Genomic DNA, 48124 nt, shown 5'->3' on the forward strand with positions numbered 1-48124 from the left:
GCATTAATTACACTTGGATTTTGACAGCTCTGGAGGATCGTTCAACCGATCATATTTACGCTAACTGATCGGCATTACTGCAGATTGCAGCCTCTTTTGTATCTATTTTTTGCAGATCATTTATTTTTCAGTGATCAACATTAAGCGATGTTGTGTTCCCAACCGCCTGCACCTTTCAACCATTGGTGAAGGTGTAATTCAAGTTCGCCTAACTGATCAGGACCAATGATAGCTAAACCAAGGTCTTGTGCACGTACGAGATCGTGATGGCGAAGCGGACGGAAGCTCACTAGCATAGCGCGTGCTTGCAGGCCGCCAAGTAAGTCGCGTAATGACTCTAGTTTGTATAGCGTGTCATCACCATCATCGCGCATACCTTTGGTCTTACACTCAATGATATGCAGCTTGTTATTAACAACGGTTGCAACATCTAACTCGTTGCGCACTTCGCGATCACCAATCTTACGGTAAACTTGTACACCAACAGAGTGATCTTGGATAGTTGGTAAGTTATTTTGGATGACACGTACCGTACTGTGAACAAGATTTTCTAGCCATTCACCATTAGCGAAACGACGCGCTTCTTCATGCTTGAACGTAAGTGAACCGTCTTTATAAGTCGCGAGCCCAGTATCTTCTAAGTCCGCAAGCAACATACCTAATTCGCGATAGCCTTGTTGCTTTTCACTGAGTGCGACGGTAAGACATTGTTCTTTACGGCAGGTTGTCGCAAGGTAATTAAGTGTTGCTAAACCAGGGCCTAATTCGAGTGCCGAACTTGCCCAGCGTTGGCCAAGTTCACGCAATTGGTCATTAAGGGCTTCAGGAACAAGTTGCTCTGGAAGCTCGCAACGTGCACCAAAGATAGTCAGGTAATCCGTTAATTGAATACGATCTTCAACTTGCTGTTGTTCGCGGTCTGACGGATAAAGCCAGCACATTTCATCACTAAAAGGTTCGATGACATAAATGGGCCAATGAAACGAGCGGAATACTTCATAAGCAGACAGCAAGCGATGACGTAAACCACAGCTGGCGTTAAACCATACCTCAGATTGTGATTGTTTAAGCTTTTCAGCTAGCTCATTAAGGCACTGGCGAATGCAGGTGATATTGATAGAGTCAGGAATGACAAAAAATTCAGCATCAATATTACGAGGGGTTAAGATAGACGACAGGCGATTGTATTGTTCGCGCTGTGTTTCTGTGCCAATAAAAATCATTTTATTGGCGGGTACACCATGGTCTAGCAAGGGGGTTATCAACCGTACTGGGTCTTGGTCGATAATGCCAACGTGAGTAATCATAAGTTCCTACCTTTACTGTGTCTTACTGTGACTGTGGCTTATACAGTCACCAGCGGCACGAGGTGATTTTAGTTCTAATATTATTACCGTGTGGCAGCAGTGAATAGGAGATAGCCAACCAAGTTGCTTTGAAAACACCACACGGAATAGGGCAGATTTAAATCATGGTTGCTTAGAAAAACATCTTAAAGGCAATAATGTATTTAATATCGCTCAGTAAGATATGGTGTTTCATTAATCAAAATTCAAGCAATTATTGTGTAAATTAAACAATTTAATTCTGTTCCTGCTCATTGTTATAAAGTGTAAAGACTAAATCACAATCTGATGTCTTTATTGTGTAAATTTATCTACCAAATTGCGATTAAATGACACTGACACTATGGATCACCACCCCTTTTCATCTAATTGTATAAAAGTGATGGAAATCGGTTGAAATAATTAACGTGGCAACGACAATGTAGCGAAACGCTTTAGTCTGAATAAGTTTATGACAAAAAAACTCACCATTCTCGATATCGCAAAATTAGCGGGTGTCGGCAAGTCGACGGTTTCTCGTGTACTCACCAATGATCCAAAGGTAAAGCAAAGTACCCGTATTAAAGTGGAACAAGTGATCCGTGATTCCGGGTTCGTACCGTCAAAATCAGCGCAAGCGATGCGCGGGGGCAGTGCGAAAGTGGTGGGTGTGATTTTGTCACGCTTAGATTCACCCTCAGAAAATAAAGCAGTGAGCGGAATTTTAGATGTCATTTATGCCGCGGGTTACGATGCTGTCATCATGGAGAGTCAATTTTGCGTTCAGAAAACCAATGAGCACCTCGATGTATTGAAAAAACGCAATGTTGATGGGGTGATTATATTTGGCTTTACTGGTTTTGACGTTCAAGCAATTGAAGCTTGGCAACATAAAGCGGTTGTTATTGCGGTCGACACCGATGCTGTATCTTCGGTAGGGTATGACAATGTCGGTGTGATTGAGTTGGCAATGGCAAAGCTTCAGCAGCAAGGTAAGCGAAATATTAGCTTTGTTGGCGTTGATCCCAGCGACAAAACAACAGGATTAATGCGTTTAAACGCTTATATTAATTATTGCAATGCGGCGCAACTGACCCCTATGTATTGTCATGGGCAATTAAGTCATGAAAGTGCGTATCAACTGACTGATTCTATTCTAACCAAAGATACAGATGCCATTGTTTGCGCCAGTGATACTTTAGCCTTAGGGGTTGCTAAGCGTTTACAAGAATGTAATCGCAGCGATGTGATGGTATCTGGTGTAGGTACCAATGAGTTACTGTCATTTATTTTCCCCAATACCTTCTCAATTGATCCCGGTTATTTTGATGCGGGTAAATCTTCAGCTAACCTACTGATTAAACAGCTTTCTGGTCAACATGTGATTACACACCTGACTCAAGAGGCACATATCTAGCCGAGATAGGCTATTTTACCCATAGTTAACTTATGCTCGTATTGTGAGCTTTCTCATAATTTGGGAATGTTCCCATTTTAAAGTTAAGTCAGGTTTGTCATTATTGTCGCAGGTTGATTTGGGAATGTTCCCACTCGGTGGTCGCTATAGCCCCAAGTCAAAGTAAAAGAATAATATTCACTGTGAAACTTTAGGTTTACATCTGGGCACTCGACGCCCCACATAATGAACGGATATCGATATGAGTAAGATAGACAGACAGCATATTGAACAACTCATCAAGCATATTGGCGGAAGCGAAAATATCGCAGGTGTCAGCCATTGCTTAACGCGTCTACGCTTTGTATTACAAGATAATGAGAAAGCTGATGTGAAAGCCATTGAAGGCATTCACATGGTGAAAGGCTGCTTTACCAATGCGGGCCAATTTCAAGTTGTGATTGGCACGGAAGTGGATGATGTTTACAAACTGCTAAACGAAATGATTGGTCAATCGGGCGTGAGTAAAGACGAAGCTAAAGTAGCTGCTCGCCAGAACATGAGCTTGCTTGAGCGTAGTATTTCGCACCTGGCTGAAATTTTTGTTCCTTTATTGCCAGCCATTATCACCGGTGGTTTGATCCTCGGTTTCCGCAATGTCATCGGCGACATTAAGATGTTCGATGGCCAAACCTTAACTGAAATCAGTCATTTCTGGGCGACAGTACACTCATTCTTATGGCTTATCGGTGAAGCCATCTTCTTCTTCCTGCCTGTCGGTGTGTGTTGGTCTACTGTAAAAAAACTCGGTGGTACGCCAATTCTAGGGATAGTGCTAGGGATAACCTTAGTGTCACCTCAGCTAATGAATGCCTATTTGATAGGAAAAGAAGTGCCCGAGGTGTGGGACTTTGGTTTGTTTGTTATCGAGAAAGTTGGTTATCAAGCACAAGTGATCCCTGCGATGCTAGCGGGTATAGCCTTAGCGTTAATTGAAACTAACCTGAAGCGTATTATTCCGTCTTATTTATACCTAGTGATTGTGCCATTTGTCTCGATCATTATTGCGGTGATTCTTGCGCACGCCTTTATTGGCCCATTTGGTCGCATGTTGGGTGACGCGGTAGGTGTGGCTGCTAAAGCGGCAATGACGGGTGACTTTGCGGTTATTGGCTCCATGATTTTTGGCTTCTTGTACGCACCATTAGTGATCACTGGTATTCACCATACGACGAATGCGGTGGATTTACAGTTAATGCAAGACATAGGTGGTACACCCATTTGGCCTTTAATTGCATTGTCTAACATCGCACAAGCCTCTGCGGTTGTCGGTATTATTTGGATCAGTAAAAAGAATAATGAGCGTGAAATTTCAGTTCCTGCGGCTATTTCTGCTTACCTTGGTGTCACAGAACCAGCAATGTACGGTATTAACTTAAAATACAAATTTCCAATGTTGAGCGCCATGATAGGTTCTGCCCTTGCCGCTGCAATTTGTGGTAGTGCAGGAGTGATGGCGAATGGTATTGGCGTCGGTGGCTTACCGGGTATTTTATCTATCCAACCGCAATATTGGATGACCTTCTTTATTGCCATGCTGGTGGCCGTGATTGTTCCAATCGTACTTACACTTATTTTGTATAAACGTGCAGAAGCAAAGGGTGAAATTGAACAATCACCACAAGCGGCTTAGTCATGCCACCTGAGGCCGTAATAATAAAAATACAATAACACCAATAAACAAGACTCCACATTAAGCTGCACTTTTACTAACCCAAAAGTGCAGTCCCAGAAATACAACGAATTACGTGAGCAAGTAATCATGATGACAGAGCAATATGAATGGTGGCGCACCGCAACTATTTATCAAATTTACCCAAAAAGCTTTTGTGACAGTGGCGCAAAGGGTACTGGCGATATCAAAGGGATTATTTCAAAGCTCGATTATATTAAAACGTTGGGTGTTGACGCTATTTGGTTAACGCCAGTATATGAATCCCCTATGGTCGATAATGGTTACGATATTGCGGACTATTACCGCATTAATCCTGATTTTGGCACCATGGAAGATTTTGATGAGCTGCTTAGCCAAGCGCGCCAGCGTGGTATCCGCATTATTATGGACATAGTGGTAAACCACACATCGACTGAACACGCATGGTTTAAATCAGCCTTGGGTGATAAGAACAGTCCATACCGTGATTACTATATTTGGCATGATCCCGTTGATGGCGCAGAACCAACGAACTGGCAGTCAAAGTTTGGTGGTAATGCATGGGCATTAGACGAACCAACTAACCAATACTACTTACATTTGTTTGCTAAAGAGCAAGCAGACCTTAACTGGGAAAATCCGAAAGTTCGCCAAGAAGTGAAAGACGTTATTAGTTTTTGGGCCGAAAAGGGCGTCGATGGCTTCCGATTAGATGTCATTAACCTGATTTCTAAGCAGCAAGATTTCTTGAATGATGACGTTGGTGATGGTCGACGTTTTTATACTGATGGCCCACGAGTACACGAATACTTGCAAGAAATCAGCGAAGCTGTGTTTCAGAAATACGGTTCAGTGACAGTGGGGGAAATGTCTTCCACAACGCTAGAGCACTGCCAACAATACTCAGCGCACGATGGTAAAGAGCTATCAATGGTCTTTAATTTCCATCACCTAAAAGCAGATTATAAAAATGGTGATAAGTGGACCAAAGCGCCGTTTGACTTCTTACAGCTGAAATCAATCTTCAATCATTGGCAACAAGGTTTGCACGCTAATGGGTGGGGCGCATTGTTTTGGTGTAACCATGATCAGCCACGTGTTGTGAGCCGCTTGGGTAATGATGAAGAATATCGCGAGCTGTCAGCCAAAATGCTCGCAACCTCGATTCACATGATGCAAGGCACACCGTATGTGTATCAAGGTGAAGAGATTGGGATGACGAACCCTAAGTACTCTTCAATTGATCAGTACCGTGATGTAGAAAGTACCAATATGTATAACATTATGGTGAATGAACAAGGTGTGAGTGAGCAAGAGATGCTGGCTATTTTGGCGCAGAAATCCCGAGATAACTCACGTACCCCAATGCAATGGGATGCCAGTCCGCACGCAGGGTTTACCCAAGGAACACCTTGGCTTGAAGTCGCCAGTAATTACGCGAGCTTGAATGCAGAGCAAGCGATTGAAGCACCTGATTCGGTTTTTCATTATTACCGTAAGCTGATTAGGTTACGTAAAGAGGTGGATGTAATCACCACGGGTGACTACACCGATTTGATGCCAGAGCATTCGCAGCTGTTTTGCTATAAGCGTCAGTCAGAAAATCAAACGTTAGTGTGCATTAATAACTACTATGGTGAATCGGTAACGTGCGAAATCCCGGCTGAGATTAAGATGGCGGAAGGGGATTATATTTTAGGTAACTACGCAGGTTTACTTGAACCTGAATGCGCACAAAAGCCAGCACAAACGCTGACACTTCGTCCTTATGAGTGCCGTGTTGTTTTTATTGATCACTCAATGTAACTGGCTCTTTATAGATTCCCCCTAACTTGACTCTTGGTTTGCACGCTCGAACCAACTGGCTGAGTAGATGTAAAAAAGGCTTCCAATCGGAAGCCTTTCGTTTTTGTTCGTTAAAATCAATATTTGCAAATAGCTGTCAATTATAGTGTTGGTGTCGGCACTTGTGATGCCAATAACCAAATGGCTAATACAAAAAAGATTAAGCCCATGAACTTGTGCTGGTTTGTGCGGAATTTTTCATTCTTTAATAATGTCTTACCCAAGCTTCCGACAGTTGTGACCAAGAACAAGTTGAACAGCAAGCCCAATACATTCAGCAGTAAACCAAGTACCAGCATTTGTTCGCCTGACGTTGCAGTTGATTGCGTTGACACAAATTGTGGTAAAAAGAGCACGAAGAAAATAAGCGCTTTAGGGTTAAGTAAGTTACTGATAACCGCACGTCGATACAAGGTTTTAGCTATGCCAGATTGTGCTTCTAATTCAGGCGCATCTGATGGAGTAGTGCGCATGCAATCCCAGCCCATCTTTAACAAATAAGCACCGCCCATCACGCGAAGTACTTCAAGCGCAATTGGATTCATGGCAATGAGTGCAGATACGCCCATTGCGGCCAATAGTGTTAGTAACACCCCCGACGTTGCATTACCTAAGCTAGCAAATACACCCACTTTACGACCGTAGCTTAAGCTAGAGCTCGCAATGAGTAACATATCAGGGCCAGGGATCAGCAATAAAGCGACCACCGCAGTCAAATAAACAGGCAGTATAGAAAAATCAATCATGGTGTTGGTACGTTACTGTTGTATGAATTCAGAAGGAAGGGCTGGATTCTATACTATTTGGTAGATAATTAAAGCGGCTATAGGATCAAAATTCAGATGTTAAACCTATATCTATAGTTATTAATAGTAGATAACAAATGTAATTATAGTTACGAATATGTAGCTAATTAAATGTGAGGTTGGTGAGTAGATTGGGTTTGTTAGATTTTGGTGCAGCCGATTCTTATTTATGATTCTCATATCTGTTTTAAGATAAATTCAAATACTCGTACATACTTAATAGTTATAGGTCGGTGATCATGTTGCGGGGCTGGTGCGATGTATCAAGTTAATGTGGGGAAAGCTGCAGTAGTTGAAAGCGTCGACGGAACGGCCTTTTTACTGATGAGTAACGACAATGCAGTCCCGCTTGAACCCGGTATGGTGCTTAAGGTAGGCCAAGTTATTATTACGGGTGAAGGTACCCAAGTGGTGGTTTTTATTAACGGTGATCTTGTTACTGTTGATGCCAGTTGTGCCGCCTGTTTAGACCCCAACACCTCCTCTGAATCAATGAACAGTGCGCTTATTCAGCAAAGTACTCAAGCGGTTTCTCAGCCCCCATTGATTGCATTTACTTCTCCTGATGATGCGCAAGATATTGATATTGCAACGATTCAAGCTGCTATTTTAGCAGGGCAAGATCCCACCACTATTTTAGATGCACCTGCCGCAGGTAACGATGCTGGTTCAGCCAATGATGGTTTTGTTGCTATTGATTACAACTACCTTTCAACCTTGGCAACGGCAGGTTACGACACAGCTTTTCAGCGTTTTCCAAACCAAGATGATGATGACGAAAAGCCGTTTATTTTAGCCGCTGGTGGTCAATCGGTTTCTATTGTTCTGACGGAAGGGGATTTGCAGCCTTTAACTTATCCCGTCGATGCGCAGCAAAGTGTGCTCATTCAATCTGGGTCTTTGCCCTTGGAAGCCAATAGTGTGGTGTTTGAAGTCGCATCAGTGGTTCAAATTCTCAGTGCCTTGTCTCAAAGCGTGACGGCTAATGGGCAAAGTGTCAGTTTTGTTTACAATCTTGCCGATAATGAAATCGTAGGAACAAGCTCTGATGGCGTGGTGGTGATTTTTGGTTTAAGCGCCCAAACATCAGGGACTGATTTAGCGGTTACCTTAACAGTTGAGCAGCGTTTACCCATCGATCACATCACGGCGAATAATGGTCTAGTGACTATAGATGGTGAGCAGCTAAGTGTTCCATTTTCCATTCAAGCCTTTGATGGTGGTGGTAATGCAATGCTAGCACCTGTCACTATGAATACGGTGCTGAATGATGGTGAGTTCCCTGCGTTAGCCATAGATCCTGGGGTTGAATTACAAGAGCAAAATGAACCGCAAACAATCAATGGTCAGGTTCCCCTTGAGGTAGGGAGTGACTTTATTGAAACGGTCGATTTTGCAGCAGAACAGCCGACGTTAGTTGGGTTAACCAGTAATGGTTTTGCCACCCAGTTTTCAGTGGCTGGCGATACTATTCTAGTAACACGTGCCGACGACCCTAGCATTGAAGTATTACAAATCGTCATCACCACGACAGGGGCCTATAGTGTGACCTTGTCGCAACCGTTTGACCAAGATCCTATTACTGATGTGACAGTACTAGCCCTTGGTGTGACGGTAACTGACAAAGATGGCGATACCAGTAATGTTGAGAATGTGAACATTAAAATTATTGATGGTGCCGATCCTGATGGCGGTAATAAAGGGCGCATTCAAGTTGTTGAGGGTGATCTTGATAGCACGGTGACGGTAGAGCAATACCCAGTGTCAAACAGTGACAGTTTTGTGATTAAAGCGGGAGTTGATCGCATGGTGCCCGAATCACTGATTCTGGCCCCCGCGTTTGAACAAACACTGATACAAGAGCTCAATTCGCTGACGAGCAGCCAACAAGCCATCACCTTTAGTACAAGCCAAACGACGGCAGGGGAAATAACCCTGACGGGACGATTAGCTTCGGGCGAAGAAGTGCTGAGTGTAGTTATTACTCCCACCCAAGATGGTCAGAATATTCTGATATCGAATACGATGATCCAACGATTACCACTGGATCACCTGAGCCAATCCCAGACATTACTCACTGTCACCGACCAACAACTCGAATTTAAAATACCGCTTCAAGCGCAAAACAGTGATGGTGATTTTTTAGGGCAGCCTGCGGTATTAACCGTTGCCTCGACGGATGGCGAAGCTCCTGCCTTTGTTGAAGATCAAGGCAGTGCAATCACAGAAGTCGGCACGATTGATGATGGTCAAATTGAGATAAACTTGGGCAGTGATGTGATGCAGTCAGTCTCATTTTTATCATCTCAACCAAGTGTTGAAAATCTCACTAGTCATGGTTTTGTGACTGATTTTAGCGTTAGCGCGAATGTGCTGACGGTATTTTTGGCTTCAGATCCGAGTCAAACTGTGTTGACCGTGACATTAGCAACCGATGGTAGTTACACCTTGGTGCAAAGCCAAGCGTTAGACCAAATCAATGCTGAAGATAGCACCGAGCTTGTGTTAGGAGTGACAGGGCAAGATAGCGATAACGATGCCACTGTGCCAAATGGCGAGCTGATTATTACCATTAATGATGGCATTGACCCCAGCGGCGCCTTTACTACCCAAGATAACGCTGATTTACGAGAAGGCAGTTTATCCACTCCGACTGGACAAGCTGGCGGTTATCCCGCTTCTGATACTGCGAGTTTTACTTTTGCAGCAGGTATTGATCGCTTAGACCCAAGCAGCATCACGATAGACCCCGCGCAACTTGCAAGCTTAATTGCAGAGTTAACAGCGGATGTCTTATCTGCGGGGCAAGCACTTAGTTACAGTTTTGATGCTACAACCAACACCTTAACAGGAGAGCTTGCAGGGCAAACGCTACTGGTTATTACGTTCAGTGCTGTCAATGTTTCAGGTTCTAGTTCAGGTGTAAATGCTGGCGCAGAAAACGTTATGGTTAATTTAACACTGACGCAGAATGCACCGCTGGATCATAATATTAATGGCAATAGCCAAGGCTTAGTGCAAGTCAGTGGTGAGCAAATAGCAATAAACCTGCCGCTGCAAATGCAAGATACCGATGGAGATGATTTAACCACCACTGCGCTGGTCGAATTGGTGCTGCGTGATGGTGATAATCCCATCATCAACTCTCCTGAACCAGCGACAGTGCTAGAAAGTGATATTGATGGTAATGCGGACAATCATCAGGGGGCGAATCCGTCGGGAGCCGGCAATATTGATGCATCACTTTTTACCGTAACTACGGGCAGTGATGAAGTGGTGACCTTTGTTATCAATACTGCCTCTTTTAATCAGCGAAATCCCACCTTGACCAGTGACGGTGCTTTGATTGAGCTGCAAGATGTGGGTAGCGGCGTATATCAAGGTGTGGTGGCTGACGCTGGGCAAGGTGGCGCGGATAAAGTTGTCTTTGAGTATGTTTTGCAACCGACGGGAAGCTATACATTTACTTTACTGGGCGCCTTGGATCATAGCGTTCAAGGTGCCGATACTTTAGTTGTACAATTGCCTATTCAAGCGCAAGACCAAGACGGTGATTTAAGTGAGGTTGTAAACCTTGCCGTGGTGGTAACAGATGATGTCGCTAACGGTCGTGATATTAGCTTTTCGATGACTGAAGGGGCTGGCGCTACTAATCGCGTTAACTTGTTACCAGCCGCGCGTGAAGGGGCTGATGATGCAACGGTCACTTCTATTTTTGACCAAGGCCAAGAAGTATTCTTAACCGGAACTGGCTTTAATAGCATCCCTATTCATGATGATCGCGGCGTCTTACTGGGTCAGCTTCGTATTCGGGAAAATGGTCGGGTTGAATTTATTGTTGAACCCAATATTGACCATGATAGTGCCACCTTAACGCATCAAATCCCTTACAAAGTGACGGATGGTGATGGGGATATTGCATTAAGCACCATTACGTTAAATATCGCCGATCAGTCACCCATTGTGATTATTGAAATCGATCCACTGCGAACATTTGAAGATGTTGGTCGTATACCAGATCCCGATGAAACAATTATCGATCCACCAGCTGGAACACCTGTATTTATGCAGGTCAGTATAGGGGATGCGGATCGTGGTGAGCGCATTGGTGAAGTGTTAATTCAAGTGCCTACTACTGAAAATGGTGATTTTTATCATGATGGTGTGAAGTTAGATAAAACACCTGACGGCCAGTTTTATATTGTACCTGTGTCAGCGTTTACTACGACCGATGGCATAGTTTATGAGATGAACAATGTCAGCTTTCTACCAACGGCTGACTTCTCAACCATTAATGGCAATTTGAATTTTGCGGTTCAAGTAACGGTCGATACTGATGATGTGCCGCACCCACCTATTCCCGCGACGTTTACTGTCACTGTGTTAGGTTTGGCTGATATTCCAACGTGGGATCTCGAGCAAACGCAATTGCATTACACAGGGCGTGAAGATGAAGCCAATATCGCGCTGCAATTAACCGCTGATTTAAATGATACCGATGGTTCAGAGACGCTCTTTTATATTATCGAAATTCAACCAGACAGTAACGGAACAATAAACGGTACTTTGGTGGGTAATGGATTAGCCAGTGTTGGAGCCAATCAATGGCGAATTGCCGCCGCGAATATTGATTCGGTGCAGGTTAACCCAAACGATAACTATAGTGGTGATATTCGACTAACAGCCGTCGCGCAAAGTGAAGAGCTCGCAGTGTTCGATGTACAAAATGCGGATTCAGTGGCGATTGAATTAGTAGTGAATGTGTTACCTGTCGCGGATAGCGCAGTGCTTAAAGTGACGCGAATAGAATCTGACGAAGATGTTCGTATTGCATTGGGCAACTTCATCACCTTATCAGATACAGATGATACCGATGGCTCTGAAGCGCGATTTATTCTGGTATCGGGGTTGCCTGTTGCCAGTAAGGTATTTATCGATGATGTCGAGCAAACCCCAGATGCCGATGGTAAATATGAAGTGCCCATTGATCAACTCAGCCAACTGACTTTTCAACCGACACCAGAAAGTAACCTAGATTTTGAATTGACCATTGAAGGGAAAGTCGTCGATACCGCGGTGATTACAGATGCTGCGGGTAATACCCAAACCGTGCAGGATGTGCTTATCACCCCAGCGACGCAACTCGAAGTGGCGTTAACAGGCGTTGCCGATGTACCTGATTTTGTGGTGGTTGACGATCCTGATGGTAGCCTCGACCCGGGTGATTGGCAGAAGTTACCAACAGAACTCGGGGTGGAAACCTTAATTTTAGAAGATAGCACCGCGACACTGAATTTCGATATTGTCTCGGGAGAAGACGCGTTAAAACAACCGAGTGATAATTCAGAAACTGTAACCCTCGTTATCTCCAATATCCCTGCTGGTGTGCAGATATTTGACGCGACAGGTAATCCGCAAACCCTCACCTTTGTCGGTAATGACGCTAGTGGTAATCCGATGTACGAGGTGAATTTATTATCGTTGCAGAGTATTAGTGTTGTTCCGCCATTGCACAGCACGGCAGATATTGAACTCAAAGCGACTTTGGTGACAACAGAAGATGATGGTGATCAGTTAACATCGGAAGGCACCATTAAAATCAATATTGCGCCAGTGATAGATGCCGTGGATTTTACTAAAACCACCTCAAACGGTGCGCTTGAAGATACCACAATCAATATTGATTGGCAGCCAACGGCGGATGAAGGCTTTATTGATAATCAGGAAGAGATTGTTGGCTTCAGTATTGATGCTATCCCGAGTGATTACACCTTGTTGATAGATGGTTTGGTGTTAGTACCACAAGCTGGTGGCGAGATTGTGCTGACGTCGGCACAAATTAGCACGCTACAATCAGGCGGTCAGCTACAGCTGCAAGCGCCACAAGATTCAGATCGCGATTTAACGCTCACAACCCGTTTAGTCATAGAGCAAACCGATCTTGATGGTGAGCCGACAGCCACCAAAGAGATCATCGGTAGTTTAGTGGTCGATATTCGTGCGGTTGTTGAGCCTGATGGCGTATTACAAGTTGAAGATAGTACAGGTACTGCGGTCAGCAGTTTGCAAAGTAGCGACCAAGGCGTCATTGATTTAAGTAACGGTGCTAACTCGCAAGGTCAGCTCAATTTTGTTGAAAACGACGCCCCCACACCGCAAGATTCTAGCGATGAAATCGTGCGAAAAGTGGTGATCAGTTTCCCCACAACGGACAGCAATGGTGACCCGTTACCTGAAGGTTTTGTGGTGGTGGGTGGCTTCCATGATGGGGAAGGGAATTGGGTTGTGCCAGAAAGCCAGCTCAATAACATTCAGATTGTTGCCCCGAGTGGCTATACAGGCACATTTGATTTAACCATTAGCGGCCAAGTGCAAGACCAAGGGGACAGTAACGCTGCAACAGGTATACCTGAAGGTGATACCAGCTCACGGGTACGATTTGATGATGTGCTTACCTTAGACTTCTCGCCGAACACTTCGGTAAATACTAATCAAGCGGGCACAATTGTAGTTAACAATGGCGTGATCACGGGTGATGAAGATCGCACCGTTGATCTGGGTGTTCAGCTTGGCAATATTGTGTCGGTTGCCGTTGATGGTAATCAAACTAGCGATGTTTTCTCATTGGTTATTCAAGCCAGTGATCTACCAAGTGGTGTCACTATTGGTGGCACTGAATTTGACTTTGTTAATGGTGAGTACGTTATTCAGGTGCCAGTTGATCCAGCAACAGGCGAAGTCATATTAACGAGCGTGACATTAACTTTAGCGGAAGATTTTGCCGGTGATTTTGATTTCCCTGTCCGTTTGGTGACGACCGATATCACCAGCGGAGACGTGAATACCGAGAATCTGACCTTGCAAGTACGCGTCGCCCCCATTGTTGATGTGCCGAATGAAGGTAACCCCGAATTTGATATTAATGTGGTGCAAACGGCAGGGCTCGATGCAGATAAACAACCGATTAGTGAGACCGGGAACCCTGAAGTTATCTTAACGGATGGTGCTTATGAAGATGGCATTATCACGCTAGCGTTAGCGGCCACCTTGGCGGATATAAGCACCAGCCTAGATGAAGGCTTGGAAAGCGTTGAGCAAGCGACACTGTCGGTAGATGCAGCCCTCGGGGCATTTTTGGTGACCAATCCTGATGGCACTGTAACCCCGACCCAATCGATCACTGTCAGTAGCAGTGAGTTGGATGCCATTCAGTTCCAACCCTTTGAAGACTATAGTGGCCCTGTCAGTGTCTCCGTTGATGCTGTTGTCATTGATAATGTGACTTATGACTTAACGACGCCAGCAACAGCTTCTGATTCTGGCAATGTCATAACCAGTATTCAGTTTGATGTTATCCCCGTAAATGATGACGTTCAATTCAGCGGTACAGACCAAGTTATTGTTGGTGAAGAAGAACAAGCGGGTGGCATATCCTTGGGCGCAGTGGCTTTTCAGCTTGATGATATTGATGGCTCTGAATCTATGGTGTCTGTGCTCATAACCAATGTACCTGATGGCTTCCTGATTGGCTCTCCTGCCCGTAATTTAGGCGATGGCGAATGGAAGGTGACGGTTCCCGCCAATAGCACTAGTTTTGATTTATCGGGGATTAATCTGATCCCACCTAAAGACTTTAGTGGCGATGTTGAACTAGGGATCACGGTTTTTACCAAAGACGATTTATTAAGTGAGGTTGCCGAGAAAAACACAACCGTGAATGTCACAGTGACACCTGTTGGGGATCGAGTCGATAGCGACATCACCACAACTTATCAAGGAACAGAGAGCGCCAGCATTACCCTTGAGCTCAATGTAGAAGCGCGAGACAAGCAAGACAGTGTCAATCCGCCAGTGAGTAATGTCACAGAGAATCCACCAGAGTCGCTATTGGTGACCATATCGAATGTGCCTGATTCCAGTACCTTTGAAGTACCGACCGACGGAACAGCAGTTAACCTTGGCGGTGGTGTGTGGCAGTTTGAAATTACGACGACCCAGCTCGATAGCTTGGTGTTTAACCCAGTCAATGCCAACGGCGAAATTGTACTGGAGGTCAATATTCGCGGCGTAGATAACGGCGTTGTAGCTGAAGATAGCTTGGCAACCAATCAAACTCTAACCCTGAATGTGACGGCTGAAAACGATGCGCCCATTAATGTCGTACCCACAGGACCGTTGTCAGCTGACGAAGATCTTCCCCTGACCATCTCAAACATTGTTATCACCGACGTGGATGCTCGGGAGAATAATGGTGACATAGCCGTGGCATTGAATGTGAACAATGGCTTGCTCACCTTACTCGATACCACTGATATTATTGTCACAGGGCAGGGAACAGGATCACTCCAGATTACAGGGCAAATTGATGCTATTAATACTGCGCTTGCTGTGGGCTTAAGCTACCAAGGTAATCCAGATTTTCATGGCAATGACACGCTGACGGTATTCACCAACGACAACGGAAATACAGGGACTCCAGGACCACTGACAGATACTAAAACGGTTGATATTACCGTCCAACCTAAACCCGATATTCCGACACTCACATTAAATCGTCCACAAACAGCAACGATAACTGCGGCGACTGCCACCTTGATCCCGCTGCTAGGCTTAATGGCCGCCGTGGCGAATCCTGTTCTTGATGAACTCACTATTGTGGTGAGTGGCTTAAATGGCGGTGTGCTGGTGGACAGCAGTGGTACACCTCTTGGCATTCCTATTGATGCGAACAGTACACGATTAACACCTGTGGAGCTGACAGATTTGCATATAAGTGGCCTCAGTGCTGGGTCAACAGCACTGTCAGTACAAGCACAATCAAGCGTTGGTGGAGAGACTGAAGTCTCGGTGAATACGATTGATCTCAATATCACGGTGGAAGCCAGTGATGACTTAGCGGTTGGGGTGACGGCGTCACCCGATGGAAACGTGGTGCTAGGTGGCGATAATCCTGAAACGCTCACAGGTGGCAGTGGTAATGATATTTTAGAGGCGGCTGGTGGTAACGATATCCTGATTGGTGGTTTGGGTGATGACATCTTAACAGGCGGCAGTGGCGATGATTTATTCTTATGGCGCAGTGAGGATATTGCCGCGCATACCGACGAGGTCACTGATTTTGAATTGACTAGTGATCAACTTGATATATCCCAGATCTTGGATGATCAAAATAGTGATGGACTCGGGCTTGATGATCTATTAGCGAGCATTACTGCGAGTGGAGATGACAGTGCCCTAAGTCTAGATGTGAATACCAGTGGTGGCGGAACTCAGGTGATTAACTTGTCGAGTGTGGGGCTATCTGACTTAGGGCTTGCAAGCGGAGCGACAAGTGAAGACATCATTACCCAGCTATTTAATCAACAAGCATTCAAATTGGATTAATTGGCTAACCAGTAAAGATAAGTAACGAGCAATTGAGATTGACCTTTTTGTTCAGCGGGTTAGCGAAATCTTTCGTGTTAGTTTTTTGTCAAAAATATCCGCAGAGGCGTACTAATCTTAATGAGTACGTTACCATGAATATTCATGGTGAATATTTGAGCATTTATAGGGTAACTTGATGAATCTTGAGCAACTTAGTGCATTTGTAGCTGCCGCAGAAACAGGATCATTTAGCGCCGCAGCACGGCTTGTGAGTAAAACTCCCGCCGCCATTAGCCAGCTAATCGCCAACCTTGAAATCGATTTTAATATTCGTTTATTTGACCGTTCTGGACGTTACCCAGCATTAACTGACGAGGGGGTCACTTTATATGATTATGCCAAGCGTATTGTTGATTTAAGCAATGATATGGAGCGTAAAGTGGCAAGTCTCCATAAACAGGTGGAAGATCAGGTTACGATAGGGGTTGAAGGGTGTATTAGCCATTTTGTTATGCCTGAGCTTTTAGGTCGTTTTGCCAGGAACTTCCCCGATGTTAGGCTTAATGTCGTTAATATGGATTCCAAGTTACTTCGCCAATCTGTTATTAATGGCACGTTAGATCTTGGTATTGGCTTTTGGGATTTTAAAGATAATGTGGATTATTACAGTTATACATTGAAATCTGTCGCGACCACAGTCGTCATTTCACCTCAACATCCACTCGCAGGCGAAGAAGTTGCTTACGATGACTTATGTTCACAGCGACAACTATTATTACCAGTTAATAAATCGTTTGATTCTGCGATCATCAGTGTGAATCGCTGGGAGTTTGATAGCGTTAGCGATTTGATTTCAGGGGTGATAAAGGGATTAGGTTGGGCAGCACTGCCTATGATTTGTGTGGAAAATCAGCTCAAAAGTGGCGAGTTAGTTGAGCTTGAAGAGATTGATTTTGGGATCAGTACCGAAGCGATTTACCTTGAACTAATGAGCTCGAAGCTTGTGCCTGCAGGCCCTGCGATTAGCTGGCTTAAACAAACAATCAGTGAATTAGAAATTGAAAATAATGCTGATTAAGTGGACTTTTTCCGGGGCGAGAACCCTCAATATTATGAAGCCAGTAAGTAATGCTTACTGGCTTTTCTAATTACTAAGCGAAATAAATTCCGGCTTATTTTTGCTGGTTGTCTTTAGTCAGTGTTTTAGCGTTTGATATTTTTTCTTTCACTGGCTTGGTTGTACGTGCAGCTAACTTATTTGCCAATGAGTGTAGCTCGGGCAGCATACGATGGATTAAGTGTAATTGCTGTAACACCATACGTGCAGAGGTACAGTCCTCATCACGCCACTGTCCTAAACGTTGTTCTAACTCATTGTCGCATTCTGGTGCTGCCGCGCAGACATTACCTGCCAGTTGGGTAGATAAGCAATCTAGCTGAGAGTGAATATAACGGTGAGCTTGTGCCACTAGTTGATGGGTATATTCTTCATCTAAACGGGTTCTATGTGCACCTAATGCCGAAATGTAGCTCAACATGGCATGGTTTAGCGTTAAGAAGCGAAAACACTCATCGGTTGCCATGCGGTAGCGTCCGGGTTCTGCCAGCATATTACTGATAGCAGTGCTAAGTTGTGCATCGGTATTGTGAGCATCGCGTCGAGACACACGGTACTGCAAACTGTCTTTTTTACCAATTCGATATTGGCCGATGATTTGACCTAGATAATCGCGATTAGCGGTGATCGCCGACGACATTACATTATGTAGTCGATTCGCTTGCCAGTCGGGCAGGATATAACTCACCGCCAATACCGCCAGCAAACAGCCAAGTAAAGTATCGCCCAAGCGAGGCAGAATTACCGCAAACCCTTCACCCAGTTGGTTGAAACAAAAGAGAACAAGTAAGGTGATAAAGGTTGTCGCTAAACCGTAACGAACAGTCCGAAAAGCAAAGAAAAGCACGCCAGCCAGTACCATGAGTACCAGTTGTCCTTCTTGTCCTGGGAATAAATAGAGCAGCGGAATACCAACGAGCAAGCCTGCTAATGTCCCCGCAACTCGCTGTACCAGTTTTTGGCGAGTGGCACTGTAATTGGGTTGGCAAACAAAGAGCGTGGTTAACAATATCCAGTAACCACGTTCAAGATCTAATGCTTGAATACAGCCATAACCAACTACGAGTGCGATAGCCATCCGCAGGGCATGACGAAATAAGATTGAATCTGGCGTAAATTGGCCGATAAAACGCTGCCATAACTCTTTCATGCTGCGCGCTTCGGTGTCAGCCAATTCAATATCATCACCTGTCTGAGCCACGTCAGGGTTACTGACATTTGATAACTGGCGTTCAACCGTCGCAAGGTTGTTAAACAGGTATTCCAGTTGGCTCAGAAATACTCGCCACTCAGGATTTTTCTGCGCTTTAAGATAATTCAATGACTCTTGCAGTTCGTCCAAAGCACGTACGCTTTCCGCGCCATGTCGATACTGTTTTCCCATGGATAAAGCTTGCGATATTTCACGACAGGCATTGGCTTGCGATGTAAGCAAGCGTTGGAAGCGAAACAGTACGTCACTGCGATGAAACGCCGCAGCGAGATCTTGGTAGCGATAATGGGATGAGCTGGCGCGTTCGTGAATGTCTTGCGCCAAAAAGTAGATCTTTAAGAATTTATCGCCGGTTTGGTTCGGCTGACCACGACGGGCACGGTGCAGCAGTGTGGCTTTGGCATTATTTAAAGCTGTAACAACACGGGCATTTTTACTGGCAGCTTCAAGGCGTAGTGGCTGAGGAACCATGTCTAAGACTGGTTCAAAGAGCTTACTTTTACTGTCTAAATAGTGGGCAAATTCATTAAATACCCCTGCCAAACTTTGCTGTACGGGTTGGTTAGGCCACAGTAATTGCCATGTCAGCGACAGCATGCCGTACCAGCTTGCACCTGCAATCAGTAATGTGGGTTGATACCAAAGGTTAGGGCTGTTTTCAGCGCCTAGCATGGTATATACCGCCAATAGTAGCGAAGCAAAAGCAATACTTGCGTAACGAGCCCCCATTGCCCCTAGCATGATGAAACCAAAGGTTGAAACGAATAAGCCTATTGCAAACAGCCATGGGGTATCGAACAGTAACTCAATAGAAAGCGAAGCGACCAAAAAACACACCAGCGTCATGCTTTGCGCTTTGATGCGACCTCTGAGGTTATCATCCGTTTCGGCTAATGCAGATGCAATAATACCAAGCACTAACGGGGTAACTGCCGTGGTTGCTTCCCAATACCAGCACGGTAACGCCACACCAACGAGTGCAATAAAGACGCGAATGCTGTAGTTGATACGGTCGTTAGCCCAATAGCGGCCTAATGTTAGTTTGAAGCGGCTGTTCTGCATGGTTTTGATGAGTTCTTATTCGTAATGAAGAAAGGTTACACAACAATTCATCGCGCGACTAAACGTGGAGTCGATGAAGAGGACAAATATATCAAATATAGGGGCTTTTTGCTTTTCTTCAGCATAAAAACCGCATAGAAAATGAAAGTATTTGGTGGGTGATATGAGGTATTTCGTCAATTTTAGGTCAGAAGGCTATGGTGAAGTCTGAGTTCTTGGTAATCTCTAGTTCCGTTTTAAACCCAACAGCTAGTATTAAATACTGGATGTGAAATATCACGCAGTGCGTGTAATGACTCAGTGTTTCAGAGGACAGGATGAGATTAAGTGCCAACTGGTTTGCCCAATGGTTAGTACAAGGCGACTTTTACAGTATCGAATTGCAAGAAAATAGCCTGATTCTTGATAGCCAAACTGAAACAGAAATGCTTCCTTTTGACGAGTGGGATGGCGCCATTACTGTTCACCGTGGTGTGATGTGGGGGTCATTAGAATTAACGTCAGCTGATCAACAATACTGCTGGACAGTACATGGTCTACCGTGGCGCCATTGTAAAGTGTTCGCTAATTATCTACTGAATGCTTACCGCCAGTGGGCACATAATCGCGTTGATAAATTAGATGCTGCAATTCCCCAAATGATGACCCAAATTCAGTCTTTCACGGAACAAAAAGGCTACTTACGTCGTTCAGCACATATTGCTTTGCATCAGTCTTTGAATGAGCAACTTGCAGAGACCGAACTCACCTCTGAATTGGCGACGGCATTTCGTCCACATGCACTTGAAACTATCGCGCCTTGGTTAGACGATAACCAAGAGTGGGTGGTGCAAACTAACAGCGAATGGCTTGAATCGGAATCTGAAAAATGGTCGTCGTGGTTCGATCAATTTGAGTCTTCGCCGCTAAACCCCTCGCAACGTGAAGCTGTACTGATTAACCAAGATCATAATCTTGTTCTAGCGGGAGCAGGAACAGGCAAAACCAGTGTGTTGGTGGCGCGTGCTGGTTATTTAATTGCCGATCAGCAAGCGCATCCTGAAGATATTTTGATGCTGGCATTTGGCCGTAAAGCCGCAGATGAAATGCGTGAACGCCTAAGTACCAAAGTGAATAATGCCATCAAGGTTGCGACATTTCACAGCTTAGGTACGCAAATCATTCAAGCTGTGGAAGGTGAGCGTCCCAATCTTTCTCCCTTAGCCTTGGATGACAAAGCACGCGCAGCATGGATTGGCGCAATGCTAAAAAGCCAGTGGCAAAATGCCGCATCAAGTAAACGTTGGCAAAAGCACTTAACCCAGTGGCGTATTCCCGGCTTTAAAGCTGATAATTCATTAGAGCAACAGGCGAGTAATGAGCAGCTGATCGCTTGGGTATGGCGACATATTGAGTTACTCGGCCAGCGTAGTGGTGTAAAGAAAACCGAATTAATCGAGACGATTGAGCTAAGTGATAAAGAAGCGTCTCATGGCAGAATGAAATCAGAACTGTCACTGCTTTGGCCATGTTTTCGGGCCTATGAACAGCATTTGAAAACCAACAAAGAAATCGATTTTAATACCATGATCCAGCTGGCAACTGAATATGTGGCAGACGGAAAGTTTGTACCGCATTGGAAATTTATCATGGTAGATGAATACCAAGATATTTCACCTCACAGGTTAGCGTTAATTGAAGCCTTGTGTAAAAGCGATGTGGAACGGGCTGGTAACGCGACTTTGTTTGCTGTCGGAGATGATTGGCAGGCCATTTACCGTTTTGCGGGTGCAGATGTGAACCTGACAACGGGCTTTGAAGAGCGTTTTGGTGATTGCCATATTACGCAGTTAGAAACGACGTATCGCTTTAACAGTATGATTGGTGAAGTCGCGAATACCTTTATCCAGCAAAACCCAGAGCAAGTAGCTAAATCACTCACCAGCTTTAAAAAGCAAAAGCGCAAAGCGGTGACCCTGTTATGCCAAGATTTGCTAGAACAAGAATTGGTACAGTTGGCCAGTCAACATGAAAAGCCAGTCTCTGTTTTATTGCTTGGCCGTAATAATAATCAACGTCCTGAGCACTTGAGTCGTTGGCAAGAAAAATGGCCACAACTGAACATTCAATTTATGACCTGTCATGCCAGTAAAGGGCGTGAAGCTGATTACGTGTTTATTATTGATGTGAACAAGGGGATCTTCCCCGCGCCAGATCGTGAGACGGGTTTAGCAGCTTGTTTGCAAGCGCGCAATGAAGCTTTTAGTGATGCAGAAGAACGCCGTTTGTTTTATGTGGCATTAACACGTGCGAAGAAGCATGTGTGGGTTTGTGCGGATCAAGACAAAGTATCACCGTTTGTACAAGAATTGATAGATGACAGTTATTCGGTGCTGAATAAAATTAAGCGTACTAAAAAAGCAAGTTAACGCGCTAGCAATACAGACAAGATAAAAGAAAAAAGCCTTCTCATTGCATCAGCAAGAGAAGGCTTTTGAGTATTTACTCTTTATGATTAACCGCTGCAGTGGTTAACTTACACGCTCAGCAAGATAAGCGGCATAATCAGGAATTTCAATTTCCACTTCATTATCAAGTAGCGGTGACGTGATTAGAAAGTTGGCACTGGCACGATTAGTCGCAACAGGTACGTTCCAAACACCAGCGATACGTAATAATGCTTTGACATCAGGATCGTGTGGTACGGCATTTAATGGGTCCCAGAAGAAAATCATTAGATCAATTTGCCCTTCTGAAATCATGGCGCCTAATTGTTGATCACCACCCATAGGGCCGCTGATCATACATTTTACCTCTAGCTCGACTTCCTTTGAAATCATGTAGCCTGTGGTGCCAGTTGCAAACAAATTATGCTCACAAAGTTTATCTTTGTGCTCTGTAGCCCAACGCAATAAGTGCTTTTTGTAGTTATCGTGAGCGACCAAAGCGATGTTCTTGCGACGTTGCATAGTGCGTGTTGTTATTTGCATAAATGCACCTAGTTCCTTTCTGTGACGGAATCATTTCACCTATTATTGTTATATGTTAGGTATGAACGATTACTTCTCTAGCCAATTGTTGATATATCTAATGATATAGCAGGGTATTAATACCAGAGCGTCCTCTCTTCCTACAAGGCAAATACTCAAGAATCATGAACTTGTAATATATTTTTGTCGATTAGGATGAGCATGAATGAGATCACCGTTTAATTTGGTGATCTGACACATGAAATACAGGGCGAAACTCTGCAGGTGATAACGAATTGGTAATCGTATCCTCAGGCAGGTGATTGGGAGTTAATGCTTCAATTTTAGGTGCAAGGTCAATATTACTTGGTTTACCTTCTAAATAACGTACTGCTTGGTCGACAGAGAGTTTTGCTTGTTGCGCCATTTTATCCGTTGGTGAAAATAGAATCTTTTCACGCAGCAGCCCACGGTATACGCCATGGCTGAGATAGGTTGATACAATCTTAATCTTGTCGGTTTTATTGTTGGTACGTAATTCACTGATGGCGACTTCGGCTGCCACGGCGCCGCCAACGATATAATCAATGTCAGCGTGGTTATCAAAAAGCTGCTGGATCAGATCGCGTTGAAGTTCTTTACTGTTATCTGCCCATAATGTCGTTACCACCTCGATGTCTGAGCCAAAAACAGCATCGTTAAAACCGTCAGAAACGGGTTTAGTACCGCCGCGACGTTTTGGCCCTGGTAACCAAGCAACTTTAACTTTGCCACTGCCTTTTGGGTGGCGTTTTGCTAAAAAGTCACCGGCTTGTTTACCCATGTAATACCAATCAACCCCCACACGTGCCTTGATTGTTTTACGGATATTAGGGTCGGTAAAATCAAGGTCGTTAGTCATGGCAAATACCGGAATATCACCCGTCAGGCCAGATAGAATACCGTTATATGCATCGCGATCGACCGTGCCTAAAATAATGGCATCGGCTTGCCATTTTTTGCAGGCAGTTAGCTGGCTTTGTTGTTTTTGTAATTGTGGGTATCCACCGGCCTCAAAAACATTGAGTTCAATACCTAACTGTTTGGCTTGCTGAACCATGCCATAGTTAATCGACAGCCAGTAAGAATCTTTAAGATGAGGGTAAACCGCACATATTTTCCACGGTTTTAGCGCGCGAGTCAGTGGCTGGTAGTCGATAGCAACACTAATGGCATCAGGTGAAAATGGTGGTGTATGACTAAGCACTTCACGCGCATAAACGGTTTTTACCCCCAAAGAGAAGGAAATAAACAGAAACAATAGGGATATTAACGGTATTTTTCGCATGGTAGATAGCATCTAGGCCTAAATCACTGGCAAAATAGTATATCTCTATTCTATGGCGTCAGCGCCATAATTGCACATTGAAAGATAAGTGGTTAGTCATATGGCGTTCACTCGAAACGGTATTGGTCAAAAACTCCTCTGGGCCTTCTCTGCAATGGCGGGGTTGATGATTATTGCTGTATTAATTGGTGTGGCTGGTTTTTCGTTTGTAGCCAAAACAGAGCGAACAGTAATTAATTCTGCTGTTCCTGCGCTGGTGGAAGCACGTCAGCTTTCTGATCTCAGTACCCGCATCATTTTCTCAGCTCAAGTTTTAGCCCAAGCGAAAGATGAGCAAGATCGTATTAGGCAAGGTCGCGCGTTAACCATTCACATGGAATCATTAAAACGAAGCCTCAGTGCGCTAGAACGTTTTTCTTTTGAGCCAGAATTGATGACTCGCTTGGATGACAATATTAAAAAAATTGTCGAAAATCTTGCGATGCTGGGCTTGTTGGTCGGTCGTCAAATAGAGCTCCAAGAACTGGTTGATCAATTAAATAATAAAATGAGTTCGGCGACCTCACAAATTGATGCATTGTCACAATCACAAGTGTCAAATGCCAACACCATTGCAGTCGCTAATGTATCCCGTATTTACGATTTGATTGCGAAAGAAAAGACGAATGATGTTTACAAAGCGCTTGATAGTTTAGTTGAAGTCGACATGGATTTAACTGAGCGCCTTTTTGAGTTGCGATTTTTATCTTTGCAAGTGATTAATATGCTTGATGATTCGATGCGATTAGATGATCCTGCAGGGCTAAATGTTCAACAAAAACGCTTTAGTCATGCAGCGAAGGTTATTCAGAATCGCGTTAAATCCGTAGAAGATCCAAGCCGCTCAGTGCAATTGACCAAACTCGCAGCGACCTTAGATGAAGGTGAGTTGTTATTTGAAAATTTACATCTGTTACTGAAAGCTAAGCAAGATGTAGAGCGAATGGCTCAGCAGAACTTGGCTTTATTTCAACAAGTGAACAGTACCGTTGACGATATTATTACAACGGCAAATCATAATACGGTACAAGCCGTAACCACAGTTGATAAGACGTTAACCGCCGCCCGCAATAGCTTAATCGGTATTTCAGCTATTGGTATGTTGGCTCTCGTATTGATCATGTGGCGCTTTGTGTATGCCAAAGTGATTCGCCGTATGAATGAATATAACCAAGCACTATTGTCGCTAGCGCGTGGTGACTTAGATATCAAGCTAAGGGTAACAGGCGATGATGAGCTAGCTGAAATGGGACGGGCGATTATGGTTGCGCGTGACACCGCTTACGAGCGTCATCGCCTTGCTCAAGTGGAATCAAAGATTCGTTTTGAATTGCAACAACATAAAACGAGCCTTGAGCGTTTGGTTGCAAAACGGACCGGTGAGCTAGAGAAAACAAATGCGAAGCTGAATCAAGAAGTAGACAACCATGCTAAAGCGCGGATAGAAGCCGAAAAAGCCAACCGTGCAAAATCAGCTTTTCTTGCCACCATGAGCCATGAGATCCGCACCCCCATGAATGGTGTCTTAGGTACGGCGTCATTACTAGCCGATACTGGCCTTGATGATAAACAGTCTAAGTACCTTGCCGTGATTAACCGCAGCGGTGAAAACTTGTTGGATATTCTTAATGACGTGCTGGATTACTCTAAAATTGAAGCGGGTCATTTGGACATTCGTCTGAGTGATTTCTCGTTGTGTGAGCTGTTGTCAGATGTTAATAACCTGCTAGAACACCGTGCTCGTACAAAAAAAATCCGTTTAGTGACGCATGTTGATAACTACATGAATGATCATTGGGTGGGGGATGTCACTCGCATTCGCCAAGTGCTTGTTAATTTGGTTGGTAATGCGATTAAGTTTACCCACCAAGGTCAAGTGAGCGTTAATGTGGGCATGCACCCTGACATGCCTGATGAAGTGATGTTTCAAGTACAAGACTCTGGTGTCGGTATTGCAGAGCAAGAGCAAGACGGTTTATTTACCGCATTTCACCAAGCAGAAGATGGACGAAAAACGGTAGGTGGAACAGGGCTTGGCTTAGCCATCAGTAAACGTATTGTTGAAGCGATGGACGGTGAAATTGGCGCCGATTCTACGGTATCGGTTGGTAGCTGTTTTTGGTTTTCGATCCCACTAGAAGAGGGAGAAGAAAGTGATTGCGAGTTATACCAGCAGCAAAATGTACAGCCAGCACATGTGTTATTGGTTGAAGATAACCCGGTAAACAGCATGGTTGCTGAAGGCTTCTTAACACGGCTTGGGCACAGTGTTGTGACCGCGATGGATGGTAAACAGGCGGAAACTATTTATCATCAGCAACAGTTCGATTTGGTCTTTTTAGATATTAATCTACCTGATACCGATGGCGTTACCTTACTGGCGCGAATGCGTCATATTGAAGCTAGCAATAAAGAAGCACAGCATGGTAGCGATACGTTAGTGACGGGGATTACATCGAAAGTAACACCTATGGTCGCTTTCTCTGCGCATGTTTTTCGTGAAGAGGTTGAAGGGTATTTAGCCGCGGGTTTTGCTGGCTTCTTGCCAAAACCAATCGTCGAGAAAGAACTACGAGAGATACTACATCAAGTCTTGCCTGGATCTACGCGGGTGAATCCAGCTCTAAATATTAAAGAGCATGGCTGTAACCAGCATCGTCATGCACTGAACGATGCCGTTCATAGTGAAGCGATGACGGCAGCTGTGCCTAATCATGTAATTTTAAACCAAGAGATAAATATGCCTGACGCGAATGATATTGCAGATGATTACGCCGCCATTGCGGATGCTCAATGGTTAGATAGCAAAGTACTCGGAAGTGATTTGAAAGTATTGGGTGAAGTGCAAGTGAAGCGCCTTATTCATCTCTTTACTGATTCATCGAGTGAAACACACAGTAAATTGGAAGATGCGTTTAAAGCAAATGACGCTGCACTGGTCACAAGCCTTGCGCATAACTTAAAAGGTGCAGCAGGCACTATGGGGTTAATGCGGCTATATAAGCACTGCCTATATTTTGAAAAAGTAGGTAAATCAGGCTCGCTTACACTGCTTTCATTAGATGAGTTAGCCGATACATTCGCAGGGTCGATCACTGAGCTGAAAGCGGTATTCGCACCAGACGAGTAAACAAGAACATACTTACCTGCGTTATCATGGCTGAGTATTAGCTCTGTGGCGAATATTTAGCAGGCAAATAAGGGCTGGATCGTATAACGCGATCCAGCCCTTATTTTTATTATTCTGTTGATGGAATTATTAATGGCGTGATCTGTTGAACAAAAATCACTCTAATAGGTGGATACACTGCTTTTGAAATAAATAACCACATAATCACTATAAATAAGCATTTATTTCATGTAGGTTGAATAAAAATTCAAACAAATTATCCATCATGGAGAGATACGATGAAAAAGATGTCTGTAACCTTGCTGTCGGCGGCAATTCTATCTGCGGTTAGTCTGAGCGCGAATGCCTGTACTGGGCTTATTGTCGGTAAAGGCGCGTCAGTTGATGGCAGCATTATGATTGCGCGTAATGAAGATTTTGGTATTAATAACTGGAACAAGCATTTAACGCACCGTTCAGCACAGAAAAATGAAGCTGGAGAGTGGAAATTAGGCAATGGCCTAGTTGTCCCTATGCCAAAGCAATTTTATGCATATTCTGCCATTCCTGATTGGGATGCACATACGGTTGATAGCCAAGGTAAGTATTACGAAGAGCGTGGTATTAACGAATATAACGTGGCTGTATCAGCAACAACCAGTGCTGAAGTGAATGACAATGCGAAAAAAGCGGATCCGTTAGTTGAGAATGGCATTATTGAAGCTGTGATCCCAACACTGATTTTGCCTCAAGTGAAAACAGCAAAAGAAGGGGTTGAGCTACTGGGTAAATACATTGAGCAATATGGTGCTGGTGAAGGTAACAGCCTATATATTGCGGATGTTAATGAAGCATGGCTCGTAGAGATTGGTTCTGGTCACCACTGGATTGCGGTAAAAGTGCCTGATGACAGCTATGCGATGATAGCAAATGGCTTACGTGTTCATGGTGTTGATCTAAACAGCAAAAATGTACTGCATTCTCAAGACCTAATGAAATTTGTTAAACAACATAAATTACTCGAAAAACCGAACGCGAAGTCATTTAACTTTGCTAAGGCATTTGGTGTAATTGGTGATGTTTACAATATTGACCGTGAGTGGCTAGGGCAAGAAATGCTGTCTGCCTCTAAACAACAAGCAACTCGCCAAGCACAGTACCCGCTGTTCTTGAAACCAGATCAAAAAATCTCGGTTGCTGATGTAGCAAATGTCTTAGGCGCAACGTACGAAGGCACGCAATTGGAAGAGAAGGGCGAACGTCCAATGCGGGTTGAACGCCAGCTTGAATCGCATATCATCCAATTGCGCCCGAATATGCCATCAGAACTGCAAGGCTTGATCTGGCAGAGCTTTGGGGTGCTGTCTGAGTCTGTATTAGTGCCGCTATACACCAGCCTAGAAGAGTACCCAGTCGCGTATCATACAGGGACAGACACTTATTCTGATCAATCGGCATACTGGCAATTCCGCAGCTTAACGGCACTGGCAACAGCCAACCAAGAGAAATACTTGCCGATGCTGAAAGCAACCTGGGATAAAGAAGAAACCAAGCTATACAAGCAAGTTAGCAGCTTGGATATGACGCTAAAATCGCTCTACAAATCAGATAAGCAAGCCGCGTTAAATATGGCATCTGATTACTCGTACGGTCAGTTGCAGCGTACGCTGTCGATGGCAACAGATATCCGCTACAAAATGATGACTGATCTGACTAAAAGCACCGAGAAAAAATACACAGATGAAGAGTTCAAAAAGATCATGAGCTTGTAATTTACGGCGTAATGCATTTTTGATTGAGCTTACAATAGGCTCCTAACGTATTTAGGAGCCTTTTTTGATCTTACTAGAGCGAGAATATAATCGCTATATGCCTTAGGCTAATATAACTTCTGGCTCGATGGTGAAATGACGTATAAATAATAAGGTTATTTATGCAAGCGAAAGAATGATTTATAATACGTTGAATCAATTACTTGGCTAAATGGAATTGCATGCTTGATATTGTTCAACTTCACGCCGACATATCACCCAGGATGTCGGTGGATATTGCCCACTTTATGGCGCATAAGGGTCAGAAGGTGGGAATACTCGGCCCGAACGGCTGTGGTAAATCAAGCTTCATCAAAGCCATGTTGCAGTTTATTCCAGCCAAGAGCCACAGTTACTTTATTGACGGAAAAGATGCTCACCAGATGTCACGGCGAGAATTAGCAGAGTATCTCGCGTTAGTGCCGCAACATATCCCTGAACTCGCCTTTTCTGCGCGTTATTTTATTGAGTTAGCTTGTCCTAATCCTACCCGTAAAGCTGTTGACGATATACTGTCTCAACTCGGTCTGCTTCATTTGGCTGATAGCCAATTAGATCAGCTATCAGGTGGTGAGCGGCAACAAATATACCTAGCACGAGCTCTGGCCCAGCAACCGCAAATATTATTACTTGATGAGCCAACAAATCATTTGGATGTGGCGAATCAACTCTGCATGCTCGATACCATCGAAACACTTCCCCAGACCTGTATTTTGGTTTTACACGACATTAATTTGGCCGCACGTTACTGCGATTACGTTTACATGATGAAGCAGGGGGAGTTGGTGTGCCATGGTAAGCCAAATGCCATTATGACCAGCGAAAATATTCAGGCAGTCTTTGGATTAACCATGATAACCGACCGTCATCCGAAGGCTGATTGCCCCCGATTTACTTATCAATTTTGAGTTAATAATGAAAAAAAGCGTTTTACTATTATTGGCAATAGTGTGCCTAACGATGACTTCTGCCTTTGCTAAGGATACACAAGGTATAACCGTCGATGTTTGTGGACAGCCCGTTACGTTTCCCACTAACCCTAAACAGGTGATCGTGCACGATATTAATATGACAGAGATGATGCTGACGCTGGGGCTAGATGATCGTATCAAAGCAATCAGCGGTATTAGTGGCTGGTATAAAACGTCAGAACGATCGCAAGTGCTGCTAAAGCGTTACCATGAAATTTCCCCAAAAAGTCCAACATTAGAAAATATCTTAGTACAAAGCCCTGATATGTTTTTTGCTGGTTGGAATTACGGTATGCGCATGGGGGGAGAAGTAACACCTCAATCATTAGCACGTTTTAATATTCCCACGTATATTTTGAGTGAATCCTGTATCCATCAAAACAAAGCTAAAAATGTAGGGGCGGCAGCGGAAAATCAAGCGGCCAATATTGCGCTGCTTTATAACGATATTTCAAACTTAGGCAAAATTTTTCAGGTGGAAGATAAAGCACATCAAGTGATTGCAGATTGGAAAAAAACATTAGAGCGAATTCAAATAGAGCAGAAGGCTAAGCAAGTGAAGCCCTTGAAGGTGTTTGTATATGACTCTGGTGATGATAAACCCTTTACTGCGGGGAAATTTGGTATGCCAACCGCGTTAATATCAGCGGCAGGTGGTAAAAACATTGCGGATGATATTGAAGCCAGCTGGGGAACAATTCCGTGGGAAATCGTTGCTGCCCGTAACCCTGATTTAATCATTATGGTTGATTATAATCAGCAGACATCGCAAGACGTGATGGCGAAGTTAAGAGCGATACCCGCGGTAGCAAACACAGCAGCGGTGATAAATAATCAGATCATTACATTAGGCTATGAAGCGTTAACGCCTGGCCCTGCTAATATTCATGCGGTTGAGATAATTTCAGCTCAGATAAATGCAATGCACCAGCAAAAACAATCGCATTAAGTATGACTTTCCAATATTGCTTTCTTGTTATTGGCTTAGCGGTCTCTGTTTTTCTCTGTGCGTTACTTGGCGCTGTACCCACAACCGCTAATGATGTTCTGTCAGCTTTTGTTGGTTTGATAGATCGAGAGTCGTTAAATGGGATCGAGTTGATTGTCGCAGAGTTGCGTTTTCCTCGGCTTATATTGGCGATATTAACGGGGGGCGGTTTAGCTATATGTGGCTTAGTGCTGCAAAAGTTAACGCGCAATCCACTGGCAGACCCATTCCTGTTTGGTTTATCTGCAGGGGCATCAAGCGGGGCGGTGGCGTGTATTGTGCTCAATATTACTGTGATGGGTATGTTCAGTTTACCGGTTTTTGCCTTTTGTGGTGCGATGCTTGCGCAGTTAATGCTTCATACTTTAACAAGCCAAAACCAATGGCACCCCGAGCGGGTGGTATTAGCGGGTTTAATCGTAAATAGCTTGTTTTCCGCTATAACGGGCTTTTTGATTTTCTCTGGGGATCAACGCACCGCCCAATCCGTCTTGTTTTGGTTAATGGGGGGACTGGGCCTTGCTAAGTGGTCAATTTTGCCCATTATTGCCTTGGTGGTCGCGGGCTGTTATGCGGTGATTTATTCTCAGCAAAGAAGCATAGATCGGTTGATGACAGGTGATGAACTGGCTGCTTCAATGGGAGTGAACGTTCAGCGTACCCGTAAAGGTTTATTTGCTATTGTTGCGTTGCTAACTGCCACCCTAGTGGCTTGGACGGGCACGATTGGTTTTGTCGGCTTGATCATCCCTAATATTGTGAACAGGCTGGGGGTTTATCGGATTCAACATCAATTGCCAATTTGCTTTTTATTTGGTGCTATTTTTCTTGTATGGGCGGATGCAGGTGCAAGAGCATTGTTGCAGCCACAAGAATTACCAATCAGCATGATTACTTCGGCAGTCGGCGCTTTTGTCTGCTTAACCTTGATTGTTAGCCGCAAGTTATAGATGTATTAGTATGACAAAAAAATGTCTTATGGTAGTCTGCCGCCATAAATTTTCCATTATTAATGGCAACGAAGAAAGCGAATGAAACGCACATTAACAACGGCGGTATTAGCCGCATTATTACTAAGTGGCTGTGCTGCTCCACAGAATAATAGTGATGATATGAAAACGGCACATATTGCTAAAGTTCAATCAGAAATGAAGGCTTATCCGAAAGCTAGCGCAGGCATGACCCGCCATGTGTTTATTCTGGAACCATTAGCGAACGAAGAAGAGCGTTTAGTTGAAATCGTGATCAGCAAAACGTTAAAACTTGACTGTAACAACTACATGCTACCAAGCGCTTTAGAGCGTAAAGTTGCTCAAGGTTGGGGTTACCCTTATTACCGTTATGATGCCAATATTGAAAATATGGTTGGCACATTAATGGCGTGTCCGAAAGGTAAGGCTAATGTTGAGAAAACCGTTCGAGCACCACGTAGCGAACTATACCGCTACAACAGCAAATTACCTGTTGTGGTATATGCGCCTGAAAACTTAGATGTGTCTTACCGTGTATGGCAACCTGAAGTGAAAGTTGCGACTCAAAAGTAATGCTGTCATGCATTGATTGACGCTAGTTGTATTCACGTTAGCAGTGTTGCTGTTTACGGCAAGCTCTCACGGTCAGAAAAGCCCCATCCTCATGTCTACGAGAGTGGGGCTTTTTTAGATTAAGCTGTGAGAGTCAGACCTAAAACCACATCAGCTTCTACTTATTCAGGTTTTACGATTAGCTACCAATTACACCGCCATCTGTTTTCGTGATCATCACCAGTGAAGAGCGCGGCGTGCTGTTACCACCATCAGGCCAGTGTGATGGCTCTCGTTCTTCACCTGGGTGTTGCACACCAATAAACATGGTCTTGTAGTCTGGGCTGAAGGTTAAGCCCGTAATTTCACAAGCGATTGGACCCGTTAAGAAACGGCGAATTTCACCTGTTTTAGGGTCACCACATAGCATGGAGTTGTTACCCATGCCTGCATAGTCGCCTTTATTTGAATATTTGCCGTCAGTTTGAATCCACATACGGCCATCGGCATCGAAACCTAAACCATCAGGGCTGTTAAACATATTGTCATTGTTGATGTTATCACTGCCTGCGTACAAAGTGCCTTTGTGTACTTCAGGGTTACCCGCCATAACATACAGATCCCAGGCAAACGTTGGGTGAGCATGGTCATCATTCACTTGACGCCAGCGTAGGATCTGACCGTAATTGTTCGCTTCGCGTGGGTTAGGGCCACCAACAGGTTGACCTTCTTTTACGCCTCGGTTTTTGTTGTTGGTTAGTGTACAGAATACGTAGTCTTGATTTGGGTGTACCGCAATCCACTCAGGGCGATCCATTGTGGTTGCACCAACTTGAGTAGCCGCTAGGCGCGTGTACATGTGGATGTATTCTTGGTTCGGGAAGCCATTTTCTTTTGTTAGGCCATTCTTACCATGGGTTAATTCCATCCATTGGCCTGTACCGCCAATTTTCCCGTCGTCTGCACTAAATTTAGCAACGAAAACTGTGCCTTCTTCAAGAAGTTGACGGTTCGCGGCATCGTTTCCTTTTACGTATTTGTTTTTAGAGACAAAGCGATAAAGGTGCTCGCCACGCTCATCATCACCCATGTAGGCAACAATGTGACCGTCTTTGTTAATAACAACTGCGACATTCTCGTGCTTGAAGCGTCCCATCGCAGTACGTTTCATTGGCGTTGACGTTGGGTCCATTGGGTCGATTTCAACAATCCAACCGTGGCGGTTTGCTTCGTTAGGGTTTTTAGCCACATCAAAGCGCTCATCGTGCAGTGACCAGCCGTAACCTGAATCTTCTTTACCTAAGCCGTAACGCTTTTGTTCTTTGGTAATCTTGATATCGCTCTTAGTACCAAAGTAACCATTGAAGTTTTCTTCACAGGTTAAGTAAGTGCCCCAAGGGGTAAAGCCATTTGCACAGTTACCAAATGTGCCCAACGCTTTTTTACCGTTTTTATCTGCAGATGTTCGCATATCTGGTTGGCCTGCAGCAGGGCCTGTAATGGTCATTTCGGTATTGGCTGTAATACGACGATTGTATTTTGAATCAACAACTAGCTGCCAGTTATTGTTTGTTGTTCGCTTGACTTCAAAAATTGAAATACCGTGCGCTGCTTGGGATTTTTTCACATCATCAGCGGTCATGCTTTTGCCTTGATGTGAAAACAGGTACTCGTTATTACAGTATTCATTATTAACCGCAAGTACACCGCGATCATTAGACAGTGGGAAAAAAGTCATACCATCGTTGTTATCACCAAATTGCACTTCTTGGTGTGACGAGGGTGCATTGCCCGTTGGGTCAAACTTAGGTGAAGTCGGGAAAAGGCCGTCACCCCAGCGGATCAGCACTTGTGCATTGTAGCCTTCTGGAACCACTATGGAGTCATCGGTACTGACAGGTACAGCAGAGAAGCCCATTAGCTTGCTATTCGCTTTTGTTGCACTCGCTAAAGCAGAAACTGGCATACCAGCCATGAATGCACCAGCGGTCATCACTGAAGCAGCCCCGAGAAATTTACGTCGAGATAGGCTTGCATCGATCATTTTTGTTAGCTGAGATGTTTCGCTACGTGGGTCAATATCGTCTTCGCGGCGTTCAAAAGGGCTCATTCGGGTTGTCATTGACTTTCTCCAGTGTCATATGCGTATTGTTATGTCGCACATTTGACACTGATTTCATGTCAAATAATTTACTGATTTATGACATTACGATGAAAGTCGCTATTCGCTACTACTTGCCAAGAAGAACCTGTAGATACAGGCTCTTATTATTGTGTGCTGAAATAGCGTGACTATTGCTGTTTCACTTTAGCCATTTCGCCTTCTAAATCGTTGAGCAAAGCAATCACAGTATCTGCTGCCGTTTCCATGCTCGCCATAAACGCCATGCCTTCACTGTCGTTCCCTTCTGCAAATGCTTTTAGTGCTTTTCTGCCGTAAGTATGTACATCAGCATGGGGCTTTTCTAATAATTGGTATGAGCGGCAACTTGTAAATAGCTGCTTGCCACTTCCTTGATAGTACCAATTCCCTAAGCGGCATTGATGATGATCGACAACATCAGTGTTAGCGAAATCACGGTTATGAATGCGTTGGTAAATATTAATTTTCCAAACGACATGATCAATTTGTACTAGGCGTAGAAAAATCGATGAGTAACTTTCATCAACTAGCTGATGAAGCTCGTCGGATTTTTCAATCAGTAAAGTCACAATGTTGACCAGCTCCTCAATTTCATTATGGAGCTGAGAGCACTGCGTTTCGATGAACTCTGCGCTTTGGCTACAAGATTGAGTGTTATTGCTTATCTCACCGACGACGTTTTGAATTTGACTCGCGGCTTCACTCGCGTTTTGCGCTAATTTTCGGACCTCATCAGCCACCACGGCAAAGCCACGACCATGTTCGCCAGCTCGTGCTGCTTCGATGGCGGCATTGAGTGCCAAGAGATTGGTTTGCTCAGATACATTGTTAATGGTAACGATAAACTTACCGATGTCCTCAGAGTTATTCTTTAAGGCTTCAAGTGAATTACCACTCATATTTATTTGTGTAATGAGCTGATTTAAGGTTTCGCGAAACACATTGAGGATAGCAATACCGTCTCGGTTTTCTGTGACATGTTGTTCTAAGTAAAGCTTAAGGTTTTCAGCAGCACTGGCGATGTTGCCGCGGATATGTTCCAACGGTGAGACTGAATGTAACAGCTGATTTGTGAAGTCTCGTTGCATCGCGTTTGATTGCTGCTGAGTACTTAATGTATTTTGCTGGTTTATAAGTTCTTTTTCTAACTCAGAATTAGCATTCTGTTGTTCTGCGAGTTTAGATTCAAGCGTAACAAGCTGTGTATCAGTTTCATCGTTCTTTTTGAAGCAAGCAAAGTTAAACATAATTCAATCTACTGTCGAAGCACTATGTTATTAGTAGTGGTTTAGTGCTTTGTTTGTTGTTTAATAAGAAGTGATAATTTTGTTTGCTGTTGTTAAATCAACAGCTTTGTTGGAGTGTTTTCTATCACAATCTATCTACGGTCTATATTAAACCATTTTATTAAAAACAGTGTGTAAAAGCGAGTTTTGTGAGGGTAATACCACGGGTGTGCTTTTACGTAGGGGAGATTGGTCCGTAAGGATGAGGCTTGGTGGTGTAATGGCGGATATTTGCTTTGCGAAAGGTTGTTTAAACCTTGTTTGGTTTGATGTAAATCCTTGATTGAGTTGAGTGTGTTAGATGGAAAACAGAGTTTAATAGAAATTTACCAAGGACGGTGTGTTTGAATCGGCTATATTGAGTCGGTGTAGAACGGCGCTTTGTTATAAAAAGGTAAAGCGCCTAATGATATTCAGTGATTGCTAGATTAGTCTTCAATCAATGTGATGCCACCTGCTAACTGCAGTTTTTTTACTAGCGCTTGTCGGGCAATTTCTGCATCAGAGACATGATCCGTAGAATCATTAAAAGCATTGCTTTCAATAGCATCATGGAATTGAGTGAAAATAGTCATGGTTCGTACTCTCTTCTTACTTGTCGGTTATTTGTTGTTATGTTGCTATTCTGCGATGACTTGGTGGAAAATCCATCAGCCTGAGAAAAATAATTTTGGGATGAGCTAAAGGGCGTAGCTCACAAAACTCGTCTCATAATAGTGATGAGAAGCGAAAAATAAGCGCGAAGATTACACAATAGCGTGATTTGTGTCTACATTTTCAGCCGTAGGTTAGGGGGGAATAGGGGGGAGCAGGAAAATAACAGAAGCGTGCGTATTTATGCCCTTTAGCACGCAATCTGTGTATGCCACTGTTATGTTTTCGCGACTTAATCGGTTATTTGTTTTATCCACTGCATGATAAAACGTGCGATTTGCTCGGTATTATTGAGATCGAGCAGAGGGAGAGAGGCGCGCGATGGGGTGATTTCAGCATCGGTTGCTATCGCAATAATGTGTGGGTCGTTCGAATGTAAAAAAGGTTTGCCATAGCTTGGGCGATGAATTTCAATTTTCGGAATCGACTGATCACGAAACCCCTCAACAAGCACAATGTCCAGCTTGGAATGATCAAGCTGTGCTAAGCAAGCGGCTAACTCGGGTTCACCACGATCTTCTTCTGGGTATTCGAAATACAGCATGTGGCGTTTTTTTGTGGCCAACAAGGTTTGCTGGCAGCCAGCGTGGCGTAGTCGGTAACTGTCTTTGCCGGGCTTATCGGGTTCAATGTCGTGATGGCTGTGCTTGAGCAAACCAATGCGGATATTGTGAGCGCGTAATAGAGGGATCAGCTTTTCTAATAATGTTGTTTTACCAGAGCCGCTATAGCCCGCAAAACCAAGTGTCGGAGTCATCGCAAATTATTCAGTTATCTAAAAACAGTCTGAGTGTAATCTAGCCTAAGCCCCCATTTCTATGACCCGATACAGTTTTTGTCTTAAGATCGAGTTTTGCTGAATAAATTGCCCTAGCAACTAAGATAAAGTCTACATTTAGAATTATAGATAACACGGATTCTCTTGTTGAATAGCACGTCGAATGGCTGCTGGTTAGCAAGGTGAAAAGGTGTAATACCAGATACCCTATTTAACCAAATGTTGTGGTACGCCGAGATAACGGATGTTTCGAGTACGGCAGTAAAACCTTCTCATATAACAGGGAGTGTGCAATGTGGGCCACATTAGATTTTGAAGCCTCGGGCTTGTCTGATCAATCCTATCCAATTGAAGTGGGTTATTCTCTGCCAGATGGCACAGGAGAAAGCTTGTTGATCAACCCATTATCATCAAGTGATGCGTGGCAGTATTGGGATGATTATGCAGAAAATCATATCCATCACCTTTCTCGTCGCGACATTGAACGTAAAGGTGAGCAAGTCGTTGAGGTGTGCCAGCACCTTAACAAGGTTTTAGGGAAATTTGAGTTTGTATTTTGTGATAGCCAATGGGATTTATTCTGGCTAGGCCGTTTATATCATGCGGCTCATATGCGTCCGTCTTTTATGCTGACAGAGGTAGGGCACTGGTTAATGCAAGAAAATGGCATCGCGCGATCAAGTTTTCAATTGGCACTTGAAGCACAAGGGCCAACCAAGCACAGAGCCATGGATGATGCCCATCAAATCCGTCTAGCTATTTCGCAGTTGGTTGATTAGCTTTTTAGTTATCAGCACAATACTCGCGACTAGTATTTGCAATAGAAGTATAAAAATCAGAGGGATGGGCGCTATAATGCGTTCATCTTTATTGCTGGAATATTCCCATTGTCTTCTTTGCGTGTTGCTTTATTTAATGTTGCTATGTCTCAAGCCACTGCTGGGCAAATTTTAGCGCAGACGGCTAGCTCTGATACTGAACGATTTAAAAAAATTGCAGCCATTATTCAACATGTTCGGCCAGATGTTCTGTTGTTGTGTGAATTTGATCACCCAGGACAGGGGGGGGATGATGGAGCATTAGATAACTTTTGTTGCCATTATCTTGGTGTTGCACAGCCAGTAGAGTCAGGCAGTACAACAACGCCCATTGCCTATCCCTATCGTTATTTACCCCCGACAAATACGGGTTTGCTGAGTGATGTTGATTTTAACCGTGATGGAAAGTGCACCTTGCCAGAAGACGGTTATGGTTTTGGTGAACACCATGGTCATTATGGTTTTGTTATTTTGTCACGCTATCCCCTCGATGAGAGCCAGATGCGTAGTTGGCAGCACTTCTTATGGCGAGATATGCCTGGCAACCAAATGCCAAGTGCTTATTACAGCGCTGAGGCGAAAGATGTATTTCGTTTATCCTCTAAAAATCATATCGCCCTGCCAATCATAGTCGAAGACCGTACTATTCACTTGCTGTGCTGCCATCCCACTCCGCCTGTTTTTGATGGTGAAGAAAAGCGTAACTTACGCCGTAATCATGACGAGCTTCGCTTGCTTGTTGATATTATCGATAATGCCGATTATCTCTATGACGATAAAGGTGTTCAAGCGGGGTTAGCGTCAACCGAGTCGTTTATTGTGATGGGTGATTTAAATGCTGACTCTATCGACGGTGATGGCAGTAAAAGCGCGATTAAACAGTTGCTTCATCATCCTCGTATCAATCATACGGTCAGTAGTGGCAAGAAAACGCCTAAAAGTGTCGGAAGTCGGTTTGTACGCCTTTGGCAGACACGTATTGGGCGAGCTTCAGAATGGACGCATTTATCAGGATTAAGGTTGGATTATGTCTTACCCTCTGCTGATTTGTCTGTGACGAACAGTGGGGTATTTTGGCCAGATCGAAAAGATCCTATGCGCTCATTAGTGGTTGATGATAAAGGAAGAGAGCGACCGCAAGCTGGCTCAGATCATCGGTTAGTGTGGATTGATATTCGCCTATAAGGTGAAAATTGACACTACAGTGACGTAAACCAATAATCTTGCTGATAGCTTGAGCATAAAATCGCTATCAAGGTGAGGGATATACATGAAATTCGGTTTGAAATACATAGCATCAGTTATTGCGATTAGTGGCAGTTTATTTGCCTATGCCGCTCATGCTGAACTGGCGCCCACAAAGCTAGAAACGCCATCGCAAGTTATCGCTAGCCAAGTAGTTAGCTTTAAGCAAGACGCTCAGTTGATTCGAGACACTTACGAGCCACAACTTTACACTCTGCCAGCCTTCAAAATGGGGCATTATGGTTTGCGTATGTATCGCCAAACGCTCGACCCAAAATATCAATCAGCGATATGGGCAGATATGGCGAGAGTGGCAAGTAAGTTGAATACCGTGGCTTATGAAATGAACACGCCAGAGCAAATCGCAACTTATTCGCAAAAACGTCTTGATGAATATGTCGGCGATAAAGATGAGCGAAGTCAGCGCCGTTATGCTGCTACCAAGAAGATGCCCGAATATATTTATCTTGGTGTTGGCTTATTAGGGTCAATGGCGCGTGCTAATGAATATGGCTTACAGCATAAAGAAGACCTCAAACTACGAGAAATCATTCGTCGATACGATTTCAAAAAATACGCGACAGATACCGAGATGATCCATGCGTGGGCGGCTCAGCTTGCCAACCAAGTATATTGGTTACGTCAATTAGGTGAACAGGATGTGGTTGATGATTTTATTGTTGCGTTTAAACAGGCCTACCCAGATAGCTTAGACAGCACACTGACCGATCAGCAGTACATGAATAAGATCTACGGCATGACACATATTATTTTTGCCGCCAGTGAATATTATCAGCATCCTATAAAAGAAAGTGATTTCCAGTGGATCTACGATTATTACCGTAAAAATGTCGATACTATTTTAAAGCGATCTAAAGAAGATGTATTAGCCGAAGTCGGCATTAACTTCTTATTGGCAGGCCAAGACGATGATCCTGTGGTGCTTGCAATGCGTAAAGCGATTCAATCTTCTATTAATAAAGAAAAAGGAATGGTGCCATCGGTTGATGGTGACTTTGGATTAGTTCACGGCGAACACCGCAATGTATTAGCCATTATGTTACTGGACTGGCAGCAGCCCCATGTTGCACCAACGGTTAATAATCAACCTAAGATATTTAGCTCTGTGCCTTATGGGTTGGTAGCTAAGGGTAATTTGAACTGACTTTCTACTTTTACGAGAATTGGGTTGTACTAAAAAGGAGCGCTATAACAGCGCTCCTTTTCTAATATTAAAAATGTAAAATCATCAAATCAGTAAAACTTCCCTTTAATACTAGTGACATCAAAGGTTTTTACTTTGATGTTGCTAGACCAGTAATTTGCATTCCAGCCAGCTTTTACTTTTAATTGCTTAATAAAATTTGTTGGTGATTTTAGCTTTTTCCATACTTGTGGTAGGAACAGAGCTTGCTGGTGGTTATCGGTTAAAATCACGCCCACTTTGTTCACTGATAAGAAATCAATGAGCGCTTGTTCTGAATCGATTTCTTGCACTTTAGGCGTGGTAAGGACTGATATTTCAATGGTTAATTGGCTGAGTTGCTCTTCTGTTAATGGCATGAAGCGGCGATCTTGGTACGCGCTAGCACGCGCTTTATTATGTACTTCAAGTACCAAAGGTGAATGTGCAGCAGTTGAGCCTAAGCAGCCTTGTAATTGACCACTTACCTCAAGCGTGACAAAACACGCAGCAGGAGCCAGTAATTTACGTCCGTATAAACTGTATTCAGGTGATTTTGGTAACCCTGAAGAAAAGTGACCACGAATCGCTTCGCGAGCAATGTCTAACAGTTGGGTTAGTTCCCCTTTATTCAGTGTTTGATATGAGGTAGCTGACATATCCAACGACTTTCTCCTTATTTCCAGCGGTGTCGCCAGAGTTGTTTAGTGCTAATCTTGTAAGCTTATATCCTCGCTGTTTCGCCAATAATAACAACATGTTGATTCCCGTTGATCCGCAAGCCTGTTCGGGTGTTAACGTCGGCTCAAAGTGCTCAATAAGGTCGCAAGTGTTACGATCTATTTGCTGCGCTTTGTGGTATGGGTGGAAGTGACTTAAATCACTGCTAACAACTAATAAAGTGTCATTAGAACGCCACAAAGGGTCAATTAATTTGGCTAATTTAGCGGGTGATACATTGCTCGTTAATATGGGTAATAGACTGAAATTACGCAGTACTGTTTGAAGAAAGGGTAGTTGTACTTCTAGGCTGTGCTCTAACGCATGGGTTTGCTCTGAGAGTTCAAAATCTTCTATCTCACTCAGGGTAGCAATAGTTTGTGTATTTAATGTGACATTACCAAGTGGCGTTGAAAATTTTGATGCTGTAGGTAAAGCACAACCTTGAAAAAAATACCGATGACTTGGCCCGATGAGAATAACGTGCTTGATGGTATCTGCATATTCACGAAGGTGTTGGTAGGCTGCAGCCGCAACTTGTCCTGAAAATAGATACCCAGCATGAGGAACAATAAGCGCGCGTAACTCCGTTTGAGCAACGTCTGCGATGTGCTTATTTTCAGCATTTAATGGCGGTAATAACCAATCATCCAGTTGTTCTTTCAACTGGGTTGGTGAACCATCATAAAACCGCCCTGCAACAGCGGGGTGGCGAATATTCATAAGCATGTTTCCTTCAAAGAGCTATATTAATTATAGGTATAAAAACTTCTTATAAGCCAACAAGATGTGTTTATTGTGATGAGTAATACTACTTCAACGTTACCGCCTCAATTTGTACGTACCCAGTATTGGCACCGATTGGATGATGGCCGTATTCAGTGCGACTTGTGCCCTCGATTTTGCAAGTTACGAGAAGGAAAGCGAGGTGCATGTTTTGTTCGTGCTGCTCATCAAGGTGAGATCATCTTAACAAGCTACGGACGATCGAGTGGTTTTTGTATTGATCCTATTGAAAAGAAACCTCTTAATCATTTCTACCCGGGGAGTTCTGTACTCTCTTTTGGTACAGCAGGTTGCAACTTAGGATGTAAATTTTGCCAGAATTGGAGCATCAGTAAATCGCGCCAGATTGATACATTGGGATCGCAAGCGATGCCAGAACAGATTGCGCTGGCAGCAGAACAACATAATTGTGAGAGCATTGCCTTTACTTATAATGATCCCGTAATTTTCCTTGAGTATGCCCGTGATACCGCTATTGCTTGTCGCGAGTTGGGGATCAATAGTGTGGCAGTGAGTGCTGGCTATGTGAACCCATTGCCGCGGCATGCGTTTTTTGAATACATGGATGCCGCTAATATTGATTTGAAAGCATTCACCGAACGTTTCTATCGCAAAGTATGTTTAGGGCAATTAGCGCCTGTACTTGATACGCTGTTATACCTTAAAAAAGAGACGAAGGTTTGGTTTGAAATTACCACCCTGTTGATACCCGATGAAAATGACAGCATAGCGGAAATTGAAGCGATGTCTCGATGGGTTTTCGATAATATTGGAGCTAATACGCCTTTGCACTTTAGTGCTTTTCATCCTGACTTTAAAATGACTGACAAACCTCGCACACCACCTGCAACCTTGTTAAGAGCCAGAGAGATAGCCGTTAAACAGGGGTTGAACTATGTCTATGTCGGTAATGTACACGATGTAGAAGGTGCCAGCACTTATTGCCCTCATTGTCACCAGCGGGTGATTGAAAGAGATTGGTATCAGTTAGGTGACTATCAGCTTTCAGCAGACGGAAAGTGTTTATATTGCGGTGGTGAAATTGATGGACGTTTTACGTCAAGCAAAAAGTGCTTTGGTCGTCAGAGAATACCGATTAGAATTGGCGGATAATACTGATCCTATCGGAGATATATATGTCAGCCGCCGCGTCGCGCTTATTTTCAGTGCGTAATGTTTTACTCATCTTGTGCTTTGCTTTATCTTACGTAGCTTATCAATATGTAAGTCAGCCTCAACAGAAGACTGTTACCACAGCAGAGCTAAATACTATGTCAGAATCAACACCATCAATGACTATCGAACAACTGTCAGGTTTTAATAACCTTGTAATTACTCAGCCACGTTGCCCATTTTGTGTAAAAGCGAAAGACCTTCTTGATGATCGTGGTACAGAGTACAAAACATTAGTACTAGGTACGGATCTTGAGAAGCCAGAAATGATTGAGTTCATTGAAAAAGCTGCGAATACAACAGTACGTACAGTGCCGCAAATTATCCTTGATGGTAAATACATCGGTGGTCACGATGACCTTGTTGCTTTCTTGGCGCGCCAAGATGATGCGGCAGATGCCGACATGAGTGACTTTGAGCTATAAGGCTTAATCAATAAGGCTCCGTAAGGAGCCTTTTTTGTATTGGTATAAAAGTACATTGATAAGAAGACAAAGGAAAATACATGACAGTTAACACTCAGGGTCAGCCGATAAAAGTACAGCAGGTGTCTGTAGGAAAAATAAATGCAACCTATGGTTTTGAATCTGCGCTAGATAAACACCAAGCTGTCGAACGTCTTTTTCTGTCTGAAACTGGCTTACAGGGTGACGAATGTGGTGATCCTAAACACCATGGTGGCGTAGAGCGAGCGCTTCACCAATACCCTGCGGAGCACTATGTATACTGGCAAACGCAATATCCAGATCGTGGCTGGCAAGCGCCAGGTATGGGCGAGAATATTAGCACCGTGGGAATGACTGAGCATACAGTCCATATTGGTGACCGTTATCAGTGGGGCGAAGCGATTATTGAAGTTAGCCAACCGCGTTCGCCATGTTATAAATTGAACATTCGCTGGAATGCGGAAGGTATGTCAGAGCAAATGCAGCAGCTGAGTTACTGTGGTTGGTTATACCGTGTTATTCAAACGGGCTATGTTAGCCATGCTGACGATCTGGTTTTGCTATCACGTGATGAATCGGCGTTAACCGTAAAGCAAGTTGCTGATTATTTTTTCAATGATCCCTTGAATGCAGATGGTTTAGCCAAAATTGTAGCGAGTGACAAACTGACTCAGAAATGGCGTGATACTGCCGAAAAACGTCTAGTGACTGGCGAAGTCGAAGTCTGGGATTATCGGTTGTTTGGCGAGTTGCGTGTTTAACTAGAGCGCCGCAGGTAGGCATCTGATCAACATCACAAAGGTAGCCTTCAGTGCTGCCTTTATTTTTATGAGTTGATCCACATTAGCACCGTAAAATGATGCCTGTGGTATACCTTACTTACAGTTTTAAAAATAGGTGCGAGATGTTGGAACAAGGAAGTAGTATTGGATTGGAAATATGGGCCATTATCATTACTGTCGTGATAGTTATTGCCGCTATTATAATCGGGTGGCATGTGCGTAATCACTTATCAAAATCGCGAAAAGTGCCAATACTCATCTGTTTGTGTCTCGCCACTGTATCTATGGTTGGCTATGCCTTTTTGGGGACTCCTAACTTTACTTATAAAGCCAACACCTTAGTCCACCCAATTGATGAGTTTTCGGGGTTGTCGGCTGACGAAGTGAATCAACAGCGAATTAAAGCGATTCAAGCAAAAATCATTGAAGATAAACAAGACGGCGAACTATGGTATGCATTAGGCAATGCGTATATGTATACCAATGCTTTTGATGAAGCGGTCATTTCATTTGATTATGCCAGACGTTTGAGTATTGATCCTCAAGCCAATATCTATTCAGCATTGGCGACAGCCTTGTATTACAAAAATGGCCAGCGAATTACGGCAGATATTCAACAGCTATTAGATCGTGCATTAGTATTAGATACTAATAATTTTCCAGCATTAACTTTACTGGGTTCTGAATATTTTATGTCCGCGCGTTACCAAAAAGCGATAGATACTTGGGTACAAATTCTTGATAGTGAGCATCCAGATGCCGATCGCGTGGCTTTAATTACTGCCATTAATCGCGCTAAGAAAATGATGTAGTTTCTCTCTTATCTAAAGGCATGCTAGAGGCTCACGAGAAGTCGGCATCAAGCGTCTATTTTTATGTGTTTGTTCTAATTTTGATTATAAAAATCGCCTGTGTCTACGACAGGCGTTTTTTTCGATTGGGTAATGATGATTTATATCAACGGTTGAAACGGTGTGATTTACGCGCTCTATGGTATTGATAACGAAATAGGGCAAAGGCAATAAGTAAAATCAGCGGAAAGATTAAATCGGGTTCTGGAATGGGTAATCGAGAAGTCGTTACCACGACATTATCCAATAAATTCCCCAATGTGCCTCTGTTCAAAGAGGTAAACGTAAGGGTCGTTGAGTTGTTTAATGCTGTAAACTCAGTGGCAAAATCATTCCAATTAAAGCGAACGTTGCTAGACAAAATCTGAGTAAAATCCCCAGCGCTAACTTCAAATTGTTCATTACGATTGTTGCGACGTGCAGAGTAATCAAACGATAAGTTGTAGATCCCACCGGTGATGGTATTGAAGGTTTGATTGATTGAAAATATGCCTTGATTCGGGTGAGCATTCAGCTCTGCGTATTGTTCGCCTTCAGACGCTTCGAAACCAAATAATGAGTCCCATATTTCGACATTAGACCCTTGCCACGCAAGGTTTGGTGTACCTTGCGAATAAAAACGCCAGCTATTATTAGGTACATCTATGTCTTCAAAACTACCGTTGGTGATTAAATTCGCCTGACTAGTAATCGAGAAAAGAGCGAGTAAGAAAGTCACGGTTATACGTAATAGTGTGGATCGCACCATAATGTTCTCTCCCTGAAACAAGATAGCAACTAAGTGAACATCTAATAGTTGTTATGCAATTGAGTTAATTGTTGTATAGGGGAGGAGAAAGTGCAAGTTAATGCCATTATTGATAAGTCATGGAAAAAAATCGGCACGTTAGAGTGCCGATTTTTAATGGTTACTGCTTGGTGGATTCGTTAGCTGCACAAACTAGTAGTTAGCTTCACGTGCTTCTGCTTGTTTGTCCCACTCTGGAGCAACGGTTTTTAAGAACGCTTCTTTCTCTGCATTCATACCATCCATATCCATACCTAGCACTTGTTGTGCCTTCTCTTTAGTCGAGATGTCAGGGATCTGGATTTCTGCCGTAATACCTTTGGTCGCAAGTAAACGAACAACCTTGGTACGGGCATCAGTTGCACGGTCAATCGCAGTACCTAAGATACGTAACGCGACTTCTGGTGCGTGCATGTGTACCCCGTGAGATGCGATTGCGTAATCCCAGCGCCATTGAGCGTGGCGAATATCACGTAGGATAGGGGCCATTTCTTGCTCTGTTGCACCAGCATCCCACGCCGCTTTCGCTTCAAAGTGTGCTGCTACTATTTGTTTTTCAGCCGTTAGCTTAAGCTCAACTACACTAGCTTTACGCGTAGAAACAATGCCTTGCAGTTTTTCTTTGGTCTGGGTATGACATTGTGCACAAGTGTCTTCAAAGCGATCAAATGGATTACCAATTTTATGGTCGGTATACACTTTACCGTCTTCGTTTTGTACTTTTGGCATATGGCAATCTACACATGCAACGTTGTTTTTGCCGTGAATGCCTTCACGCCATGTTTCATAGCCTGGGTGCTGTGCTTTTAGCATCGGAGCTTTAGAAACGGCATGGGTCCAATCTTTAAAGTCGATTTCGTCGTAGTACACTTCCATTTCATCAACTGTAGTGCCTTTATCCCATGGGAATTTCACACTTTTGTTTGGCCCTGTGAAGTAGTACTCCACATGACACTGACCACAGGTTTGAGCTTGCTGATCAAAACGTGATTGATCCTCAAACTTCATGCCGATGGTTTCCATAGCGCGTTCAGCATAAGGGCGAGAAAGTTTAAGAGCAGGTTTGCCTTGTGCGAAATCTTCACTACTGGTGTCGTGACAATCAGAACAACCGATTGAGTTGTTGATTTCACTGCCTAAGCGAGCCCATTTACCCGCAAAGTAGCCGTCTTCACCACGATCATCGATCACACGAGCAACGTCAGGGCTTTTACAGCTCCAACATGCCATCGGCATTGGGCCAGAATTTTCGTCTTTTGGTCCGCCTGTACGTAGGGTTTCACGAACATCAGTTACAGCATAATAGTGGCCACGTGCTTTGTTATAGTCTTTTGCAAAGCCATAACCCGCCCAAAGAATGACCATTTTAGGGTCTTCTTGTAGGGCATCAGTGATATCTTCACTGTTTTTGGTTGCTTCCCAGCTTTTATACTGTTCGGCATGAGCTTCTGCAAATACGTGATTTCGTGGTTCTATTTGTTGTTTTTGTTCGGTTTCAGTGGAAGCCAGCGCACTCCCTGTAAAGCAAAACGCTGACAATATGATTGCCGTAACGGCACTATTTAGCGTCCATTTTTTACTCACGGTTATTACTCCAGATTTTATTGTAAAAAAAGCCAAGCGTTGTGAATGCGGCTAATATGCAAATAAAGTTGGAGTTCCAATATGAATAATAACAAAAAATGTAAGGATGTTATTAAAAGTTAATGGCGTTTTGCTTTGGATCAACAATGTGATTTCATCGGTGTGAGTTCACCAGTAAATACTTACTTATAGCCCCAAAGGGGTATTTACATAACCTCTGATACTTTAGTGTTAGGGGTTTTAGATATTCCTTTCTAATTCATGCAATTAGGCTGATTTTATATTTGATCTCAATCATTAAAAGTTCATATTCAATGCTACTTAATGG

The 48124-nt window shown here is 43.8% G+C and carries 32 protein-coding genes; 19 read left to right on the top strand and 13 right to left on the bottom strand.

The genetic code is table 11. The features are described from left to right. Positions 1-140 precede the first annotated feature (140 nt). Positions 141-1307 (bottom strand): Card1-like endonuclease domain-containing protein, encoded by a 1167-nt coding sequence (locus ASV53_RS04290; RefSeq protein WP_062690779.1) that lies wholly within the window; start codon positions 1305-1307, stop codon positions 141-143. Positions 1308-1797: 490 nt separating this feature from the next. Here ASV53_RS04290 and treR point away from each other — a divergent pair, with 490 nt between their 5' ends. From treR to treC, 3 genes are all read left to right on the top strand, one after another. Next, positions 1798-2742: a trehalose operon repressor TreR gene (gene treR, locus ASV53_RS04295; RefSeq protein WP_094956229.1), complete on the top strand. Its 945-nt coding sequence runs from the start codon at positions 1798-1800 to the stop codon at positions 2740-2742. Between the two features lie 241 nt (positions 2743-2983). Then, complete coding sequence (gene treB, locus ASV53_RS04300) at positions 2984-4414, top strand: PTS trehalose transporter subunit IIBC (protein ID WP_094956230.1); 1431 nt, start codon at positions 2984-2986, stop codon at positions 4412-4414. A gap of 129 nt (positions 4415-4543) precedes the next feature. Next, positions 4544-6241 (top strand): alpha,alpha-phosphotrehalase, encoded by a 1698-nt coding sequence (gene treC / locus ASV53_RS04305; protein WP_189337820.1) that lies wholly within the window; start codon positions 4544-4546, stop codon positions 6239-6241. Positions 6242-6381: 140 nt separating this feature from the next. On the opposite strand, the gene ASV53_RS04310 is transcribed toward treC, so the two are convergent. Further along, positions 6382-7026: a LysE family translocator gene (locus tag ASV53_RS04310; RefSeq protein ID WP_062690782.1), complete on the bottom strand. Its 645-nt coding sequence runs from the start codon at positions 7024-7026 to the stop codon at positions 6382-6384. A gap of 318 nt (positions 7027-7344) precedes the next feature. Here ASV53_RS04310 and ASV53_RS04315 point away from each other — a divergent pair, with 318 nt between their 5' ends. Beyond that, the gene (locus tag ASV53_RS04315; RefSeq protein WP_094956231.1) at positions 7345-16470 is read left to right on the top strand and encodes a retention module-containing protein; all 9126 of its coding nucleotides are present in this window, start codon (positions 7345-7347) and stop codon (positions 16468-16470) included. Positions 16471-16648: 178 nt separating this feature from the next. Then, the gene (locus ASV53_RS04320) at positions 16649-17530 is read left to right on the top strand and encodes a LysR family transcriptional regulator (protein WP_094956232.1); all 882 of its coding nucleotides are present in this window, start codon (positions 16649-16651) and stop codon (positions 17528-17530) included. 94 nt (positions 17531-17624) lie between these two features. Here the strand turns inward: ASV53_RS04320 and yccS are convergent, their stop codons facing one another. Next, positions 17625-19844 (bottom strand): YccS family putative transporter, encoded by a 2220-nt coding sequence (gene yccS, locus ASV53_RS04325; protein WP_094956233.1) that lies wholly within the window; start codon positions 19842-19844, stop codon positions 17625-17627. 317 nt (positions 19845-20161) lie between these two features. Between yccS and helD the strand changes: the two genes are divergently transcribed. Further along, positions 20162-22252, top strand: coding sequence for a DNA helicase IV (gene helD / locus ASV53_RS04330; protein WP_094956234.1), 2091 nt, complete (start codon positions 20162-20164; stop codon positions 22250-22252). A gap of 102 nt (positions 22253-22354) precedes the next feature. Here the strand turns inward: helD and ASV53_RS04335 are convergent, their stop codons facing one another. Then, positions 22355-22813: a methylglyoxal synthase gene (locus ASV53_RS04335; RefSeq protein ID WP_094956235.1), complete on the bottom strand. Its 459-nt coding sequence runs from the start codon at positions 22811-22813 to the stop codon at positions 22355-22357. 211 nt (positions 22814-23024) lie between these two features. After that, complete coding sequence (gene torT, locus ASV53_RS04340; protein WP_062690847.1) at positions 23025-24119, bottom strand: TMAO reductase system periplasmic protein TorT; 1095 nt, start codon at positions 24117-24119, stop codon at positions 23025-23027. 100 nt (positions 24120-24219) lie between these two features. Here torT and torS point away from each other — a divergent pair, with 100 nt between their 5' ends. The 6 genes from torS (at position 24220) to ASV53_RS04370 (ending at position 32581) form a co-directional block, all read left to right on the top strand. Beyond that, the gene (gene torS, locus ASV53_RS04345; RefSeq protein ID WP_094956236.1) at positions 24220-27288 is read left to right on the top strand and encodes a TMAO reductase system sensor histidine kinase/response regulator TorS; all 3069 of its coding nucleotides are present in this window, start codon (positions 24220-24222) and stop codon (positions 27286-27288) included. 278 nt (positions 27289-27566) lie between these two features. Further along, positions 27567-29039, top strand: a complete 1473-nt coding sequence (locus ASV53_RS04350; RefSeq protein WP_062690792.1) for a C69 family dipeptidase — start codon at positions 27567-27569, stop codon at positions 29037-29039. Between the two features lie 221 nt (positions 29040-29260). Further along, complete coding sequence (locus tag ASV53_RS04355; protein WP_094956237.1) at positions 29261-29986, top strand: ABC transporter ATP-binding protein; 726 nt, start codon at positions 29261-29263, stop codon at positions 29984-29986. Positions 29987-29993: 7 nt separating this feature from the next. Beyond that, positions 29994-30998 (top strand): ABC transporter substrate-binding protein, encoded by a 1005-nt coding sequence (locus ASV53_RS04360; protein ID WP_094956238.1) that lies wholly within the window; start codon positions 29994-29996, stop codon positions 30996-30998. A 2-nt stretch (positions 30999-31000) separates the two neighbouring features. Continuing rightward, the gene (locus ASV53_RS04365) at positions 31001-31987 is read left to right on the top strand and encodes a FecCD family ABC transporter permease (RefSeq protein ID WP_094956239.1); all 987 of its coding nucleotides are present in this window, start codon (positions 31001-31003) and stop codon (positions 31985-31987) included. An 81-nt stretch (positions 31988-32068) separates the two neighbouring features. After that, complete coding sequence (locus ASV53_RS04370; RefSeq protein WP_094956240.1) at positions 32069-32581, top strand: ecotin family protein; 513 nt, start codon at positions 32069-32071, stop codon at positions 32579-32581. 178 nt (positions 32582-32759) lie between these two features. Here ASV53_RS04370 and ASV53_RS04375 read toward each other — a convergent pair whose 3' ends face one another. The 4 genes from ASV53_RS04375 to mobB all read right to left on the bottom strand — a co-directional run bounded on the left by ASV53_RS04375 (position 32760) and on the right by mobB (position 37400). Then, on the bottom strand, positions 32760-34682 hold the full coding sequence (locus ASV53_RS04375; protein ID WP_094956241.1) for a PhoX family protein: 1923 nt from the start codon (positions 34680-34682) through the stop codon (positions 32760-32762). 170 nt (positions 34683-34852) lie between these two features. Then, positions 34853-35950 carry a methyl-accepting chemotaxis protein gene (locus ASV53_RS26100; RefSeq protein ID WP_094956242.1) on the bottom strand — a complete coding sequence of 366 codons (1098 nt, stop codon included), beginning with the start codon at positions 35948-35950 and terminating at the stop codon, positions 34853-34855. A 467-nt stretch (positions 35951-36417) separates the two neighbouring features. After that, positions 36418-36564, bottom strand: a complete 147-nt coding sequence (locus ASV53_RS25385; protein ID WP_189337821.1) for a hypothetical protein — start codon at positions 36562-36564, stop codon at positions 36418-36420. A gap of 311 nt (positions 36565-36875) precedes the next feature. Further along, positions 36876-37400: a molybdopterin-guanine dinucleotide biosynthesis protein B gene (mobB, locus tag ASV53_RS04385; protein ID WP_094956243.1), complete on the bottom strand. Its 525-nt coding sequence runs from the start codon at positions 37398-37400 to the stop codon at positions 36876-36878. 314 nt (positions 37401-37714) lie between these two features. Between mobB and ASV53_RS04390 the strand changes: the two genes are divergently transcribed. The 3 genes from ASV53_RS04390 (at position 37715) to ASV53_RS04400 (ending at position 40649) form a co-directional block, all read left to right on the top strand. Then, a complete protein-coding gene (locus ASV53_RS04390) occupies positions 37715-38200 on the top strand; it encodes a hypothetical protein (RefSeq protein WP_062690799.1) in 486 nt (161 codons plus the stop codon). A gap of 144 nt (positions 38201-38344) precedes the next feature. Beyond that, complete coding sequence (locus ASV53_RS04395; RefSeq protein WP_094956250.1) at positions 38345-39424, top strand: endonuclease/exonuclease/phosphatase family protein; 1080 nt, start codon at positions 38345-38347, stop codon at positions 39422-39424. A gap of 85 nt (positions 39425-39509) precedes the next feature. Next, positions 39510-40649, top strand: a complete 1140-nt coding sequence (locus ASV53_RS04400; protein ID WP_094956244.1) for a DUF3541 domain-containing protein — start codon at positions 39510-39512, stop codon at positions 40647-40649. Between the two features lie 89 nt (positions 40650-40738). Here ASV53_RS04400 and amrA read toward each other — a convergent pair whose 3' ends face one another. Beyond that, positions 40739-41326, bottom strand: a complete 588-nt coding sequence (amrA, locus tag ASV53_RS04405; RefSeq protein ID WP_062690800.1) for an AmmeMemoRadiSam system protein A — start codon at positions 41324-41326, stop codon at positions 40739-40741. Further along, on the bottom strand, positions 41295-42110 hold the full coding sequence (amrB, locus tag ASV53_RS04410; RefSeq protein ID WP_094956245.1) for an AmmeMemoRadiSam system protein B: 816 nt from the start codon (positions 42108-42110) through the stop codon (positions 41295-41297). Before amrB ends, amrA begins: the two co-directional genes overlap by 32 nt. Before the next feature lie 78 nt (positions 42111-42188). Here amrB and amrS point away from each other — a divergent pair, with 78 nt between their 5' ends. The 4 genes from amrS to ASV53_RS04430 all read left to right on the top strand — a co-directional run bounded on the left by amrS (position 42189) and on the right by ASV53_RS04430 (position 45386). Then, complete coding sequence (amrS, locus tag ASV53_RS04415; protein WP_094956251.1) at positions 42189-43286, top strand: AmmeMemoRadiSam system radical SAM enzyme; 1098 nt, start codon at positions 42189-42191, stop codon at positions 43284-43286. A 158-nt stretch (positions 43287-43444) separates the two neighbouring features. Beyond that, complete coding sequence (locus ASV53_RS04420; protein ID WP_062690849.1) at positions 43445-43771, top strand: glutaredoxin domain-containing protein; 327 nt, start codon at positions 43445-43447, stop codon at positions 43769-43771. A gap of 80 nt (positions 43772-43851) precedes the next feature. Further along, the gene (locus ASV53_RS04425) at positions 43852-44553 is read left to right on the top strand and encodes an MOSC domain-containing protein (protein WP_094956246.1); all 702 of its coding nucleotides are present in this window, start codon (positions 43852-43854) and stop codon (positions 44551-44553) included. Positions 44554-44696: 143 nt separating this feature from the next. Continuing rightward, a complete protein-coding gene (locus ASV53_RS04430) occupies positions 44697-45386 on the top strand; it encodes a TPR domain-containing protein (protein WP_094956247.1) in 690 nt (229 codons plus the stop codon). A gap of 145 nt (positions 45387-45531) precedes the next feature. Here the strand turns inward: ASV53_RS04430 and ASV53_RS04435 are convergent, their stop codons facing one another. Next, positions 45532-46173: a DUF642 domain-containing protein gene (locus ASV53_RS04435; protein ID WP_094956248.1), complete on the bottom strand. Its 642-nt coding sequence runs from the start codon at positions 46171-46173 to the stop codon at positions 45532-45534. A gap of 192 nt (positions 46174-46365) precedes the next feature. Next, the gene (gene nrfA / locus ASV53_RS04440; protein ID WP_189337822.1) at positions 46366-47796 is read right to left on the bottom strand and encodes an ammonia-forming nitrite reductase cytochrome c552 subunit; all 1431 of its coding nucleotides are present in this window, start codon (positions 47794-47796) and stop codon (positions 46366-46368) included. Between the last annotated feature and the right edge of the window lie 328 nt (positions 47797-48124).

This window comes from Photobacterium sanguinicancri (assembly GCF_002265265.1).
GTDB classification, from domain to species: domain Bacteria; phylum Pseudomonadota; class Gammaproteobacteria; order Enterobacterales; family Vibrionaceae; genus Photobacterium; species Photobacterium sanguinicancri.

Bases quoted from the DNA above. Each gene is read 5' to 3' on its own strand.
- treB (WP_094956230.1), top strand. From the start codon at position 2,984: ATGAGTAAGATAGACAGACAGCATATTGAACAACTCATCAAGCATATT.
- ASV53_RS04365 (WP_094956239.1), top strand. From the start codon at position 31,001: ATGACTTTCCAATATTGCTTTCTTGTTATTGGCTTAGCGGTCTCTGTT.
- ASV53_RS04360 (WP_094956238.1), top strand. From the start codon at position 29,994: ATGAAAAAAAGCGTTTTACTATTATTGGCAATAGTGTGCCTAACGATG.
- helD (WP_094956234.1), top strand. From the start codon at position 20,162: ATGAGATTAAGTGCCAACTGGTTTGCCCAATGGTTAGTACAAGGCGAC.
- ASV53_RS04320 (WP_094956232.1), top strand. From the start codon at position 16,649: ATGAATCTTGAGCAACTTAGTGCATTTGTAGCTGCCGCAGAAACAGGA.
- ASV53_RS04355 (WP_094956237.1), top strand. From the start codon at position 29,261: ATGCTTGATATTGTTCAACTTCACGCCGACATATCACCCAGGATGTCG.
- yccS (WP_094956233.1), bottom strand. From the start codon at position 19,844: ATGCAGAACAGCCGCTTCAAACTAACATTAGGCCGCTATTGGGCTAAC.
- ASV53_RS04430 (WP_094956247.1), top strand. From the start codon at position 44,697: ATGTTGGAACAAGGAAGTAGTATTGGATTGGAAATATGGGCCATTATC.
- amrA (WP_062690800.1), bottom strand. From the start codon at position 41,326: ATGTCAGCTACCTCATATCAAACACTGAATAAAGGGGAACTAACCCAA.
- ASV53_RS04310 (WP_062690782.1), bottom strand. From the start codon at position 7,026: ATGATTGATTTTTCTATACTGCCTGTTTATTTGACTGCGGTGGTCGCT.
- ASV53_RS04335 (WP_094956235.1), bottom strand. From the start codon at position 22,813: ATGCAAATAACAACACGCACTATGCAACGTCGCAAGAACATCGCTTTG.
- torT (WP_062690847.1), bottom strand. From the start codon at position 24,119: ATGCGAAAAATACCGTTAATATCCCTATTGTTTCTGTTTATTTCCTTC.
- ASV53_RS04290 (WP_062690779.1), bottom strand. From the start codon at position 1,307: ATGATTACTCACGTTGGCATTATCGACCAAGACCCAGTACGGTTGATA.
- amrS (WP_094956251.1), top strand. From the start codon at position 42,189: ATGAGTAATACTACTTCAACGTTACCGCCTCAATTTGTACGTACCCAG.
- ASV53_RS04420 (WP_062690849.1), top strand. From the start codon at position 43,445: ATGTCAGAATCAACACCATCAATGACTATCGAACAACTGTCAGGTTTT.
- treC (WP_189337820.1), top strand. From the start codon at position 4,544: ATGATGACAGAGCAATATGAATGGTGGCGCACCGCAACTATTTATCAA.
- torS (WP_094956236.1), top strand. From the start codon at position 24,220: ATGGCGTTCACTCGAAACGGTATTGGTCAAAAACTCCTCTGGGCCTTC.
- treR (WP_094956229.1), top strand. From the start codon at position 1,798: ATGACAAAAAAACTCACCATTCTCGATATCGCAAAATTAGCGGGTGTC.
- ASV53_RS04315 (WP_094956231.1), top strand. From the start codon at position 7,345: ATGTATCAAGTTAATGTGGGGAAAGCTGCAGTAGTTGAAAGCGTCGAC.
- ASV53_RS04390 (WP_062690799.1), top strand. From the start codon at position 37,715: ATGTGGGCCACATTAGATTTTGAAGCCTCGGGCTTGTCTGATCAATCC.
- ASV53_RS04395 (WP_094956250.1), top strand. From the start codon at position 38,345: ATGTCTCAAGCCACTGCTGGGCAAATTTTAGCGCAGACGGCTAGCTCT.
- ASV53_RS25385 (WP_189337821.1), bottom strand. From the start codon at position 36,564: ATGACTATTTTCACTCAATTCCATGATGCTATTGAAAGCAATGCTTTT.
- mobB (WP_094956243.1), bottom strand. From the start codon at position 37,400: ATGACTCCGACACTTGGTTTTGCGGGCTATAGCGGCTCTGGTAAAACA.
- ASV53_RS26100 (WP_094956242.1), bottom strand. From the start codon at position 35,950: ATGTTTAACTTTGCTTGCTTCAAAAAGAACGATGAAACTGATACACAG.
- amrB (WP_094956245.1), bottom strand. From the start codon at position 42,110: ATGAATATTCGCCACCCCGCTGTTGCAGGGCGGTTTTATGATGGTTCA.
- ASV53_RS04370 (WP_094956240.1), top strand. From the start codon at position 32,069: ATGAAACGCACATTAACAACGGCGGTATTAGCCGCATTATTACTAAGT.
- ASV53_RS04435 (WP_094956248.1), bottom strand. From the start codon at position 46,173: ATGGTGCGATCCACACTATTACGTATAACCGTGACTTTCTTACTCGCT.
- ASV53_RS04350 (WP_062690792.1), top strand. From the start codon at position 27,567: ATGAAAAAGATGTCTGTAACCTTGCTGTCGGCGGCAATTCTATCTGCG.
- ASV53_RS04375 (WP_094956241.1), bottom strand. From the start codon at position 34,682: ATGACAACCCGAATGAGCCCTTTTGAACGCCGCGAAGACGATATTGAC.
- ASV53_RS04400 (WP_094956244.1), top strand. From the start codon at position 39,510: ATGAAATTCGGTTTGAAATACATAGCATCAGTTATTGCGATTAGTGGC.
- ASV53_RS04425 (WP_094956246.1), top strand. From the start codon at position 43,852: ATGACAGTTAACACTCAGGGTCAGCCGATAAAAGTACAGCAGGTGTCT.